General features: G+C 46.7%; 45 protein-coding genes, 1 pseudogene and 1 riboswitch (1 of these 47 only partly in view). Of the genes and pseudogenes, 31 read left to right on the forward strand and 15 right to left on the reverse strand.

The features are described 5' to 3' along the window. Positions 1-845, reverse strand: partial view of an ABC transporter substrate-binding protein gene (locus JOD82_RS11720; protein ID WP_069010757.1) — the 5' portion only. The gene continues 199 nt to the left of window position 1, outside the view; 845 of the gene's 1,044 nt are visible here — the first part of the coding sequence; its start codon is at positions 843-845; its stop codon lies off the left edge, out of view. A 194-nt stretch (positions 846-1,039) separates the two neighbouring features. After that, a riboswitch (TPP riboswitch) is annotated at positions 1,040-1,149 on the reverse strand. A gap of 269 nt (positions 1,150-1,418) precedes the next feature. Between JOD82_RS11720 and JOD82_RS11725 the strand changes: the two genes are divergently transcribed. The 6 genes from JOD82_RS11725 (at position 1,419) to JOD82_RS11750 (ending at position 9,004) form a co-directional block, all read left to right on the forward strand. Beyond that, positions 1,419-1,853: a pyridoxamine 5'-phosphate oxidase family protein gene (locus JOD82_RS11725; RefSeq protein ID WP_039270290.1), complete on the forward strand. Its 435-nt coding sequence runs from the start codon at positions 1,419-1,421 to the stop codon at positions 1,851-1,853. Positions 1,854-2,075: 222 nt separating this feature from the next. Beyond that, positions 2,076-4,178: a bifunctional 2',3'-cyclic-nucleotide 2'-phosphodiesterase/3'-nucleotidase gene (locus JOD82_RS11730; RefSeq protein ID WP_069010758.1), complete on the forward strand. Its 2,103-nt coding sequence runs from the start codon at positions 2,076-2,078 to the stop codon at positions 4,176-4,178. Positions 4,179-4,450: 272 nt separating this feature from the next. Next, positions 4,451-5,512 carry an EAL domain-containing protein gene (locus JOD82_RS11735; RefSeq protein ID WP_069010759.1) on the forward strand — a complete coding sequence of 354 codons (1,062 nt, stop codon included), beginning with the start codon at positions 4,451-4,453 and terminating at the stop codon, positions 5,510-5,512. Positions 5,513-5,872: 360 nt separating this feature from the next. After that, positions 5,873-6,886 (forward strand): zinc-dependent alcohol dehydrogenase family protein, encoded by a 1,014-nt coding sequence (locus JOD82_RS11740; RefSeq protein ID WP_069010760.1) that lies wholly within the window; start codon positions 5,873-5,875, stop codon positions 6,884-6,886. Between the two features lie 153 nt (positions 6,887-7,039). Then, the gene (locus JOD82_RS11745) at positions 7,040-8,197 is read left to right on the forward strand and encodes an SMP-30/gluconolactonase/LRE family protein (RefSeq protein ID WP_069010761.1); all 1,158 of its coding nucleotides are present in this window, start codon (positions 7,040-7,042) and stop codon (positions 8,195-8,197) included. Between the two features lie 18 nt (positions 8,198-8,215). Beyond that, the gene (locus JOD82_RS11750) at positions 8,216-9,004 is read left to right on the forward strand and encodes an SDR family oxidoreductase (RefSeq protein WP_069010762.1); all 789 of its coding nucleotides are present in this window, start codon (positions 8,216-8,218) and stop codon (positions 9,002-9,004) included. Positions 9,005-9,305: 301 nt separating this feature from the next. Here JOD82_RS11750 and JOD82_RS11755 read toward each other — a convergent pair whose 3' ends face one another. Further along, positions 9,306-10,397: a hypothetical protein gene (locus JOD82_RS11755; RefSeq protein ID WP_209949261.1), complete on the reverse strand. Its 1,092-nt coding sequence runs from the start codon at positions 10,395-10,397 to the stop codon at positions 9,306-9,308. 284 nt (positions 10,398-10,681) lie between these two features. On the opposite strand from JOD82_RS11755, the gene JOD82_RS11760 reads away from it, so the two are divergent. Beyond that, positions 10,682-12,370 (forward strand): glycoside hydrolase family 13 protein, encoded by a 1,689-nt coding sequence (locus tag JOD82_RS11760; RefSeq protein WP_209949443.1) that lies wholly within the window; start codon positions 10,682-10,684, stop codon positions 12,368-12,370. Positions 12,371-12,522: 152 nt separating this feature from the next. On the opposite strand, the gene pdaA is transcribed toward JOD82_RS11760, so the two are convergent. Further along, complete coding sequence (pdaA, locus tag JOD82_RS11765) at positions 12,523-13,320, reverse strand: delta-lactam-biosynthetic de-N-acetylase (RefSeq protein WP_209949263.1); 798 nt, start codon at positions 13,318-13,320, stop codon at positions 12,523-12,525. Positions 13,321-13,581: 261 nt separating this feature from the next. Here pdaA and JOD82_RS11770 point away from each other — a divergent pair, with 261 nt between their 5' ends. Continuing rightward, positions 13,582-14,604 carry a methionine ABC transporter ATP-binding protein gene (locus tag JOD82_RS11770; protein ID WP_025722905.1) on the forward strand — a complete coding sequence of 341 codons (1,023 nt, stop codon included), beginning with the start codon at positions 13,582-13,584 and terminating at the stop codon, positions 14,602-14,604. Next, positions 14,601-15,266, forward strand: coding sequence for a methionine ABC transporter permease (locus tag JOD82_RS11775; RefSeq protein WP_209949265.1), 666 nt, complete (start codon positions 14,601-14,603; stop codon positions 15,264-15,266). Before JOD82_RS11770 ends, JOD82_RS11775 begins: the two co-directional genes overlap by 4 nt. Here the strand turns inward: JOD82_RS11775 and JOD82_RS11780 are convergent. Next, positions 15,263-15,558 (reverse strand): annotated as a pseudogene (locus tag JOD82_RS11780) (MerR family transcriptional regulator). The gene JOD82_RS11775 and the pseudogene JOD82_RS11780 sit on opposite strands and share 4 nt — an antisense overlap. Positions 15,559-15,657: 99 nt before the next feature. Beyond that, positions 15,658-16,638, reverse strand: coding sequence for an aldo/keto reductase (locus tag JOD82_RS11785; protein WP_069010767.1), 981 nt, complete (start codon positions 16,636-16,638; stop codon positions 15,658-15,660). A 273-nt stretch (positions 16,639-16,911) separates the two neighbouring features. Between JOD82_RS11785 and JOD82_RS11790 the strand changes: the two genes are divergently transcribed. From JOD82_RS11790 to JOD82_RS11800, 3 genes are all read left to right on the forward strand, one after another. Then, a complete protein-coding gene (locus tag JOD82_RS11790) occupies positions 16,912-20,382 on the forward strand; it encodes an S-layer homology domain-containing protein (protein ID WP_208332431.1) in 3,471 nt (1,156 codons plus the stop codon). A 159-nt stretch (positions 20,383-20,541) separates the two neighbouring features. After that, positions 20,542-23,688 (forward strand): ATP-binding protein, encoded by a 3,147-nt coding sequence (locus JOD82_RS11795; protein ID WP_069010769.1) that lies wholly within the window; start codon positions 20,542-20,544, stop codon positions 23,686-23,688. 156 nt (positions 23,689-23,844) lie between these two features. Continuing rightward, entirely contained in the window at positions 23,845-24,996 is a 1,152-nt protein-coding gene (locus JOD82_RS11800; protein WP_069010770.1) for a response regulator, read from the forward strand. A gap of 141 nt (positions 24,997-25,137) precedes the next feature. Here the strand turns inward: JOD82_RS11800 and rpoN are convergent, their stop codons facing one another. Beyond that, entirely contained in the window at positions 25,138-26,457 is a 1,320-nt protein-coding gene (gene rpoN, locus JOD82_RS11805; protein ID WP_069010771.1) for an RNA polymerase factor sigma-54, read from the reverse strand. A 251-nt stretch (positions 26,458-26,708) separates the two neighbouring features. Between rpoN and JOD82_RS11810 the strand changes: the two genes are divergently transcribed. The 6 genes from JOD82_RS11810 to JOD82_RS11835 all read left to right on the forward strand — a co-directional run bounded on the left by JOD82_RS11810 (position 26,709) and on the right by JOD82_RS11835 (position 32,868). Beyond that, positions 26,709-29,501 carry a sigma-54-dependent transcriptional regulator gene (locus JOD82_RS11810; protein WP_209949267.1) on the forward strand — a complete coding sequence of 931 codons (2,793 nt, stop codon included), beginning with the start codon at positions 26,709-26,711 and terminating at the stop codon, positions 29,499-29,501. A 200-nt stretch (positions 29,502-29,701) separates the two neighbouring features. After that, on the forward strand, positions 29,702-30,121 hold the full coding sequence (locus tag JOD82_RS11815; protein ID WP_013369099.1) for a PTS sugar transporter subunit IIA: 420 nt from the start codon (positions 29,702-29,704) through the stop codon (positions 30,119-30,121). Between the two features lie 2 nt (positions 30,122-30,123). Beyond that, positions 30,124-30,612 (forward strand): mannose/fructose/sorbose PTS transporter subunit IIB, encoded by a 489-nt coding sequence (locus JOD82_RS11820; protein ID WP_013369100.1) that lies wholly within the window; start codon positions 30,124-30,126, stop codon positions 30,610-30,612. Positions 30,613-30,643: 31 nt separating this feature from the next. Continuing rightward, a complete protein-coding gene (locus JOD82_RS11825; protein ID WP_013369101.1) occupies positions 30,644-31,414 on the forward strand; it encodes a PTS mannose/fructose/sorbose transporter subunit IIC in 771 nt (256 codons plus the stop codon). An 11-nt stretch (positions 31,415-31,425) separates the two neighbouring features. Beyond that, positions 31,426-32,268, forward strand: a complete 843-nt coding sequence (gene manZ / locus JOD82_RS11830; protein WP_275041127.1) for a PTS mannose transporter subunit IID — start codon at positions 31,426-31,428, stop codon at positions 32,266-32,268. 447 nt (positions 32,269-32,715) lie between these two features. Further along, positions 32,716-32,868, forward strand: a complete 153-nt coding sequence (locus JOD82_RS11835; RefSeq protein WP_176715694.1) for a hypothetical protein — start codon at positions 32,716-32,718, stop codon at positions 32,866-32,868. 131 nt (positions 32,869-32,999) lie between these two features. On the opposite strand, the gene JOD82_RS11840 is transcribed toward JOD82_RS11835, so the two are convergent. Further along, positions 33,000-34,802 carry an alpha-glycosidase gene (locus JOD82_RS11840; protein ID WP_209949269.1) on the reverse strand — a complete coding sequence of 601 codons (1,803 nt, stop codon included), beginning with the start codon at positions 34,800-34,802 and terminating at the stop codon, positions 33,000-33,002. 151 nt (positions 34,803-34,953) lie between these two features. Between JOD82_RS11840 and JOD82_RS11845 the strand changes: the two genes are divergently transcribed. The 5 genes from JOD82_RS11845 to JOD82_RS11865 are packed head-to-tail and all read left to right on the forward strand — an operon-like array spanning position 34,954 to position 39,476. Further along, positions 34,954-35,628, forward strand: coding sequence for a response regulator transcription factor (locus tag JOD82_RS11845; RefSeq protein ID WP_029514713.1), 675 nt, complete (start codon positions 34,954-34,956; stop codon positions 35,626-35,628). Next, positions 35,628-37,058 carry a sensor histidine kinase gene (locus JOD82_RS11850; RefSeq protein WP_029514714.1) on the forward strand — a complete coding sequence of 477 codons (1,431 nt, stop codon included), beginning with the start codon at positions 35,628-35,630 and terminating at the stop codon, positions 37,056-37,058. Before JOD82_RS11845 ends, JOD82_RS11850 begins: the two co-directional genes overlap by 1 nt. 59 nt (positions 37,059-37,117) lie before the next feature. Then, on the forward strand, positions 37,118-38,035 hold the full coding sequence (locus JOD82_RS11855) for an ABC transporter ATP-binding protein (protein ID WP_069010774.1): 918 nt from the start codon (positions 37,118-37,120) through the stop codon (positions 38,033-38,035). After that, positions 38,032-38,748 carry an ABC transporter permease gene (locus JOD82_RS11860; protein WP_029514716.1) on the forward strand — a complete coding sequence of 239 codons (717 nt, stop codon included), beginning with the start codon at positions 38,032-38,034 and terminating at the stop codon, positions 38,746-38,748. The genes JOD82_RS11855 and JOD82_RS11860 overlap by 4 nt, the downstream gene beginning before the upstream one ends. Continuing rightward, the gene (locus JOD82_RS11865; protein WP_069010775.1) at positions 38,748-39,476 is read left to right on the forward strand and encodes an ABC transporter permease; all 729 of its coding nucleotides are present in this window, start codon (positions 38,748-38,750) and stop codon (positions 39,474-39,476) included. Before JOD82_RS11860 ends, JOD82_RS11865 begins: the two co-directional genes overlap by 1 nt. Positions 39,477-39,547: 71 nt before the next feature. On the opposite strand, the gene JOD82_RS11870 is transcribed toward JOD82_RS11865, so the two are convergent. Then, positions 39,548-40,504, reverse strand: coding sequence for an L-lactate dehydrogenase (locus JOD82_RS11870; protein WP_029514718.1), 957 nt, complete (start codon positions 40,502-40,504; stop codon positions 39,548-39,550). A 534-nt stretch (positions 40,505-41,038) separates the two neighbouring features. On the opposite strand from JOD82_RS11870, the gene JOD82_RS11875 reads away from it, so the two are divergent. The 3 genes from JOD82_RS11875 to JOD82_RS11885 all read left to right on the forward strand — a co-directional run bounded on the left by JOD82_RS11875 (position 41,039) and on the right by JOD82_RS11885 (position 42,832). Then, entirely contained in the window at positions 41,039-41,860 is an 822-nt protein-coding gene (locus tag JOD82_RS11875; protein ID WP_069010776.1) for a MerR family transcriptional regulator, read from the forward strand. Positions 41,861-41,999: 139 nt separating this feature from the next. Then, positions 42,000-42,566, forward strand: a complete 567-nt coding sequence (locus tag JOD82_RS11880) for an RNA 2'-phosphotransferase (protein ID WP_029514720.1) — start codon at positions 42,000-42,002, stop codon at positions 42,564-42,566. A gap of 146 nt (positions 42,567-42,712) precedes the next feature. Beyond that, positions 42,713-42,832, forward strand: coding sequence for a hypothetical protein (locus tag JOD82_RS11885; RefSeq protein WP_013369112.1), 120 nt, complete (start codon positions 42,713-42,715; stop codon positions 42,830-42,832). A 162-nt stretch (positions 42,833-42,994) separates the two neighbouring features. Here the strand turns inward: JOD82_RS11885 and gntK are convergent, their stop codons facing one another. The 3 genes from gntK to JOD82_RS11900 all read right to left on the reverse strand — a co-directional run bounded on the left by gntK (position 42,995) and on the right by JOD82_RS11900 (position 46,771). Beyond that, on the reverse strand, positions 42,995-44,542 hold the full coding sequence (gene gntK, locus JOD82_RS11890; RefSeq protein ID WP_209949271.1) for a gluconokinase: 1,548 nt from the start codon (positions 44,540-44,542) through the stop codon (positions 42,995-42,997). A 41-nt stretch (positions 44,543-44,583) separates the two neighbouring features. Then, positions 44,584-45,945 carry a GntP family permease gene (locus JOD82_RS11895; RefSeq protein ID WP_209949273.1) on the reverse strand — a complete coding sequence of 454 codons (1,362 nt, stop codon included), beginning with the start codon at positions 45,943-45,945 and terminating at the stop codon, positions 44,584-44,586. Between the two features lie 130 nt (positions 45,946-46,075). Further along, positions 46,076-46,771, reverse strand: a complete 696-nt coding sequence (locus JOD82_RS11900; RefSeq protein WP_209949276.1) for a GntR family transcriptional regulator — start codon at positions 46,769-46,771, stop codon at positions 46,076-46,078. Positions 46,772-46,964: 193 nt separating this feature from the next. On the opposite strand from JOD82_RS11900, the gene map reads away from it, so the two are divergent. Further along, positions 46,965-47,711: a type I methionyl aminopeptidase gene (map, locus tag JOD82_RS11905; RefSeq protein WP_023986734.1), complete on the forward strand. Its 747-nt coding sequence runs from the start codon at positions 46,965-46,967 to the stop codon at positions 47,709-47,711. A 322-nt stretch (positions 47,712-48,033) separates the two neighbouring features. Here the strand turns inward: map and JOD82_RS11910 are convergent, their stop codons facing one another. Together JOD82_RS11910 and JOD82_RS11915 are read right to left on the reverse strand one after the other, a co-directional pair. Beyond that, a complete protein-coding gene (locus JOD82_RS11910) occupies positions 48,034-48,531 on the reverse strand; it encodes a CcdC family protein (protein WP_103046767.1) in 498 nt (165 codons plus the stop codon). A gap of 165 nt (positions 48,532-48,696) precedes the next feature. Further along, a complete protein-coding gene (locus JOD82_RS11915) occupies positions 48,697-49,173 on the reverse strand; it encodes a disulfide oxidoreductase (RefSeq protein ID WP_209949278.1) in 477 nt (158 codons plus the stop codon). A 235-nt stretch (positions 49,174-49,408) separates the two neighbouring features. On the opposite strand from JOD82_RS11915, the gene JOD82_RS11920 reads away from it, so the two are divergent. Continuing rightward, the gene (locus JOD82_RS11920) at positions 49,409-50,035 is read left to right on the forward strand and encodes a nitroreductase family protein (RefSeq protein ID WP_069010781.1); all 627 of its coding nucleotides are present in this window, start codon (positions 49,409-49,411) and stop codon (positions 50,033-50,035) included. Positions 50,036-50,140: 105 nt separating this feature from the next. Here the strand turns inward: JOD82_RS11920 and mprF are convergent, their stop codons facing one another. Continuing rightward, a complete protein-coding gene (gene mprF, locus JOD82_RS11925; protein ID WP_209949280.1) occupies positions 50,141-52,783 on the reverse strand; it encodes a bifunctional lysylphosphatidylglycerol flippase/synthetase MprF in 2,643 nt (880 codons plus the stop codon). A 211-nt stretch (positions 52,784-52,994) separates the two neighbouring features. On the opposite strand from mprF, the gene JOD82_RS11930 reads away from it, so the two are divergent. The 3 genes from JOD82_RS11930 (at position 52,995) to JOD82_RS11940 (ending at position 56,479) form a co-directional block, all read left to right on the forward strand. Then, a complete protein-coding gene (locus tag JOD82_RS11930) occupies positions 52,995-53,756 on the forward strand; it encodes an AAA family ATPase (protein ID WP_209949282.1) in 762 nt (253 codons plus the stop codon). A 248-nt stretch (positions 53,757-54,004) separates the two neighbouring features. Beyond that, a complete protein-coding gene (locus tag JOD82_RS11935) occupies positions 54,005-55,207 on the forward strand; it encodes an MFS transporter (protein ID WP_209949284.1) in 1,203 nt (400 codons plus the stop codon). 219 nt (positions 55,208-55,426) lie between these two features. Further along, the gene (locus JOD82_RS11940; protein WP_209949286.1) at positions 55,427-56,479 is read left to right on the forward strand and encodes a lactonase family protein; all 1,053 of its coding nucleotides are present in this window, start codon (positions 55,427-55,429) and stop codon (positions 56,477-56,479) included. 118 nt (positions 56,480-56,597) lie between these two features. On the opposite strand, the gene JOD82_RS11945 is transcribed toward JOD82_RS11940, so the two are convergent. Then, entirely contained in the window at positions 56,598-57,554 is a 957-nt protein-coding gene (locus tag JOD82_RS11945; protein WP_039270301.1) for an ArsR/SmtB family transcription factor, read from the reverse strand. Positions 57,555-57,671 lie beyond the last annotated feature (117 nt).

Below are 57,671 nucleotides of genomic sequence, written 5' to 3' on the forward strand. Positions count from 1 at the left end.
ACAGCTTTGCTTAAGATGTCCGCGGCTTCTTCCGGATGGGCGATAGTGTATTCATAGCCTTGGGCGGTAGCGTCCATGAACGCTTTGACCAGCTCGGGATCATTTTTTATCGTCTGTTCGTTGCTCACAATTACAGGCGTATAGTAGTCGAGGCTTTTGGAATAATCTTTTACATACAGCATATCCAATGGCTCATCTCGAAGTTGGGCCTCGATTCCGGTCCATGCGTAGAAAATCCAGGCAAAGTCGATATCCCGCTTCACGGCTGTAAAATAGTCTGCATTGCCCATGTTGACGATCTTCACTTTGCTCACATCGCCTTTGTCTGAATCCATGATGGATTTCATGACCGCTTCTTCTACGGGAGAGCCCCAACCGCCGTATTTTTTACCTTCAAAATCTTTCGGGCTCTTAATTCCGCGATCTACCGGGGCTGCGAAGCCTGAGGTATTATGCTGAATCACCGCAGCGATGGATACAAGCGGCACACCTTGCGTGCGGGCCTGTGTGACGCCTTCTTGGTAGCTGATACCAAAAGGTGCAGCATTAGAAGCAACCATTTGATCGGCTCCGCCTGAACCAGGTTGAACAATTTGGACATTCAAACCTGCTTTTTCGTAAAATCCTTTGTCCTTGGCGACATAGAGTCCCGTATGATTCGTATTGGGTGTCCAGTCGAGCACGATTTTAACATCTTTGAGCCCCTTTGCCGGAGTAGACGTTTGAGTGTCGGTAGCGGAAGCCGCTTCTTGGGATGTAGGGGGACTTCCACCGCAAGCGGTCAGGGTCAGGGCCAAGAGCCACAGACTGATCAGTCCCAGGCTTAATATTTTCATGCGCTTCATCGTTAGTGTTCTCTCCTTTTGATTACCCGTTATCCATCCAATCAGACAGCTTAAGTTTCCCATTTTCATAAAAATAACATCTGCCGGACGCGATCTTTCCAACAACTTAATCCTCAACAAAAAAAGCGCCCCGAGTTTCCGGGACGCTTGCGCTTGTATATACCAAAGTAAGGGATGGTCCTATGTAAAAAAGGCACATCTTGCTTAAGCATTCCTACGCTGGCATTACCCAGATCAGGTTGTAAGGGTCAGTGTCTTGGGACACACTCTCAGCCGGCCGATTCCAGCACCCCTGGCATTGTATGGTTTAATGGGTTCATTTATTCGGGTTTACTACGACGATTATATGCTTTGAATGCAGGTCTGTCCAGCATGAAGGGAGAGATAACGGTTCATTTGCCGAACGACAGGGTACACTTTTACTGTGAGCTTTGATCTGAAAATGAGTATGAATCAATCCGATTCGATCCGGTCATGTTATTTTCAGAACAGCTGCGCAGGTAGGTTCAGATGGGCTGGTGCCCAATGGCATGGCGTAGAGAATTCTAATTCGTGAAAAGGAGTTGTTGTACTGTGGGTAAAACGGAAACATTGGATCGCAACCAACTGGAACAAGCCATTGTGAAGGCTTTGGATAACAACAAATTTTGTACGTTAGGTACGGTAGAGGGTGGCAAACCGAAAGTACGCTATATGGCCCTTTTTAACGATGGAATGAACATTCATCTGGCGACAGATCGCAAAACGCATAAAGTGGATGAGCTAAAGGACAATCCGAATGCTTATCTGCTGCTGGGTTATGAGGTTGGCGGTACGAAGGAAGTTGTTGAAGTGGAGGCTACCGTCCAAATTACAGCTGATGAGGGGCTACGCAAACAAGTGTGGAACGACTCCTTGAAGGAGTGGTTTTCCGGACCGGACGATCCCGATTATGTCATTCTGGACGTGAATCCGACTCGCATTGAGTATGTGGGTCAGCAAACGGAGCGCCAGGTGTGGAAGAAATAATACGAATATAAATGGATAAGCCAGTAAATCTCCAATTTTTTCAGGAGGTTTGCTGGTTTTTTTATGTTTGAGAAAATTAATTATTTTTTCATAAATAATTTTAAGTAAATGACTACTCTTTTGTCTGGCGTTGGATTAAAATAGAAATGGTGAGTTCAAGGCTTACATATATGTGCAAAAGTATGTATATGAGGCATACACCTTAATGAGGAGGGGTATATTTTGTTATTACGTAAAAATTGGTTTAAAGGGTTTACAGCAGCAGTTGTAGCTTGTAGCATGCTGGTGTTTTCAGCCGCTCCATCCTGGGCAGCTAGTGATTCTCGTGATAGCGCTACGGTGAATTTGCGGATCATGGAAACAACGGATATCCATGCGTCCCTGATGAACTACGATTACTATTCGGACAAAGAAACCAACGAGTATGGCTTGGTTAGTACAGCTAGCTTGATCCAGAAGGCACGTAGTGAAACAAGAAACAGTATGCTGTTCGATAATGGTGATTTGCTGCAGGGCAACCCATTAGGCGATTATATGGCCCGCAACAAAACCTTTGAGAAAGAAGGCGGTGTCCATCCGGTCTACAAGATGATGAACCTGATGGGCTATGATGCAGCTACAGTGGGCAACCATGAATTCAACTACGGTCTCGACTTTCTGGACAAATCGCTCAAGGGAGCTGATTTTCCTTATGTAAATGCGAACGTTTATGTTGATAAAGGGGGCCAAGCTACTAAGAATTATTTTACCCCTTATCAGATTCTTGATAAAACAGTAACGGACGAGAAGGGCGAAGAGCATACACTCAGAGTGGGTGTGATCGGTCTGGTCACACCTCAAATTATGCAGTGGGATGAAGCCAATTTGAAGGATAAAGTCGTTACGAAGGATATTGTGGAAACGGCGAAAAAGTTTATTCCTCAAATGAAGACGGAAGGTGCTGACATTATTGTCGTGCTTGCGCATACCGGTTATGAGGATGTGCCACAAACGCCACTGATGGAGAATGCCGTTAAGTATTTGAGCCAGGTGGACGGAATTAACGCTATTCTGTTTGGGCATGCTCATAAATCTTTCCCTGGCCCTGATTTTAAAGATATGAAGGGTGTAGATCTGGATAAGGGAACCATTAATGGGGTACCAGCCGTGGAAGCTTCCTCATGGGGCAAGGATCTGGGTATCATTGACCTGAGCCTAGAAAAGAAAAATCGCGAGTGGAACGTGACTAACTCTCAATCTCAAGTGCGTCCGGTTGTGAGCACCACTAATCAGACTGTGCAGTTTATCCCTGAATTTAAACTGATTGATGCGGTCAAAGAAGAGCATCAAGGAACGCTGGATTATATTCGCCAGCCTGTAGGAACAACGACGGCGCCAATTACCAGTTATTTTGCATTAGTGCAGGACGACCCTTCCATTCAAATTGTGACGAATGCACAGAAATGGTATGTTCAAAACCATCTCAAAGGAACTGAATACGAAAAACTTCCAGTATTGTCGGCAGGCGCTCCATTCAAGGCCGGCGGTCGAAACGGAGCCGAGTATTACACTGATATTCCTGAAGGTACGGTAGCGATTAAAAACGTGTCCGACCTGTATGTGTACCCGAACACGGTTCATGCTGTAGAAGTGACCGGTGCTGAAATTCAGGAATGGCTGGAGTGGTCTGCGGGTCAGTTCAACCGTATTGATCCGAAGCAAACTGAGGAGCAATCGCTGATCAACAAAGATTTCCCAACCTACAATTTCGATGTCATTGACGGTGTGAATTACCAGATTGATGTAACGCAGCCTGCACGATATGATGCCAAGGGAACTATTATTGATTCTTCAGCGCATCGTATCAAGGATCTGCAATACAATGGGAAGGCTATTGATCCTGCGCAGAAATTTATCGTAGCCACCAATAACTATCGTGCTTCCTCATCCAAACTGGCCAACCCAGATGGCAAACGAATTGTGATGGCAGCACCGGATGAAAGTCGTCAAGTCGTTGTTGACTATATCCGTACGAACGGAACGATTAATCCATCGGCGGATGGCAACTGGTCTATTGCTCCTTTTGGTCAGGCAAAGGTTACTTTCGAGTCCTCTCCTGATGCCAAAGACGTGCTGGCAGGCAATCAACAAATTTCATACTTGAGCAGCGCGGCAGACGGTTTTGCCAAATACAGCTTAAAAGCTGGCGCTAAGCCTAGTGCAGCAACGACTCCTGTAAAGGAAGCTGTGGCTCCCGCGGAAGCAACAGCAAAGCCAGCTGTTAAAACGACCAAACCGGCGGCTGTTAAACCAGCTAAAACAACAAAGCCAAAGGCGTCCAAATAACTTCGAATTTTAGTTTTCACTCAATATCAGAATGAAGCAGCAAGTCTCTTTAACCAAGAGATTTGCTGCTTTTTTTAATATCAAAAAAAACGGCCCCGAATTATTATGAGTGTAAAAAGGTTTTGTTTTTGTCGAATATGTACTTAAGTCCTAAGTTATCGTTAAGAATAAGCTGCTTTTTTGTAAAAAAACGTAATTATATAGTACTTTTGTTCTAGTTATTTGTGATATAATGGTGAAAAAACCGGAAAATTGTTCCGAGGAGGACCATTATGACATGCAGCAATTGCAGCATCATATTACCTATAAAGGATCAAGGATTGCTTAGAATTAGGTATTCCAGGGTGTCGCTTACTCCAGCATTAGATGGTTTGGGTATGCTATCGGAACAAATGAAGCAGCAACATGAGCGTGAGGGCGGCATAGAGTTTCGCTATGACAGCCGTTCAGAGTTGGAACAGCTGGTTAACGAACTGGCTCGTCTGCCGCAGGAATACTTGAACCATATACAAGTTGTGGTGACTGGCTTGCATCATGTCGAAGGATATGAGGACTGGCTTTTATTTAGTCAATTGCAAGCCAGACTGCAACATCCGGATATCGTGAGTATTATTAAGGATCAAAGTTTTTCCAGCCATATGCAGCCTATTGTTGACCACAAGCTGGATATTATCGGGTTTGAGTTTTTGCTGCGTCCGTCACATGCGGAGAGACCTTTTCAGCCTTTCCGACTGTTTGAAATCGCCCGTGAAGCTGGCTTGCATGCTCATCTGGATCGCTCGGCTCGTTTTTCCGCTATTGAAAAAAGTGCAACATGCCTTCCGGCGGGGATTAAACGTTTTATTAACTTTCTCCCTTCCACCATTTATAATCCGGCTTATTGCTTGAATCACACCTTTGAGACGATTAATCGGTTATCCATGAGTACGAAGGATTTTGTATTTGAGGTCGTAGAAACGGAAGAGATAGACGACCTTAATTTTTTGCATCATATCTTTGAGCAGTATCGTAATCGAGGAGTTTCAGTTGCCCTGGACGATGTGGGGGCAGGCTATTCTACGACAGAGCTTATGAATTGCCTTCAGCCGGATTATGTCAAAATTGACCGTAGCATAATTGACGGCTGTCATAGTAACAGTAATCAGAAGCGGCAAATCACAGGAATTGTAGAATCGGCTTTTCGTTTTGGAGGCCAAGTGTTGGCTGAAGGAGTAGAGCAGATAGAGGATTTTGAATTTTGTCGTGAAGCAGGTGTGTCACTGGCTCAGGGTTATTTGTTTGGCAAGCCGGAGCCCGGTCCGCCCTCCAATTTTATGCTTAGCAGCGTAATATAGTCAGGAACAAATTTAAGTAGATGTAGTTTATAAAAATTGGAGCTTAAATAAGGCTGTCGTATTAGCATTAATGTAAAAAACGCGAGTGCAGAGGTTATTTCACCCCTGCAACTCGCGTTTTTTGGTCATGCTTGCCCACCTGAACAAGCTCTGGCAAGCAAAGCCATCCAGTCTCCAATTTTACTTGGTAAGGGACGTTAAAAGCCCGGAAGCAGTTTACGACCGTTTTTTTTAAAAAGTAAAGATTGACGTTTTGAAGAGAATTGGATACAGTGTACTATATAAGAAACGGTGTTTCCTTGGTGATACACTGTATCTATATTAGGTAAAAGGTTTAACATTACAGGGAGGACAACCAAAATGAAAGCAGTGCAACTGAAAAACGGTTTTGGCTTTGAAGAGTTAACCTTGATGGAACTTGACACACCGGTGCCGGGACGGCTGGAAGTTCTGATCCGCATAAAGGCAGCGTCCCTCAATTACCGTGATTTGGTAGTTATCAACGGAGTCATGCCGATCGGCATTCAATTTCCCTTCATTCCGTTATCCGATGGAGCGGGTGAAATTGTAGCTGTGGGCGAAGGGGTGACAAAATTTCAGGTTGGACAAAGGGTAGCGGCAAATTTACAACAGAAATTCATTGGCGGGAGCACGAGAGCGGAGGTCTTAAAGGACAGTCTGGGAGGCCCGCTCAGTGGAGTGGCGGCTGAATATATCGTTCTGCATGAAGAGGGGGTCGTCGCCATTCCGGATCACCTTTCTTGGGAGGAGGCTTCCACCTTGCCGATTGCGGCATTAACCGCATGGAGCATGCTGATGGAATCCGGCGGGCTGCGAGCGGGGGATACGGTGCTCTTGCAAGGAACAGGCGGTGTTTCCATCTTTGGGCTTCAATTTTCTCTGATGGCGGGAGCAAGGGTAATTATCACATCGAGCAGCAATGACAAGCTGGAACGGGCAAAGGCTCTCGGCGCATGGCAGACAATCAACTATTCGGAGGTTCCAGAGTGGGATAAGGTAGCTCTGGAGCTGACAGGCGGCGGAGTCGACCATGTTCTGGATGTAGGGGGAGCGGCAACAATGGCGCAATCCATCAATGCACTTCGTACTGGAGGGACTGTGAGCATGGTCGGATTCTTATCGGGCTTGACCATTCCTGAGTTCGATGTCACCAGCATTTTGCAGAAGGCTGCGACGATTCGCGGCAGCCAGGTTGGTAACCGGGAACATTTCGAAAACATGAATCGTGCCATTTCCCGCCATCGTTTACATCCTGTCATCGACCGGGTATTCCCGCTCAGCCGAATCGGCGAAGCCTTCGCACTTTTGGCTGAAGGAAAACAGTATTTCGGTAAAATCGTCGTTCAAATATAAATGAGCATTTTGCATAAATCCCAAGAGCAATTTCAAATCAGCACTATATAGATCGAAACGGTTTAGTACGTCTATATAGTGTACTTTCGAGCGTTGGGAATTGAATTATGCAAAATGCTGAAATATTATTCACATTACATAGGAGGCACTCTAATGCCCAGTAAACCTGATTTATCTGTCAAAGATTCTCAAGGAAGAAAGAATAAGAAACCGCGTAAATGGGTACGCAGAACCGGATTATCGCTGCTGTCGGTAATCCTTCTGGGAGTGGTTATTTTTATGCTCATCCCTTCCCCTGTACAGCCTGCAAAATGGCTTGCACCTTCGGCCCCCTCTTTTGAACAAGCGGGTCCATGGCAACAAAACAACAAACTCAGCTCCGCCGAGCTTGTTACAGATGCCCCTAAGTTTCCGGAATTTATCACCTTTGACAAGGAAGGAAATTTATATACGGGAGACTCCGACGGGAAAATTTATAAGGTTGCCTTTGATACAAAGGGCAATCCGCAAAAGGCCCAGCTATATGCAGATACCAAAGGAACGCCCAATGGACTTATGTTTGATGCAAGTGGAAATCTGATCGTTACGGATGTTAAGAAGGGGCTACTGTCGGTAGATCCTTCCGGAAACGTGACGGTGTTGGCCAATCAAGTCGACGGCACACCGATCTATTTGGCCAACGAGCTGGATATTGCCAAAGATGGTACTATTTATTTTTCTGACACCTCCAATTATGGCAGTGTAGTCTTCAAAGAAATCGCCGAGAACAAGCCACATGGACGTTTGCTGAAATATGACCCGGCGACCAAGCAGACGACAGTTCTGTTGGAAGGCCTATATTTTGCGAACGGGGTTGCCTTGTCTGCGGACGAAGATTTTGTGCTTGTGGCAGAGTCGTATCACTACCAATTGACCCGATACTGGCTCAAAGGGCCGAAGAAGGGGACTTCGGATATTTTTGTGGATAATCTTGCCGGTTTTCCGGATAACATTACGCGTGATGATCAAGGCCATTTCTGGGTCGGTCTCTTCACGACACGTATTCCCTTTGTAGATCAAATGCATGGAAGCCCGTGGCTGGCTGGAATGATGGCCAAATTGCCTCAATCGCTGCTCAGCGGTGCAAGCGCACCTGTGAAGCATGGGCTTGCTGTGGAGCTTAATCCGCAGGGGAAACTCATCGGAAGCTGGCATGATCCTGAAGGCTCGCTTTATGGGGTAACCACGGCTGTAAACCATGATGGATATTTATATATAGGTACAGCTCCTGGAGGCAGCCAGGGTGTTCATCGCGTGCTTTTAACCAAATAAGCTTGGGGAGGGTTTAACATGATATTGGATGAGTTGAAATTATCCTGGACAGCGAAGGAAAGCCTGGCCGGGAAAGTAGCTTTGGTAACAGGCGCAAGCAGCGGCATTGGGGCATCGATTGCAAAAAAACTGGCAAAGCGTGGCGCGTATGTAGCTGTATTGGCGCGCCGTCAGGAGCGATTGGATGAATTGGTTCGCGACTTGCACCAAGAGGAATTGTATGAGGTCATGGCAATACCTGCCGATATCCAAAAGGCTGAAGACATACAGCAGGCGGTCCACGCCATTCTTGAACGCTGGGGGCGGCTTGACATTATCGTTGCCAATGCCGGCTTCGGGTATCGAAGTCCGCTGGCAGAGGTGGAACTGGAACGCTGGGAGGAGCTTTACAAGACGAATGTGCACGGTCTTGTCCTGACACTGAAGTACGGACTTCAGCCAATGAGGGAACAGGCCAAGGGGGATGTTGTCATTGTCTCCTCTATTGCAGCGAAGGAAGTGGTTGCCGGAGGAGGACTATACAGCGCTACCAAGTACGGCGTTAGCGCCATAGCCTCTGCATTGCGTTTGGAGACCAGTACGCAAGGAATTCGTGTAACTGCGATTCACCCCGGGGCGGTGGCGACGGAGTTTTCGCAGGTGGCCGGATATCCCGAGCAGGAAATTCGGGCGTTTGCTTCGAGCGTTTTGCCGCTGCATCCCGATGATGTTGCAGAAGCTGCCCTTTATGCACTAGAGCAGCCCGAGCATGTCAATATTCCAGAGTTGACCATTATGCCTTCGAGGCAGGTCCAGCGGTTCAAATAGAGCGATATTTATTCTGACACAAACCGGGTGACCGGGTATGGTCATCGCCGATGCCGGGTATGGCGGCGAGAGGGCTCGTGCCTTCGCTTGACCATAACCTGCTCAAATGGGTGAGCATGAACCAAAGCGCGAGCTACAGGGGGGAATAACCCTTGCACTCGCGCTTTTTTATACTAATGATGAAGCGTGACTGTCCAATAAAGTTTAAAACCACTTTGGGACAGCTCCATTTACTATAGAGGAGACCATATCCCGTAACATTTTGGCCCCACGTTCGCTCATCCAGTCATCGTGAGCACAGCTATAGTGTAATGACGTACAGACCTAGCGGCGTAGTTGCGCTACCTGCAACCATGAAGCTGAGAGAATAGCTGGATCTGCCGGGGGGAACGCTGATATCAGCCAATCGGCATACCTTGGTATTATCTCGTAGCAAAGGGATACCATATACACGATCATTCACGCGTACAGCCCCGGCGAACGCGCCCCCACGTGGATTCGCGTAGATTCTTACGATACGTACCTCGTCACTGTCGTTAACGATGGGAATGGTCGCGTTGTATATGGTTCCGAATTGTCCGCGATTATCTAGCGCAGGCCCCAGCTCGCTGCGTGCCCCGGTAAACAGCAGATCGGCAGGAGCCTCACCGTTTAGCTTTTTGGTGGCACACGCCCGATAGTTTGCGCTCTGTCCCACCACGTACTCTGGCATCCGCGCATTCGTTTCGGAAAAGGACCACACCCCTCGTGGATGCGCCTGTGGTGGAGGTACGGGAGGAAGCGCATCCATATGAATCTGGCGCAGATCGGTCTGCGTGTCCTTGCTGATCACGGTGCGAATCACATAATCCAGCGTACCGTGGCCTTCAGCAAATTCTACGGTAAGGTCATAGATGAATCCGGCCAGCGATCCCTCGGGCAGCTCAAATTCCTCCAGCAGAGCGGTGCCTTTGCCGAATTTATGACGGTCTGCTGGCCTCACACGTTCCATCGTACCCGCCAAACAGCTTTTGGCAATAGACTGCCCGACATCAATAATCCAGTTGCCGTCCTCAGGCACAATCTTAAGAGCGCGTTCAATATGGCGTACTTCCAGTTTAGCAGCGCTCCTGTTCTCTACAGTGATGCCCAGTTTAACAGGGCTGCCGATTTTGTTATAATGCCAGCCGAAAATGCGATGTTTGACTGTTCGGGTTGTCGAGCGAACCACGTCATGCCACAGGGTGGCTTGCTCGGTAGGTACCGTCACATGGGTAAGCGTCTCCGGGTTATCGCTAAGCATCAGGCGGCGTCTTCCACCCTCAGTGGCTGACTCCACATCCACATGGATGTTGGGCGGGATCACGGCAGTTTCCACAATCAGATCCTTTGGCTCCTTGGGTCGATGGTTCATGTAAATTCCTCCTTTTATTCAAAAGTGGCACCGCTTTGGGTACATGTATATGGGCAGTTCATAAATATAGGTAACGCCAGATCCATTTATACAACCTGTTTTACAAAATATTTTTTTAAAAATAAACCTCCGCAGGTTATAGCGGCTCTGCTAATGCGTCGAAGCAAGCTTACAAGACTCTTGTTCCCAATCACCAACGATTCGCAGCCAGGTATTGCGTGTATGTTAAGAGCATAAGCTATTGGATGTACAGAGAAGCTACAGGAGGGAAACATGCCTAAAAAATATGGTGGAAGGAAGCCGTTGTATATCAGATTTACCCGATCAGTTTTCAGGATTCTGACGGAGACGGTAAAGGGGACTTGCGAGGCATTTTGTCCAGGTTGGATTATTTGTGTGAACTGGGTATTGATGTTATCTGGATTTGTCCGGTATATAAATCGCCCAATCACGATAATGGATATGATATTAGCGATTATTATGCCATTATGGATGAGTTTGGAACAATGGAGGATTTTGATGAACTGCTTCACCAGGCGCATGAACGAGGTATCAAAATCATGATGGATTTGGTATTAAACCATACATCGGATGAGCATCCGTGGTTTACGGAGTCACGCTCGTCCAAGGATAATCCGAAGCGGGACTACTACATATGGCGAACAGGCAAAAATGGCGGATATCCGAACAACTGGGAATCGTATTTTTCTGGCTCAGTGTGGAAATATGACAAGCTTACAGACGAATATTACATGCATCTATATTCCGAGCATCAGCCGGATCTGAACTGGGAAAATGAAGAGATGGTGGGCGAGCTCTACCGCATGGTGGAATGGTGGCTGAAAAAGGGAGTCGATGGCTTCCGTTTTGACGCTATTGCCCATATTGTCAAAGCCGAAGGGCTGCCGGATGCCGATAATCCCGACAAACGAACCTTGGTACGGGCTTATCAGCTCTTTTCCAATCTGGAACAGGTACATGTGCTTCTACGGATGCTGAATGAAAAGGTGCTGGAATGTTATCCCTTAATGACAGTTGGCGAAACGTCTGGCTTAGGACCGGAACAGGCGCTTGATTATGTGGGAGACCAGCGGCATGAATTGAATATGGTCTTCCAGTTTGAACACATGTTTATTGATGCACAAGGGCTAGGGACGGAAAAATGGAAATCCAAGCCATGGACGCTGGTGGAGCTGAAAAAAATAATGAGCAGTTGGCAGACAGTGCTTCATCAGGAAGGATGGAATGCCAATTATCTCAACAATCATGATCAACCTCGGGCTCTCTCCAGATTTGCGAATGATGGACAATATCGTGTGGAATCCGCCAAAATGCTGGCAACCTTCACACATATGCTTGAGGGTACGCCTTATATTTATCAGGGTGAGGAAATTGGGATGACGAATATTGCATTCCCGTCGATTGATGATTATCGGGATGTGGAAACGTTAAACTATTATGAGCAGCAACGAAAGATTGGTGAGCCGGAGGAGCAGATTATGGCGGCAATCTGGCGAAAAAGCCGGGATAATGCACGCACTCCTATGCAGTGGGATGCTGGTCCTGCGGCCGGATTTACCGATGGAGAGCCGTGGATGAAGATTAACGATAACTACACACACATTAATGCAGAGGCTGAAAGAAATAATCCAGGCTCGATTTTCCACTATTATCGTAAGTTGATTGCTCTGCGCAAACAACATGAGGTCATAGTCTATGGCGAATACAAGCTTCTGTTGCCACTGGATACAGAGCTGTATGTATTCACTCGTATGTTGGGAAAAGAGCGTTTGCTGGTCATTTTGAATTTCTTTGACCGTGATCCGGTGTTCCACTGGCCCGAAGGTGAGGAGCTTCCTGCCGCCAAGGCGGAACTACTTCTCTCCAACTACGAACCGGTACAAGGGGAACAACTGCATGCCTTGAAGCTGCGGCCTTATGAAGCCAGAGTGTATAAGCTAACCATGCATTAGGCTTTGCTATCTTTAGAATGGTAAAAGGAAGGGAAGGCCCATAGAGCCTTCCCTTCCTTGGAGTAAACTAAAAAGCCCAATCCACACTGGCTACCATGGGCAGGTGTGGATCGGGCTCATTATGATATGGTCTCATTAAATGTAGTTACTTTTTAGTGATAATGTTTCACCTTAAGGTCGTCTAGACTTTTAAACTCATACCCTTGCTTGCGAGCCTCGTCGATGATAGAAGCAAGCGCCTCGGCATTATCCTTGGATACGGAATGGAGCAAAATGACCGCTCCAGGGTGGAGCTGCTGTATGACTTGACGATAGGCATAGTCCGTTCCTTGCTGAATTTTTGTGTCCCAGTCCTTGTAAGCCACAGACCAGAATACGCTCGTATATCCGGCTTCTCGACAGGAAGCCAATGCTTTTTCACTAAAAATGCCGCGAGGTGGCCGGACATATTTCATTTCTTTTTGCCCGGTTAGCTCTGCCGATGCATTTCGTACCCGATCCAGCTCAGACCGGATCTCTGCCGAAGAAATGGTGCTCATATCAGGATGGCTCCATGAATGGTTGCCGATAATATGGCCCTCACTCGCCATGCGTCGCATCAAAGCTGGCTGGTCTTTTACAAAATGCCCCGTCACAAAGAAGGCGGCCGGAACCTTTTTGGCCTTCAATACATCCAGCACTTTCGGAGTATACCCATTCTCATAGCCGTTGTCGAAAGTGAGAAATAATTCTTTTTTAGTCGTATCCCCCAGAAAGATGCCATCTTGTCTTTCGATCAGGTGCATAAAGCCTTCTTGTGCGATGGAAGGCAGCTCCCCTCCTTTACTTTTTTTAAACCCAAAATGATAAGGCTGTCCGTCAACAGTCTGAGTAGCCCATGCGGGTTCCGCCGTAACTGCCAACATACCCGTTACTGCAATGCATAGCCACAAGGTAAATATTCGCTTCATCTATTTTCCTCCGCTTTCGTCCCGTTCGGGTAAGGTGTGTATGCTTCGACATATTTCATACCATCTGCAATATCGTACTGATTTATGCAAGGACATGCTTTGACCGAATGTAAAACTCATATTGACATGAATATTAAATCGAAGTAGTATACTTTATAAAACTCACTAGAATACTCGGATTTAATTCGATCGTTTATGCCGAAGAAAAGCATCAGCTCAGAATATCTTACATACTTGTAAGAACGGAAGGAGTTAGGACTCATGATTGAACTTAGGAATGTATCTAAAACCTACGTGAGAAAAGGTCTAAGTATTGAAGCGTTAAAAAATATAAATATCAAAGTGGATAAAGGGGACATCTTCGGATTTATCGGATTCAGTGGCGCAGGGAAAAGTACGCTAATCCGTCTGGTCAATCGTCTTGAGAAAGTAACCAGCGGAGAGGTTCTTGTTGAAGGGGAGCAGTTAAATACCTATTCGACCTCTGGACTGCGGAAGGTAAGGAAAAAGATTGGAATGATTTTTCAGCATTTTAATCTGCTGGAATCAAAAACGGTGTTCGACAACATTGCAATTCCGTTGGTGCTGCTTAAGCGCAACAAACGCGAAATAGAGGGGCGTGTGAAAGAGCTTTTGGCGTTCATAGGATTGTCGGACAAGGCGAACAGCTATCCCAACGAGCTTTCCGGCGGACAAAAGCAACGTGTCGGGATTGCACGGGCGCTTGCGAGCAACCCGTCCATTTTGCTCTGTGATGAGGCGACCTCGGCACTTGATCCGCAGACCACGCAGTCTATTCTCGACTTGCTTCGCAAAATCAACAAGGAATACAAGATCACCATATTGATCATTACCCATGAGATGTCGGTGATTCAGCGAATTTGCAACAAGGTTGCCGTAATGGAAAAAGGGGAAATCATCGAGCAGGGCAATGTCCTGGAGGTATTCGGACAGCCGCAGCACCCGACGACGCAGAGCTTTGTACGCACGGTCATTCACGATGCAGTACCGGAGAGTGTGCTACAAACGTTCGAACAGCAAGAATCACAGCGGATTTACAAGCTGGAATTTATAGGACAGGTTGCTTCTGATCCGGTGGTTCATGAATTAATTCGGCAGCATGATATCCATGTGAACATTTTGTTTGCCAACATGACGGAGATTCAAGAAACGACGATTGGCTATATGACGATCCAACTGCGAGGTGGGCAGCATTCCATTCAGCAGGCTGTTGATTTTATCAAGAGCAAAGGAGTCCATATTCAGGAGGTAGAGAGTCTATGATGATTACAGGAACCACGATAACCTGGGATCAACTGTGGGAAGCTTTGTATGAATCCGTGCTCATGGTCAGCATATCCTTATTCATTGGCGCCCTGATCGGTATCCCTATCGGCATTTTACTGGTTGTCACCCGTTCGGGCGGAATTCTGGAGAACAAATGGCTGCACAATATTTTGAATCCGATCATTAACATTGTTCGTTCCTTACCGTTTATTATCTTGCTGATTGCGATCATTCCGTTAACCCGTCTGATTGTGCATACATCCATTGGGACCAGCGCGGCAATTGTCCCCTTGATTATATATATTGCGCCATATATCGGAAGGCTGGTCGAAAACTCGCTGTTGGAGGTGAATCCGGGGATATTGGAGGCAGCAGATGCGATGGGGGCGACCCCGTTCCAGGTCATTCGATACTTTTTGCTTCCTGAGGCATTCAGTTCTCTGATTTTGTCGTTAACGACAGCAGCCATTGGTCTGATTGGTGCTACTGCTATGGCTGGTGCGGTCGGCGGAGGCGGAATTGGCGATCTGGCGATCGCATATGGCTATCAACGTTTTGATACGCTGGTTATGCTGATTACCGTCATCATTCTAGTCTTGTTTGTACAAGGTGTTCAGTCCTTGGGGAACCTATTGTCCCGTAAAGCACGCAGGGGTTAAATTAGATGTTTTTTTTCACCTATTGTCTGTTCATAGCTTGTAATTTTATAATCCATGCGTTCCAATACGTTGTTCATATCTTTCATTTTTGCAATGAGCTGCTTGCGCTGCTCTATTAGGAGTTCTTTTCTCGCATACATTTAATATATTCAACCCATCTGCAATCTTCTTCCGTGTAATCTCTGATGCCACTTTTATTACGGTTCACACGCGGAATAAGTCCGATGCGTTCATAATAGCGGAGTGTATCCTGAGATAGTTCGAATTTTTTGCTTACTTCTGCGATCAACATGCAGACTTCACCTCCTGATTTCTGATCAAGAAACGCCCTATGTAAATGGATAGGGCGTTCTTGTCGTTTCTTATTTCGAAACTGTCATTTCATCCATATTTACTGGGCGCCAACTACCGGATGAGGAACATAAGGCTCTTCCAGCAATGCGATTTCTTCAGGTGTTAACGTAATCGAAAGAGCAGCTACTGCATCTTCAAGATGAGACGTTTTCGTAGCACCGATAATCGGAGCTGTTACCGGTTCTTTCTGTAGCAACCAGGCAAGTGCGATTTGAACGCGGGGAACTCCGCGTTTTTCTGCGATGGCCGCAACCTGCTCCACGATCAATCGATCGGTATCTGCAGTCGCATCGTATTTAGATTTTGCCACTTGATCGGTTTCGGAACGATGTGTTGTTTCCTGCGCATCACGCGTCAATCTTCCACCTGCAAGTGGGCTGTATGGAATCACACCGATTTTTTCTTCCTTACAAAGCGGCAGCATCTCTCTCTCCTCTTCACGATATAAGAGGTTTAAATGATTTTGCATCGATACAAACCGGGTCCATCCATTCTTCTCAGCTATATGCAAAGCCTTTAGAAACTGCCATGCGTACATGGCAGAAGCTCCGATATATCTTGCCTTCCCAGCCTTCACCACATCATGTAATGCTTCCATCGCCTCTTCAATAGGGGTAGTGTAATCCCAGCGATGAATTTGGTACAGATCCACATAATCTGTCCCCAGTCGCTTAAGGCTCTTATCGATTTCACTCATAATAGCCTTTCGAGAAAGTCCCGCACCATTGGGGCCTTGATGCATACGGAAATGAACCTTCGTTGCAAGGACAATTTCATCTCGATTCGCAAAATCTTTTAAAGCCCGTCCGACGATTTCTTCGCTAGTTCCGTCTGAATATACATTCGCGGTATCAAAAAAATTGATGCCTAGCTCCAGGGCCTTTTTTATAATGGGACGACTGCGCTCTTCATCTAATATCCATGGATGAATCCATCGTTCTGCAACCCCAAAGCCCATACACCCAAGACAAAGCCGGGATACATCCAAGCCGGTATTTCCAAGTTTCATATAGTCCATTTGATTATACATCTCTTTCCTAGATATTGTTTTCTTCAAATGTTCTACTCCAGCTACTTACACCGGATATTATTACATTTGGAGTTCACTCCAAGTCAAGCGATTTTGTTGCGTGATGCCTTCATATAGGACTAATTGTTCAGAATCGGTTCAGTGGGGTTTCGTATAATTCTCTTAGCATAGTTCCTTGGTTGCATAATCCGTAGAACTAAACATGACTAAAGACTTTGATAAAACAGGATATATGCCAATAAATAGCGTCTAGGAGTGGAAATGTTGAAACTTATAAATCGAAATAAATGGATTGCATCTGCGATGGTATTGGGGATTGCTTCAGGCTCCATCGTATCTTTGCCTTGGCTGGGGGGCGCTCAGACTGCTTATGCAGCGACAGCAGATACACAAAGTGAAACTGGATTTGTAGCACAAGCTCGTACTTTGGGTTTGATGACAGGTGGGAATCAGGGCGATTTTATGGCACAAAAGAATTTGACCCGCGCTGAAGCGGCCAAAATTTTGTGCGGTCTGTTCCAGTTGGAAGTTAACAATCAGCCGCAGACTTCTTTTATGGATGTATCGTCCGATGCATGGGGCGCTCCCTATATTGAGGCCGTACGTGCAGCCGGGTATATGACAGGTAACGGAGAACTCTTCCGTCCGGGGGATGCCATTACCAAGGAAGAACTGATTGTTTCGCTCGTACGTGCAATGCACTTGCAGGATACAAGTACTGCGGATGCACAGCAAAATGCAGTTCAGGTTGCCCGCTCTTACGGTCTGTTAACAGAGGATGCTTCTGCAACGGATTTGAAAAATCCATTGAACCGGGAGAGTGGTGCAGAAGTATTCGTCAGCCTGCTGGATCATCCGGTAGGAGAAGTGAAATCAGAGGGCAATACCGTTCGAATCGGAAATATCCCGTACCAGTTGGAAGGATCTTTGCAAGGCTTGTTTGGTGAAAATAACAAAGCTGTATTAAAAGGGGCAAAAATCGATCTTAACCGTAATTTGCGTACACTCACAGGTGTAAATAAGCTGGAAATTAACGCAGACGGTGGTGTATTTGACGGTAAGGGTGTGTCTTTTGATGGACGCCTGATCGTCAATGGTTCGGTAACCTTGAAAAACATGTCCTCCACAGGCGTATTAGAAATCAAAGGCTCAGGGACCCAGCCTGTATCGGCCATTTTGGAAAATACGACATGGTCCGGTGTAGAACTGGGCTCCAAGGATGCCAAACTGACTGCAACCGGGACGACAAAGATTGACAACCTTACGCTGAAAAATGATGCATCGATCGGGACCGAGGGGGATGCCGCGATTAGTCGTGTTTCATTGCAACAGGGACTAGGCAAGCTGTTGGTGAGCGGAAGTATTGGTTTGCTGGATGCATCACAATATGTGGGTGTTCCTTTTATCACACTGGCCAAGGGGGCTGCAATCAACCAGCTCAATCTGCCGGAACAAAAACAGCCGCAGGATGTTATTGTTAACTATAATGCGATGAAGGAAGCTGTTAGTCTCGTAAATGGTACGAAGAACTCATCCTCTGTTGGATCGGTTGTCACGGACACAGATAGCAAAGATAAGAAAAAACGTGACAGTGATATCGTCAGTATAGACCGCAGTCAGTTGGAGACGGAAGTCCATGCAGCCAAAGAACTGTTGGAGCGTGCAGGTGAGGGTGGACTGGATCAGGCGCTTTACACGGTCGCAGCGAAGGAAAACCTGTCCATAGCAATCAATCAGGCTATGCTGGTACTGAACAATACGGCAGCTACACAGGCAGAAGTAGATCAAGCGCTCAGCACATTGAAACAGGATGTTTCTGTGTACACAACCTCAGCCACAGAGCCGGTGATTGGAACACAGGAATTAACCAGACTGGTTCAGTTAGCTTCGACTACCCTTGAACAAAACCGAATGGTTGGTGATGAATTTCCACCTCTTTGGGACGACTCACTAAGTCAAGCGATTCAATTTGGCAACAATGTGTTGGAAGGAAATGCGCCTCAAAATATTGTGGATCGGGAAGCAGAAAGCTTGCGTCGAGTAATAAAGGTATACAAAGCATCAGTAAAACTCAGAGATGCCTATCTGCATTTTGTCGATGTAACGGATCGTGTGGATAATTTGAAAACAGATAAAGCGCGTTACAAGTCCTTAGTAAGAGAAGGATCAAATGTATATGTGAATCCATTGGCTACAACTGAGCAGTTGGAAGAATGGACACAAAAAATAGATCTTGCTACAGAATCATTCTTGGCACTGCAAGCAGCGGACTTCTCGGTGCTTAAGAATACTTTACAAGAAGCGCAGGTTATCTACGATCAGAATGGTTCTCAAAATGCTGAACTAGATAACTTGATTCAGGAATATACAGAGAAGATGCACACTGCTATGACCCAGCAGGACGTATTGAACTTGAACATGGAGCTGAGTCAAAGGCTTACGGAGTTCACTGTGCCATTGCCTGCTACAACTCGGGAAAAACTGCAGCAGCTGGTTCAAGATATTCAACTAAAACTGCTGTCTAACCCTGTGGCTCGTAATTACTTGAATACGGAAATGCTGTCTTTAGAGCAACAAACAGGACAAGCCAACTTTGCACTCATTATGCCATTTACTCCTGAGGAGCAATTGGTCATCTCTTATAATCAATTAAGTCAGGCTAAAGGGACCTATCTTGAAAAATATAACGAGAAAAGACTACAATTGAGAGACAAAGTCATTGAAATGCAGACTTCGATCAATGTAATTTTGCTGCAAAATTCAGGCGCATTAAGCGCTGAGGCTCAGCAAGCCTTGTCTTCTGCTTCAGAGCATGCCTCTACTTTCTTAGGCTTGTCCAGCTTTGAATTACAAGACGTTGTTCCTGTATATGAGGAGCTGCAACAAGTACAGAGCCAGTATGCTGCACCTATAACGGTGGATACTACGTTGTTGAATCACAATATCAATTTGGCCAATAATGAAATTTTGACGTTCGGCCGTCATTATACGGAACAAGATAACGAAGAACTTCAAGGGCAGATTAATCTGGCAAACCTTGTGCTTAATAATCCGGATAGCACACAGGTACAGGTAGACCAAGCTAATACGGATCTGATTACAGCGTTTGCGAACTACCAATTCAAATGGATCGTAACTGATCTTGATATCAATGAGCTTAAGAACATTGCGAACAATCTGCTTACAGTAAATGGTACAGATCCTACGACGGTCTACTTTCACAGAGTAGTGGATGCATTCAATCGTTTGGACCAGTATTTGCCTATGCCAGAACTTAAGAAAAATTACATGGATCTGGAAGATGCGATTCAGGAGTATAAAGATTTTGTAGCCAGCCAGCAACAAAACAGCGGAACAGGAAGCAGTGACAGTAACGGTCGACCAACGCCGCCGAGCGATAGCGACGGAACAGGAAGCAGCGACAGCAGCAGTGGAGCAACACCGCCGAGCGATAGCAACGGAACAGGAAGCGGCGACAGTAGCAGCGGAGCAACACCGCCGAGCGATAGCAACGGTACAGGAAGCGGCGACAGTAGCAGCGGAGCAACACCGCCGAGCGATAGCAACGGGACAGGAAGCGGCGACAGCAGCAGTGGAGCAACACCGCCGAGCGATAGCAACGGAACAGGAAGCGGTGACAGCAACGGTGGAGCAACACCGCCGAGCGATAACAGTGGAGACGATTCAAGCTCGATTCCTGGCGGTAGTATTGATGGCGTTATGATTCCTTAATAGGAGAGGCTAGAAACTACAAGTACGTATTGAAGGGGACGATTCCGCACAGATTTTATCTGCGGCGGGCGTCCTTTTTTGTATGGACAACGCTTCTAATGTAGCTGAATAGAATAACCGATACAAAAGATAGACGTTATTGAAAAGAGCGGAGGATTTATGAAAAAACAGGGTGTTTTATTTTTTATTATACTTCTGCTTGCGGTTGCGTTACCAGTGTATCCGTTAGTGTCGGGTGTTTTATCCGGAAACAGTCATTGGAAAGCTCATAACGGTATTATTGATTTGCGTAATTGGGACCCTCATAAGGAAGGCCCTGTACAGCTGGGAGGGGAGTGGGAATTTTACCCTAATCAGCTTGTGCAACCTTTATCCTTTCATGAAATGCAACAAGATAAGGATTGGGAAAGTCATCAGAGTTCTTCAGAGTTGGGGATGGAAACGAGATCTTCTGCCAAGATTGTGGATGTGCCAGGTAGATGGAATCAGTGGATGCCTAAGGGACAGGCGACCGGATATGGAACCTATCATATCCGTGTGCTGTTGCCTGAAAAAGCGGAAAATCTGTACGGCATCTATATGCAAAACATTCGCAGTGCCAGCCAAGTATGGATTGACGGAGAAAACGTCGGAGCGAGTGGTATTCCCTCTGTTTCTGCCGACAAGGGTAAGCAGGGCAATGTTCCCTATGTTGGGTTTGCATCGGTAGATGGACATTCGGCTGATATTACCGTGCATGTGGCTAATTATAGCTATTCTTCTGGTGGGATTATTTATCCACTGTTATTTGGGGATTACGAGAGTATTACGCATAGCCGGGAAGTTGCAATGGCAGAGGACACCGTACTGATCGCAGGATTTTTTATTCCTACCGTATTTTTTATCATGCTATACCTTTTGCGTAAAAAGGAGAAGGCATTACTTTACTTAGGATGCTTCTGCATCGCGGCTTTATTTTATATTCTGACACATGGAGAAAAGCTGCTGGTTTGGGGAATACCGGATTTACCTTATGAATGGGTACTGAAAATACAGTCGTTCTCGTCAACGCTGTTCTACTATTTTCTGATCCGCTATGTTCATCTTTCGACGCAGATTGTTATGAATCGGATCGTGCTGCGCTTCTATCATATTACAACCGCACTGATGCTGGGTATGGGGCTATTTTTGCCTACATTGGTACTCTCATCCTTTGAATTGTTTATTCTTCTTTTTGGTGTAGTCAGTGTGGGATACGTGTTACTAATCTTGATTCGTGGGCTTCTTCAACAGACGGATGACGCTGCACTGCTAGTCATTAGTATTATGAGCATTCTTATGATTGTAGTGACTAGTTTTGTGTATATTCTGGGCTGGGGAGATGTACGTGGGGTGACAGCCTATGAAATGCTCATATTCGTATTGGCTCAAACGCTGCTGCTGGCCAAACGTTTTGTACATTCGTTTATGGAGGTTGAGAACCTGTCACGACGATTGCTCACACTGGATGGGTTGAAAAACGAATTTCTGGCGAACACGTCACATGAACTGCGCACTCCTCTGCATGGAATTATTAATATCGCTCAATCCATGCTAGACCGCTACGGGACACAATTCAATGAGCCGCAAAAGCACAATTTGGCCTTGATTGCGAATGTAGGACGCAGACTTTCTTATTTAATTAACGATATTCTGGATTTTTCTAATTTGAAAAATGGCAGATTAGCCTTAAATCGTCGGCCTGTCAATGTACAGGCAGCTGTGAATTCCGTGCTGGAGGTATTGGGGCATACGGTGGGTAAGAAAAAGCTTCAATTCGTCAAAGAATGGCCCAGTTCGTTGCCCAAAGTAGATGCGGATGAGGATCGGCTGATTCAGATTTTATACAATTTGTTGGGTAATGCGGTGAAATTTACGGAGGAAGGCAAAATCGTAATCTCTGCCAAAGCGGGGACCCGTGAAATGGAAATCAGTATAAAGGATACCGGCTCCGGTATTGCCCAGGAGCATCTTTCGCATATATTTGAACCTTTTAACCGAGGGGCGAATGCTGAGGATGAAGGATACAGTGGGACAGGGCTTGGATTAGGCATAGTCCGTCGTCTGGTGGAACTGCATGGGGGTCATATCCGGGTAGAATCTAGATTAGGTAAGGGTTCGACCTTTTATTTTACACTGCCCTTGGCGCAGACCGGAACGTTGGGACATGAAGCTCAAAAAGATGTTTCGCCTGCGGTTATATTGCAGCCTGGCGTGACGTCGGGTCAGAATGTGATTCCGCATGAAGAGGATGCACTGGAGCGAGTCCAGACTGTCCCTTACAAAGTGCTGGCTGTAGATGACGACGAGGTTAACCTTCGGGTGCTGGAGGAACTATTATATGCCACAGGTTGTAGCGTGGTGGCTGTGGATCATGCCGAGGAGGCACTTCACATGCTGAATGGCCGTACCCGATTTGACCTGGTCATTACGGACTGGATGATGCCGGAAATGTCCGGTATTGAGCTGTGCCGACGGATAAGGGAACGGTATTCCCTGTCCGAGCTACCGGTGTTGCTCCTGACGGCACGCGATCTGCCCGGCGATATCCGCGCAGGTTTTATGGCCGGAGCGAATGATTTTCTACGTAAGCCTGTTGATGCTGAGGAATTAAAGGCACGTGTGCGCACGCTGCTGAACATGCGCCATTCAGCGGAGGAAGCGGTGCGTTCTGAAATGGCCTTTTTACAGGCACAAATCAAGCCGCATTTTCTGTACAATGCCTTGAATGTCATTGTTTCGACCGTAGCCGTAGACCCGGACAAAGCAGCGGAGCTGCTCATGGAGCTAAGCCAGTATTTGCGGGGGAGCTTTGATTTTCAGAACAGGGAGAATACGGTACCGTTATCCAAGGAGCTGGAATTGGTAGAATCGTATGTGGCACTGGAAAAAGCACGATTTGAAGAACGTTTGCAGGTAACCGTAGAGGTAGGGAGGAACATCCGGTCGCTCATCCCGCCGTTAAGTATTCAACCCATCGTGGAAAATGCGATACGGCATGGTGTGATGCAACGGGCAACAGGTGGAACCGTGCGAGTGGTTGTGCAGGAGGATGGAACCGATTTTGTGGTCAGCGTGACCGATGACGGCGTAGGGATTCCACCGGAGCGACTGGAACAACTGCTGTCGGATGATCATATATCTTCCAGCGTGGGACTGCGTAATATCCATCGCCGTCTTATCCATATGTATGGAGAAGGACTGCGGATTGAAAGTAATCCTATGCAAGGGACGACGGTAAGCTTCCGTGTGCCGGAAACGATTTCGCCCCGGAATACCGATGAATAAAAAAAGTACAGTACATTCGTCGGAAAAGCTAATGTCACGCCCGCGACGATACGATATATAAAATATAAGAAATTAAAATTCGTAAGGATAAAGCAGATAGCATGTAGATAGAGCATCATGATGGATGGTTGCAGCAGGAAGGGAGCACGGACACAAATGAAGGCGATTTTGATTGATGATGAGAGGTCGGCATTAACCTACTTGGAACGGTTGCTGGAGGCGGACGGACGGTTAACGGTAATGGGGAAATATACGTCTGCACAAGCGGGGCTGGATCATCTGGCGTCAGAACGTGCGGATATTGTTTTTATAGATATCGGAATGCCAGAGATGAACGGTCTGGAGGCCGCCGAGTGGATTCAACAGCTGGATTCCCATATTCATATCGTCTTTGTGACCGCGTACTCGGAATATGCTATTGAAGCGTTCGAGCTGCAAGCACTGGATTACTTGTTAAAGCCCGTTCATGCCCGGCGGCTATCCAAAACGATAGATCGGATTGCAGCCACGCTGGCTGATTCCCGTTCCTCCAGCTTGGGAGTTGCAGCAGAGCAATCCCCCAAGGTACGTTGTTTTCAAAAGCTTGAAATTTTGGAGGTTGGACAGGAAGCCGTAGGAGCGAAACCACTCAAATGGCGCACGTTAAAGTCACAGGAGCTATTTTCCTTTTTACTACACCATGAAGGGGAATGGGTGAGCAAAGAACAATTGCTGGATGCGCTGTGGCCTGAATATCATTTGGACAAGGCTGTTGTTCACCTGCACACGTCCATTTACCAAATTCGCAAGGCGTTGAAAGAACGGATGCAAGATACAAAACTAGAATACAATCTGGATCGCTACCGCTTGAACCGCAATGGCTGGATTACAGATGTAGAGCTATTCGAGCGGGGAATATCCGAATGGGCTGCATCCGGTAGCGGCGGTACGCCGCGTATTGATAGCCTGTTGGCTCTATACCGTGGCAACTACCTGGAGGAGCACGATTACCCGTGGGCGTATGCAAAAAGGGAGAAGCTGCGCAGTATGTATCTGGCATGTGCTTCTGAGCTGGCGAGAGAAGAGCTTCGCTCAGGTCGTACCCGGCAGTCTGTTCAGCGCTTGCTCAGCCTACAGCAGCGGGAGCCGTACTCAGACGATATCTGCAGTCTGCTGCTGACCGCCTATGCCCAACTGGGCGATTATACCGCTGCGCAAAAGCATTATGAAAGCTTCGTCAGAATATTGGAAGATGAGTTGGGTATTGAACCGCAGCAGGTGACGCACCAGTTGTACGTGCAATTGAAAACACAGACGCTACCTGCGTAAACGGCTGTACTGGCTCAGGTCGTATGAATAGGCCAACCAGAGATTACTGGTTGGCCTATTCTATTGGAGATTCTACGAGGGAGGCAGCCGGGAGAATGTGATAGCGCTGCTTTTTAGTTTTCACAACCGCTTGCTGAAGCTTTAATACACTTTTCTCCTGGTGGAGGATAAATACCCCAATTCTTCACGGTATTTGGCTACCGTTCTGCGTGACAGCTCTAGTCCTTCCTTTGCCATCAGCTCTGTGATTGCCTGATCTGAAAATGGTTTTTGCTTCTCTTCACTGTCGATGATCTGCTTTATCCGCATTTTTGCGCTCTCTGATGAAGTAGCATCTCCGTCTTTCGATCCTAGGGCGGAGGTGAAGAAATATTTGAGTTCAAACAATCCACGGGGCGTCTGCATGTATTTATTACTGACCGCCCGGCTGATCGTGGATTCATGCAGGCCGGTTATTCCAGCAATCTCCTTTTGGGTCATCGATTTCAGATGATAAACGCCATGCTCAAAAAATTCCCGTTGCCTATCAACAATAGCCTGGGCCACACGCATCAGGGTCAGGCGGCGCTGCTCAAGGCTATGAATAAGCCATAATGCTGTATTCATCTTCTCACGAAGAAATCGTTTCTCTTCCTCCATTGCCGGCTTTCGAAGCATACTTTGGTAAAAAGGATTAATCCCGACGCGTGGGACTGTGATATCATTAACTGTCACAACGTAGTCGTTTTTGGATTTCTCCACTGAGATATCTGCTATATGATACTGGCGTTCATATGGAGCAAATGCCGCTCCCGGACAAGGATTCAGCTTGCGTATCTGATCGGTCATTTGTTGTACCATGTGAATGTCGATCCCTAGAGCATCCGCGATTTTTTGTATGCGGTTACATGAAAGATTGACCATGTGATGTCGCACGATTTCTTCCAGGTAAACATCATCATTCCCGGCATATCGCAGCTGCAAAAGAAGACATTCCTCCAGACTGCGGGCAGCGATTCCTGCCGGTTCAAAGCCTTGGATCAGGGCAAGTATATTTTCAACCTCATCGGTGGGGACGTCAAGTATTCCGGCAGCTGTATTTACATCCAGCTCAAGGTAGCCTTTTTCATTTAAATTCCCAATTAGAAACATGCCAATCATCTGTTGTAGTTTGGATAGCCCGCGGACCATCCCAAGCTGCGCTTTGAGATGTCTATATAAATTATCTGCGGGATTAGAGACAAAGTCCAGAAGGTCTACCGGATTATCATTTTTTCGTAGCGAATATTCTTCTTCTGTGTTGATTCTTTCGATGGACATATCGATCTCTGCCAAGTCAATGATCGGATTTTCATTTGCTTGCTCATGAAGATATGACATTAGATCGACCGAAGAATATTGAAGAATCGTGATGGCTTGTCGTAATTCTGGAGTTATAGCCAGCCTGAATGTTTGCTCTTGCTGTAATCCGTAGCGTATCATTTTATCTCAGCTCCTTACTGGGAAACAAAAATAACTTTTTATGCAGCTTATTCGTGAAGCTTATGCAATTATACTGCCAACCTTTGATCTTGGAAAAGAAGTGAATGGAATGGGCTGAATTTGAGTTTTGGATAGATTCAATAAAAAGGGTATCAGATTAATGATTAACTTGTCAGTTTATTTTCTTGTAGAGGATTATTTCTTTTTTTATATACTAATTAAATAAGAACTAGTCAGCATGGGGGAATACCGTGAAACGAATTGATGAGATCTTAGAGTATATTGCCAATGGGACAAAGAAACTGTCAGTAGAGGCCTTGCAGGACGGCGGTGGAATTACGGCTGCGGAAATAGCCGATCAACAGAATATGTTAAGAAATAATGTAAGCAAGGAGCTTAATAGCCTACTTCGCGCCGACTTGATTATTAAAATCAAGGGGAGACCCGTCAAGTTTTTGCACAAGCAGGTGATCGAGGAGACCTTTCGGGTTCAGCTTAAAGAGAAACAAATCCAAGTCAACAGTATTCATGAAATATTGCTGCCTGGAGAGCAAGTGGATCCGTTTCACGCCTTAATTGGTTTCATGGGGAGTATGAGGAACCAGGTTGAGCAGGGAAAAGCGGCAATATTATACCCGCCGAAGGGCCTACATACGCTGATTGTGGGACAGACTGGCGTTGGGAAAACAATGTTCGCTAGGTTGATGTATAATTATGGGAAATATATGAAGCGCTTTTCAGAGCAAGCACCGTTTATCGTATTTAACTGCGCTGATTATTACAATAACCCTCAGCTGCTACTTTCCCACATTTTTGGTCATGTAAAAGGAGCATTTACCGGGGCTGATCGGGAGAAAGAGGGACTGGTCGAGAAAGCGGATGGGGGCATTCTGTTTTTGGATGAGATTCATCGGCTGCCCCCAGAAGGCCAAGAAATGATATTTTATTTCATGGACACGAACAGTTACAACAAATTGGGCGAGTCGGAGCGCAAGCGGGAAGCGAATGTGCTGCTCATCGGCGCTACGACCGAAGATCCCGGTTCTTCCATGCTGAAAACCTTTATCAGACGGATACCGATTACGATCAACATTCCTTCCTTGCAAGAGCGAACTGTTGAAGAGAGGTTTTTGATCCTGAAGCATCTCTTTGCAAACGAAGCCCATCGTGTGAACAAGCCTATTAGGGTTGAATTGGAAACTGTAAAAGCACTGATTGGCAGCGTAACCTATGGAAATATCGGTCAGTTGAAATCGAACATTCAGCTTGTGTGTGCCAAAGGATTTTTGAACAGCATACATGAAAATAAGGAAGAGATTGAACTTGATTTTAAAATTTTGCCCGGAAATATCAAGGAAGGTCTATTTAATATGGGGAAGAACCGCAAGGAGATTGCCGAAATGGAGATGGTCAACTCCTCGCTGTATATTACTCCTGAAGGCAGCAAAGGAATGGATGAAGTAGACGCTTTTGAACTGCCGTTCAACTTGTACAAATTGATTGAAGACAAGATAGGGATGCTCAAAGAAGAAGGACTCGACGACAGTTTTATCAATAAGTTTATTACTACAGATGTCAATATTCACATCAAAAGCTTCTATAACCGATTTTATAACATCAAAGGGGGAAGGGAACGGATCCTTAAGATCGTAGGCAGAAATATCCTAGAGTTCGCTGAACAGGTGCAAGAGATGGCTCAAAAAGAATTGAACAGAAATTACAGCGACAGGTTTGTTTATGCCTTCAGTCTCCATTTAAGTGCTTTTTTAAAGCGAATCCGGGAGAAAAAATATGTCAGTAAACAAATCTATGAACCGATGAATGATCAGGATGAAGAATACAGACTGGCACTCATTATCAAGGATTTGATCGAGTCCAAGTTTGAAGTCAGCGTACCCGATGCCGAGACCACCTATGTGGCGATTCTTCTGAAATCGGTAGAAGAGGAGCACCAGGGAAATGTGGGAATCATCGTAGCTGCACATGGCAACAGTACGGCAAGCAGTGTCGTTAGCGTTGTCGACAGCCTGCTGGGGAGCTCAAATATTTGCGCAGTAGACATGCCTTTGGATGTTAGCCCCAGAGAAATCCTGGAAGTTATTGTGGAAAAAGTGAAGGACATTGACAATGGCAGAGGCGTAATGCTGCTGGTTGATATGGGCTCCTTGCTCAATCTTGAAGCAACCATTATGGAACGTGTCGGGATTAAGGTGAAGACTATCGATATGGTTTCAACCCCGCTTGTGTTGGAGGCTGTGCGAAAGGCCAGTATTTTTGATATGAATATAGAGGAAATTTATCAATCTTTGAAGGATTTTCGTGGATATAACACTGGAAATGCTGGAGTGAAAGCGGAAAAGACCAGTAATAAGGTAATCGTGACGGTCTGTTCCTCCGGCAAAGGTGCCGCCGCCAAGCTAAAGGAGTTTGTAGAGAAGGTTGTTTATGACTTAACCGAAGAGAAAATAGTTGTTGTACCGGCAAAGGTCAGGGAATTGGATAAAGTGGTGAAGGATTTACGGGCCAAGCATACGCTTCTTGCGGTGATTGGGGTTAAGCGGCCAAGCGAGCTCAATGTACCGTTTATCCCTTTGGAAAAACTGATCGAGGCAAGCGGTGAACAGGCATTAAGAGAATTGTTGCTCAACAATCAGTTGCCTGTTATGCATGAACACGGAAGCGTGATCGTAAGAGATCTATGTGAGGATACGCTAAAGGAGTTTATGACTTATTTGAATCCTCACAAAATTTTGGGGATTTTGATGAAATTTATCGAGCAGCTGGAACAGGAACTGGAGGCTGATTTCCATTATGCAAAGAAGGTTCAGCTTGCTGTTCATACGGCTCATGCGCTGGAACGAATGGTCATTGGAGAAGGGCTAGTGTATCAGGAGGATGTATCCTTGCTTGACCAACGATTAATCGATGTGGTGAACCGTTCCTGCAATATATTTGCCTCCAGTATTAACATTAAGCTGACTAATGATGAAAAATATTATATTTGCGAAATCCTAAGCGAAGTATATAACTGTATCCCCAAGTAGTGGCGCAAGTGTATAAAACGATGCTGGATGTGTATTAATCATGCGGATAAGGATAATAAGTAGTTGGTGAGAAAAGGCCAAATTCCCGGAGCAGCCGAGGGTTTGGTCTTTTTTTTTGATAGTTAATCGCATCATACAGAATCTTGGCATGAGACTTGCATATAAGTATAGGCGAAGGATGCAAGGAGGGGGTGAAACAAATGATAGGTGTTATTGTTGGCACTCATGGAAAATTTTCTGAAGAGATCCTAAGATCCACGGAAATGATTTTTGGCCATCTGGAAAATGTGGTGGGTGTAACGTTTGAACCAGGTGAAAGTGTTAACGGACTTGTTGAGAAGTACAAAGCGGCCTTGGAAACAATTGATTGGACGGACGGATTGATTTTTCTCGTCGATTTGTTTGGTGGCAGTCCCTATAATGCGGCCAGTAGGATTGTGGCCAGGTATGAAAAAATGGACATTGTAACAGGGGTAAACCTGCCAATGATCGTAGACCTGCTGACTAATAGAGGGCTGGAGAACGTGGAGAATCTAAGTGATCTGGCCATCCGTGCGGGTCAGGATTCAATGAAGTCTTTTCGTGTCATCCGGGACATACAAACAGAGGAGGAATTATAGGTATGGAAATATCATTTGTTCGTATTGATGACCGTCTAATTCATGGTCAGGTGGCTACTGTGTGGGTGAAGGAAACGAAGTGTAACAAAATTATCGCCGTCAGCAATGAGGTCGCTGCGGATACGCTGCGCAAAACCTTATTGTTACAAGTGGCGCCGCCGGGGATTAAAGCTTATGTTGTCACGATTGCGAAAGCGATTGAAGCTTATAACAATCCTAAATATAACGATTTCAAGACCTTGTTCCTGTTTACCAATCCCACGGATGTACTGCGGGTTGTAGAAGGTGGGGTACCGTTTACATCGGTAAATGTAGGTGGAATGTGCTTCAAAGAAGGCAAAACACAAATTACCGGAGCAGTGTCCGTAGACAAGCAGGATGTAGAGGCATTTTATAAATTGCACGAAAAGGGGATAGAACTGGAGATTAGAAAAGTGGCCAGTGATCCTAAAATTAATTTGATTAACAAGCTCCAAAATGTCCAGTTTTAACAACACGTACGCATAAGAGAGGGGGTCAAACATGAGTGTTTTTGAAATCGTAATGGTCACGCTGGTTGCAGCCATTTGCGGAATGGGCAGTGTTTTGGATGAAGGACAGACTCATCGTCCTATAGTTGCGTGTACACTGATCGGTCTGGTCCTGGGAGATCTCAAAACCGGTATTATTCTAGGCGGTACGCTGGAATTGTTGGCTTTGGGCTGGATGAATGTCGGAGCGTCCATGGCTCCGGATGCGGCTTTGGCCAGTGTAGTCTCAACCATATTGGTTATTGTCGGGCACCAATCGATCGGTGCGGGAATTGCCGTTGCGATTCCGATTGCGGCTGGCGGACAAGTGTTAACTATCTTTGTTAGAACGATTACCGTGTTCTTTCAGCATCTGGCAGATAAATATGCCGAATCTTCAAATTTCAAAGGAATTGAATTATGTCACTTCATAGCCCTCCTTCTTCAGGGATTACGCGTCGCTTTGCCTGCCGTATTGGTGGCTATTGCAGCAGAAACCGGTCTGGTTACGACTTTGCTGGACGCGATCCCGGAGGTCATTACAAAAGGGCTGCAAATTGCTGGGGGATTCATCGTCGTTGTAGGGTATGCCATGGTTATTAACATGATGGCAGCCAAATATCTGATGCCTTTCTTTTTCTTGGGCTTTGTCATCGCGGCATTTACAAGCATCAATCTGGTTGGCTTTGGAATCATGGGGGCGGTTCTGGCTCTGCTGTATATCCAGCTCAATCCTAAATATAGCCAGCGCAAAGATCAAGTGGGTGAAATTGAAGAGCTCTAAAGAAATTCTTAATGAAAGAGTGGGGTACTATGGAAGAAAAAAAGTTGACCAAAAGCGATTTAAACAAAATGTTTTTCCGTTCATGGTTCCTGCTGGGCTCGTTTAACTTTGAGCGTATGCAGTCGATTGGTTTTTGTGTCACCTTGATTCCGGCAATCAAGCGGTTATACAGCAAGAAGGAAGACCAAAAAGAAGCACTAAAGCGGCATTTGGAGTTTTTTAATACTCAACCGTTTATCTCTGCACCGATTATGGGGGTAACGGCCGCTATGGAGGAGCAGAAAGCCAATGGCCAGCCGATTGATAATGCTACCATAAGTGGTGTGAAAGTTGGCTTAATGGGACCTTTGGCTGGAGTAGGAGACCCTATTTTCTGGGGAACATTACGCCCCGTTCTGGCTGCATTAGGAGCTTCCATTGCGTTGTCCGGAAGCGTTATCGGGCCTGTCCTATTTTTCTTGCTTTTTAATGTTATTCGCCTGGCCACTAAGTGGTACGGACTGAAATACGGCTACAAAAAAGGGACGGAGATTGTGTCCGACATGTCCGGAAACCGACTGCAAAAGCTTACGGAATCGGCCTCCATCCTGGGACTATTTGTTATGGGCGCCCTGGTATCCAAATGGACTACTCTGAATATACCACTCGAAGTATCCCGATATACCCGTTCGGATGGAGTAGAGGTTGTTACGACGATACAGATGATTCTGGATCAATTGATACCTGGTCTGTTACCTCTCTTGCTGACTTTTTTATGCATGAGACTGCTCAAAAAGAAAGTAAATGCTATAGCTCTGATTTTTGCTTTATTCGCAATAGGAATTATTGGATACGCTCTTGGTGTATTGGCTTAAGCCAATTTGTAAAGTGATCCGGTCAAGCAGCCGTCTCTGACCGGCAACCTGCCGCTTAACTTGTAAACGCTTTAAATTTTACGGATTAAAATATTCAATCATCTACAAGCGAATCTGCTAGCGTTCAACGATAGTCATGAAAGGCTGCTGGCTTGTTGATAGCTGATATAAGCAATGATTCTATATCATTAATCACTACAGGCTCAATGATGGTTTTAAAGCCACATTGAGCCTGTAAAAGCAGGTTCCGCTCTTTTGCTGTTAGTATGTTCGTTGCAATTTCTTGGAGGAGCTTGCCAGCTCGGGTACTAATAGCCTCTTTTCTCTATGATCTGATATTTGCCGAGACCTGTTTTCTTCAGCGGCATATGCATATAGCATATCTCTCCACAGTTAGGTCATATTGAGAGGTTTATGAAGCCATGAAGACTTAAGGAGGCCACTGCATTGGGAAAAAGGAGACGAACTGGCTTTAAGGGCAAAAGAATTAGGGTGGACGTTAGACAATCTTCTTCAGCTCAAACAGGGCAAGGCGGCAATCCCATTTCTATCAATGCTTCAGACGTTGGGGTAGTAAGAACAGATGTTAAAAACAAATAATCGACTTGGATAGAAGCTCATATTTAACGTAAAAAGACCACCAGGAACAAGTTAACTATCTTGTTACTGGTGGTTTTGCTTTTTTTTTCGTATTCGGCAGGTACTTTCATCAGCATCCGCGTCTACATAGCCTATGCCTTGCTTTGCGTCTTGTTGTCGACTTCTTTTGCAGAGTTGATTGATCGCACAGGCGTTGCCTTCAGCACAGCATATCCGTAAGGAGGAAGCTCGGCATGCAGTCCCTTCGGTCCTACGGACCACTGGCTTTCGCCAGAGGCTAATTGCCATTCCTGCTCAGGAATGTCCAATTCAAAAACGTGATCCTCATCGGAACGATTGAGCAGTACGAGCAGCACTTCTTCCCCGCTGCGGCGCTCGTAGGCAAGTGAGGCACCCTCCGGCTGTGCCTCCAGGAAAGTGATGCTTCCTTGGTCACGGAGGACCGGGTGCCCCTTACGAAGCGCAATCAGCTCGCGGTAAAAGTCGAACAGCTCGTGGTCCTGCTTATCGGCATCCCACTCCATGCACTGGCGGCAGCCTGGATCGGCATCTCCATCCAGGCCGATCTCATCGCCGTAAAAAATGCAGGGTGCGCCCATATACGTGAACTGGAACAAAGCAGCCAGCCGCATCAGTCGCTTGTCGCCCCCGCACAGCGTCAGTAGGCGCGGTGTATCATGGCTATCCAGCAGATTGAAAGCAACCTCGGATGCTTGCTGTGGATAGCGGGCCAGCTGTCGTCCGATGGCGTAGGCAAAGCTTTGGGCATCGGTCACTTTTTTGACGAAAAAATCATTCACCGCGTAGGTGAACGGATAATTCATCGTTGCATCGAATTGGTCCCCCTGAAGCCATTCAGACGATTCATTCCACATTTCACCCAAAATGTACGCATCCGGATTGGCCTGCTTGACCGTAGTGCGGAATTCCCGCCAAAAGGCGTGGTCCACCTCGTCTGCCACATCCAACCGCCAACCATCGATGCCGATTTCTTCGATCCAGTGCTTTGCCACATCCAGCAGGTACTTTTTTACCTCAGGATGTTCGGTGTTCAGCTTGGGCATCATCGGTTCCAGCCCGAATGTATCGTACGTCGGTATGCCATCCACCACTTTCAGGGGAAAGCTATGTACATGGAACCAGTCCTTGTAAGGCGAGGCATCGCCTTTTTCCTGGACGTCGACGAACGGTTTAAAAGTACGCCCTGAATGGTTGAACACCGCATCAAGCAGCACCCGAATTCCTCGATCGTGGCAGGCATCGACCAGTTTTTTCAATGTCTTTTTGTCCCCGAAATGTGGGTCCACCTCCATATAATCCTCTGTATCATATTTATGATTGGTCGTCGCCTTGAAGACAGGAGTCATATATATGGCGTTAATTCCCAGCTCGTTCAGGTGGTCCAGGTGATCCAGAATCCCCTGTAGATCGCCACCGAAAAAATTGTCTCTTTGTGGGGTTCCACCCCATGTCTCTGCACCTTCTGGGCTGATGGAGGGGTCACCGTTCGCAAAGCGTTCCGGGAAAATCTGATAAAATACCGCATCCTTCACCCATGCGGGTGGCTTCAGAATATCAATCGGGTTCAAAAACGGATATTGGAACAGTTTATCTGCATTTTCGGGTTCTTGGGTAGTAAAGTCGTCCTCGTTCATCCAAATACGTTCCTCACCGTCTTCTAGCAAAAATCCATATTTCAGCCGACGGTGAGTAGGTTTTATACTGCACTCATAGTAATCAAACCTGCCATCAGTAGCGAATTTGGACATCGGGACAAGCTGTCGGGTGCGGTCCCAATCGTATTTATCTCCGGTGAGAGCATGAACGGTGTTCAGGTCATTTTTCTTCGCACGTAGCCGTAGAAATATCGTTTCATCATTATAACCAAAAGCCCAATTGCGTTTCGGGTGATGGTATATAGCTTCCAGCAGCATCGGGTAGGCCTCCTTTTTTCATAAGCATTCAAATTTGAAAATGTGAAGCGTATGTCGTATAAGATAGTTATTAACCTTTTTAAGTGGGTTATGTACCATAAATGCTATAATGCCCATTACATAAAAGAAAAACGATAAGTAGGTGCTCATGATGAAAACAAATGTGTTATACATCGAAGATGACCAGGATATCGGTGCTTGGACGCATCAGTATTTGGAAGAGCGGAATTACGCTGTAGTATGGCTTCGCAGCGGGGATGGGGCTGTGGAGGCAGCCCGTACGTGCCAACTCGTGATTTTGGATGTGATGTTACCTGGTCTGGATGGATTCACCATAGGGAAACGGCTCAAGAAAGAGTACCCGGAGCTTCCCATTCTCATGTTGTCTGCTCGTACCTCCATAGACGATAAACTGCAAGGACTGGATTTCGCCGACGATTATGTAACCAAGCCCTTTCACCCGGACGAGCTCATAGCACGTATGGAGATTTTGCTGCGCCGATCAGGAACCGTGCCTGAAGAATCCTTACAACTGGGGCATCTCTCTGTGTTCTCTCCTGATAACCGTATTGTGAACCGTGATACCGGGGAGGAAATTACACTGACAGGCAAGCAATATCACATTTTTGCTTATTTACTGCGGCATTTGGGCCAGATTATGACGAAAGAGCAAATGTATGAAGCGGTATGGGGAGATCCATATATCGACGGAGACAAAACTTTAATGGTTCACATCCGACACCTGCGCGAAAAGCTGGAGATTGATCCTGCGACACCTCGCATCATTGAGACGATCCGTGGTGTAGGATATCGGGTGAAAGCATAATGAACAGGACGCGCAAGGGTTGGAGGAGGTTGCATCCCAGCTCTAAGCCGGATCAGGGAGGTCGGTTTCGCAGTTCACTGTTGTTCCGTTATCTGGTCATCATTGTGGTTGCTATGATGCTGTTGCCCATTGTGTTGCCTGCTACAGCCTTGATATATAGCGTGTTATTCAATTGGGGGGCGGGGTCCAAGCCTAAAAACGCTTACTATCCCTCTGCTACCCATACCGAAAATAGCTGGCATCGCGAAGCTGTAGCCTTGAAGGGAGCCACACCAGAGCAAATCTCAGTCCATCTGCGCAAAATACAACAAGATATGTTCCCTAAATCCCAAATATTTTGGGTGGATACCGCAGGGTTAACTAGGTTGGAGTTACCGACCCAACCTAACCTGCCAAAACAATGGAACGCTGCGCAGGCTATAGCTTTTATGAAGCAAGCAAGCTATGAGGGGCCGTTTACGGTAGTAGCCTTTATTGGCGGGGGCAAGAATGATGTAAATCAGGGCTATATGGTATTAAAAGTGCCTCGTTCGTTCTTTGAACAGCCACCTACTGATAGTAGTATGTTGATGTACTATTTCTTTTTTATTGTATTGATTTTGGGCGCTTTTATATCCGTATCTCTTCTGTTTTTTGGAGACATTCGGCGTAGACTGTTGCAGCTTCAGGCCGCCATGTCGCAGCGAGGAGAGGACGGCTTGCCTATTCTTGTTGCCACTGGACGCCCGGATGAAATCGGCAAGCTGGAAGAAGCATTTAATCAGATGGTCGAGCAGTTGGCAGAGAGTCGGGGACGTGAGCGTCAGGAGGAAGAGCTACGGAAGAGACTGGTCGCGGATCTGTCACACGATATTCGGACGCCGCTTACGGTCGTGCGTAGCCATCTGTATACACTAGATGGTGAAAATCTCAGCAGCAGAGGGAAACAGTCGATTACACTAATGGAAAACAAGCTAAAGGACCTTGGGAGTCTGATCGACAACTTGCTGACCTATAATCTCCTATCCAGTGGCAAATACACCATGAATAACACACCGCGTGATATCCTGCGGCTAGTGCGGGAGTGTGTAGCCAGCTGGTATCCGGTGTGGGAGAAGGAGGGCTTTGAAGTGGATATCGACCTGCCTGAGCATAGTATGGTGTGGAATGTCGATGAGCAAGGCTTCCGTCGTCTGCTGGACAATCTCTTTCAAAATGTAGTTCGCCATGCTGCCTCAGGCCGATATATTGGTGTTCAAGTCCAGAAGGATAATGGGACAGAGGCATTGGTTATCACAGATAAAGGGCCTGGTATGGAGCAACAGTCCAGTGAAAAAGGAGCCGGGATTGGGTTGGCGATTACAGAACTGCTGGCTCGCGAAATGAATTTGGAGAGGGAGATTTTCAGTTCATCAGCCGGGACCCGAATCCGTTTTTTAAACAAAACTTAAACTCAGAGTTCCCTTGGCTTTAAACTTGGCACGTTACGATAGGTGTCGAGGTGAGGAACTTGAACGAATACATTATTGAAACGAACAGTCTCAGCAAAATATACAAAGGCCGCGCGGCGGTTAATCAGCTGGACCTGAAAATAGCTCGGGGAGATATTTACGGATTTCTGGGTCCAAATGGAGCAGGGAAAACGACAACGATCCGCATGCTGCTTGGACTTATTCGCCCAACTCGAGGAACGATCCGTATATTCGGCAAAGATATTCGCAGACATAAGCTTGATATTTTGCGTAAAGTCGGCTCGTTGGTGGAGTATCCTTCGTATTATGGTCATTTGAACGCCATTGAAAATCTGGAGGCCATTCGCCGTATTTTGAATGTACCCAAGCAAAACATTGCGGAAGTGTTAGAGGTCGTCCGACTGACCAAGCATGCCAAACGTCCAGTCAAAGGCTACTCGCTGGGCATGAAGCAGAGACTTGGTATTGCAGCAGCCCTGCTTGGGAATCCAGAAGTGCTCATTTTGGATGAGCCTACGAATGGTTTGGACCCGGAGGGTATTCAGGAAATGCGCACATTGATTCAGGCGATGCCCAAGCAACGGGGGATCACCGTACTGGTATCCAGCCATCTGTTGAGCGAGGTAGAGCATATGGCGAATACCGTAGGTATTATTCGTGAAGGAGAGCTGGTCTTTCAAAACACGATTCATAATCTCCGTCAGGAATCCGCGGGCGGAATTCGGATCGTCGTGTCGGAACCGGAAGCAGCCCAATTGATTGCGCGTGAGCAGGGCTACCATTCGGTGAAGGACGGATCGGCGCTGGAGTTCGAGAACATGAATGATGCGGCTGTTGCGCTGCTGGTCAGAAGATTGGTCGAAAATACGCATGCCGTATACCGTGTGGAGGAACGCCGCAAATCGCTGGAGGATATGTTCATGCAGGTGGTGGGCAAAGGAGGGGCTTCCTTATGATGCTGCGAGCACTCACGGCGGATCTGCTCAAAGCACGCAGAAAGGGAATCTGGTTCTTGGTGTTCCTCGGTCCCCTTGGGCTGGTGGCCATGCAGGCGCTCAACTTTGGACTTCGATATGACTATCTGATTCCGCGTAACAAGGGTCATCTGTGGGAAGTTTTGATGGATAACATCGCTCTTTTTGTACCCCTTGCGCTGGTGCTAGGAGCTACTATGGTGGCTTCCATGTTGGCGAATGTGGAGCATACATCTAACTCATGGAAGCAGTTGCTGGCCTTGCCGATTTCCAAATTCAGCGTCTATATGGCCAAGCTGACGTTGGCGATTGGGATGCTGTGTGTGTCCTGTCTACTCCTGACGGTAGGGACTTGGGTGTTGGGAATGATCCTTGGCTTCGGGGGAGAACCTGCACCCGTAGGAGAACTGCTACGACTCGGATTTTGGCCCTTAGGCGGCACGTTGCCTATGCTCGTATTATTGTTGTGGTTAACAGTCACATTCCATAATCAAGCGCTACCTGTAACACTGGGCATTACGTTAGGCATCGGCAGCTTGTTTGCTTCACAGCTGTCCGAATGGTTTCCATTGGCCTGGCCTCAATTCGCCTGGGTTGCACCTCAAGCGTGGATGTTTGCGTCCGTCGGGTGCGGAACGGGTATGCTTCTCAGCCTGCTGACAGCGGCCCATTTTAGCCGAAAGGATGTGGCGTAATGTTCGGAGGATATGCACGGTTACTTTCTGTTGAACGGTTGAAAATGGCGAAATCGCCCGTCTGGCTGCTCGCGCTCGTCAGCCCGGCGATTGCCGTCCTGATTGGTTTGCTGGCGAATCCGGGAGGGAACTGGCTGTTGCTGTTGTCAGCCATGCTTACAGTTCATGCGCTGCTGTTCCTGCCGATGCTGACGGCCGTGTTTGGGTCTCTGGTCTGCCGTTTCGAGCATGGGGGCGGCGGCTGGAAGCAGCTGATGTCATTGCCATTGTCCCGCACCAGTCTGTACGCAGCTAAGCTGACTATCATTATGGCCTTGGTCGGATTGACCCAGCTACTGTTCGGGGGAGCGTTGCTGAGTGTTGGAGCTGTGCAGGGGATGAACGGACCGATTCCTTGGGCTGTGATCGCTCAAAGTCTGCTCGCAGGCTGGGTAGCCTGCCTGCCGCTGGCTGCGTTGCAGTTGATGGTATCCTTCTTGTGGTCCAGCTTTGCCGCACCGCTTGCGTTGAATTTTGTGTTCACCGTGCCGAATATTCTGGTCGCCAATTCTCAAACCTACGGTCCGTACTATCCATGGACACAGCCTTTATTGGCGATGATGCCGAGTGGAAGAGACAACTTCGGGGCGTTCATGGTGCCAACTGATACACTATTGACGGTTATAATGGGCAGCTTTGTCGTATTTACGTTGGCGGGACTGACGGTATTTCGTTATAAAGAGATATAGGGCGAAATACGGGGATTGCAAAAACTCCTTATCCTCAATGAGGGTAAGGAGTTTTTTTCTGTGCTATTGGTTTACACTAAGTCTGAAATGGCACGGATATTATTGCTGATAAAGTGGCAAGAGGCGTCGAACTTCGCTTGTTCCTCTGGACTTAGTTCCAACTCGATGACCTCTTGAATTCCTCCGCTGCCGATAATCGCTGGAACGCCCGTGCAGACATCGGTGTGCCCGTACTCGCCGTCCAATACAGCAGAGACCGCTATAATTTTACCATCATCATTTAAAATGGAACGGGTAATGTATGCCAGAGCATTGGCAATACCAAAATAAGTGGCGCCTTTGCGGGTGAAGATTTCCCAGCCTGCATCCCTGGTTTTACGGGCAATGTCGTCCAGATCGACGTGGCTGAATCGTTCCTTATGCTGCCGTAAAATGTGTAAAAGCGGCTTACCGCCAATCGTTACGTGTGACCAGGCAACGAATTGGGATTCGCCATGCTCGCCAAGAGCATATCCTTGTACGCTGCGTGGATCTATGGAAAACACCTCAGAAAGCAACGTCTTGAGCCGGGACGAGTCGATAGAGGTGCCCGTGCCGATCACCTTGTTGCGCGGCAGACCGGATATACTTTGTACCATATACGTTACAATGTCGACAGGATTAGCGGCAATGACGAATATACCGTCGAAGCCACCCTCCATAATCGCTGTTACAATCTCTCTGGTGATAAGCACTGCGTCGTCCAGTACAGACAGGCGGTCTTGACCTGGTCTAGGGTTGGCTCCAGCCGTTATAATCACCACGTCCATATCCGTGCAGTCTGCATACGTGCCTGCACGTACCTTAGTGCGTGTGGACGTAAACTCCATACAATGGGACAGATCCAGTGCATGGGCCAAAGCCCGATCATACGTGCGGTCAATCATCATGATTTCATCACAAATGGACTGATTAACCATTGAGTAGGCACAGCTCGAACCGACCATTCCCGCGCCGACAATAGCTACTTTCCTTGCCTTCCCCTTCATCTATGTTGCCTCCTCGTTCCAGCGAACGTTAATATGCTACAAATTATGCCTGAAATCCATTTTACGTTACATAACATAACATATTGCTGATCTTTTGAAAATATCCATTTTTTTGTCTCCATTCCGGAAAATTAAAAATGAACTGTGAAAGAGGTGTCTTTCTGCGATTAATTGTAGAATGAACGTAAATTATCAATACTTTTACTGGAAGGTAGGAGAGTGCATTTCAATTTATATTTAAGGTGACCGCTGTATAAATTATAACATGAACTATGTTGATGGAAGGAATAGTGCCATAGGAATTATAAAAGTATGACATTTATGTGATGCTCTTTAAAGAGTCTTTAGTGTACATAGAACGAAGTATTCTCTGCAATGTCGTTTCTTGTATTTCTACAAAGATTCCGTTATGACAAAGGTTCTTAGCAGTCTGCAATATTAGAACATTTTTGCCAAAGGGTTTCCAATGGATTTCGCGAATTCTACATATACAAGCTTATTTCTTTCCATACCATCCGGGGAGGTAATGATTAAATGGAAGAAATCAAATCGACGACGGAAGCAGCAAAACAGTTGGGAATCGGGGCGAGTACCCTTCGTAAATATGCAGCGGCGCTGGAGGAGCAGGGGTATGTGTTTCAACGTTCCGCGAATCAATCAAGAATGTTTAGTGCTGAGGATGTTGAGTGCTTGAAGGTGATGAGGAAGGCGTTGCGTGAGCAGCATATGACGATGGAGCAGGCGGTTCAGGTGGTGCTTGAGAGAGTGACCGCTCCCTTTCCAATGGAGGATGAAGAATTCCGCTTGCCACCCATCTCGGATGCTGAGTCACTGACCGCAACCTGGGAAGAAATAATGGCGGCGGCTGAAGGCAGGGAAGAGACGGTCATGCAGGCTCAAGTCGCTGCTACGGTTGAACTGACAGAGTTACAGGATGAAATGAATGCTCAGACACTGTCAGAAGAACCCATGCAGCTACAGTTGCAGGAAGAGTTCCAGACTTTGGCATCAACTATTGAGTATAGATTGAAGCAAGCGCCTGTATCTGTACAAACACAGGATTCCCTAGAGCCACAAGAACTGGCGCAGATGCAGGACATGGTGCAAAACGCTTTGTTGGAAATGCGGAGCCGTTTGGAGGAGCTGGAAGCAGAGCACAGCCGTTTGGTGGAAAAGAATATCAACTTGTCTAACCAACTGGAGGATCAAAAACGCTGGATAAAAGAAAAGATCGACGAGGAACGGGATCGGCAGTTAATTACGAATTTGCGTACCTACCAGGGCAGACAACGAAAATCGCGCAGTTCGTTGTTGTCCTGGCTTGGTCTGACACCACGCAGACGCAGAGAGGCATAACTAGCATCTTTTCTGATAAAGACCATCAGACCTTCCCGGTTCTGATGGTCTTTTAGCGTATAAAGAAGAAATAAGAGGAATCCTTAATTTTATGTAGAAATATCTTTTGATCTACTATATTAAAGGAAGGAGAAATTCAATGAAGAAACAAAAGGAAGATATGAAGCTAAGTAAAATAATGAGCAAAATGCTGCGACACAAACCCGAGGAATCCGGGCTAAAGTTAGACATTACAGACGGCTCTTGTACTGTGGAACACTTACTTCAAATCATTCAAAGCTTGCCAGGCTGGTCAGGTGTAAAGCAGACTGATATTGAGCGGATCGTGCGCAATTCAGATAAGCAGCGTTTTGAAATCCATAACGGTAGAATCAGAGCTAGATATGGACATAGCTATCAAAAGATAGAGTATACTCCCGGGAATCCACCAGATGTACTATACCATGGTACGAATAAGCAAGCATTGCCATTTATTATGGCGGATGGTTTAGATCCTGTTGGCAGAAAGTATGTACATTTATCTGAAAGCACTAACTTTGCAGCATTAGCAGGGAGCCGAAGAGGTGAATTGGTCATGCTCAAGGTAAACACGATTAAAGCAAGAGAAGAGGGAATCGCATTTTATTATGCAGGGCATGAGGTGTGGCTTGCTGAGTGGATTCCTTGGGACTTGTGCAGTATTGATGATGAAGAGAGCAACACTTGAGGGGTTCTATAATTTTGAGGTTAATACATAATGCTAGTCTCCAAAATAAACAGGCATTCGCCGCAAAAATGGGGGAATGCCCCCCTTACGCATTTGACCAGGTCTACATACAATGATCCTGTAAATGAGCGAAGGGAGTGTTGTAAATGAGTCATATGTGCGGAGTAGGCGGTATGGGTTGCGGCGTAGGCGCATGGACCTCTGTAGGAGCGATTCTGGTTCTGTTTATTTTGTTGGTGATCATCTCTAAAACCCTGTTTCTGTAATTTCGGTCTTGGCCGATTTCCTGTAAAATGCACAAATGCTGCTCTACGTGACGAAGGGCGCACAACAATAAAGCGAAGACCCTTGATGAGAAGGGTCTTCGCTTTACAAGTTTAAGGGCCTATGGCTTCGCTGCTGTAACTCCATTTGGTTTACCTTGTAACTCAAGACTGTAGGGACTTGACCTGAAATTCCGCAATATCCTTGAATTCTTCTTCGAATTTACGTGAAATGCGAATATAAATCGGCAGTAAATCGCGATAAATATCCACGTGTTCTGCTACCGGTTTGTGCTGGTGAGTGGTACCAATCATACCGGACACAGCATCCAGCGAATCAATCCGTCCCAGTGCGTACAAGCCTAGAATAGCTGCACCCAGACATGAGCTTTCCAGACTTTCGGGAATAATGACTTCCTGATCAAATATATCTGCCATGAGCTGTCTCCATAGCTCCGAGCGTGCAAATCCACCCGTGGCGTGAATGACTGACGGTCTGTCGATGACTTCTTCCATGGCAAGCATGACGGTATACAAATTGAATAGCACACCCTCCAGAGCGGCGCGAATCATATGCTCTTTTTTGTGACGCAGGGACAGACCGAAGAAGGAGCCGCGAGCATTCGGGTCCCATAGGGGCGCACGTTCACCGGATAAGTACGGAAGAAAGAGCAGACCGTCGGAGCCAGGACGTACCTGTTCCGCAATTTGGGTCAGCACATGATATGGATCAAGTCCCAGTCGTTTGGCCGTTTCCACTTCGGAGGCTGCAAATTCATCCCGGATCCAGCGGAAGACTATACCTCCATTGTTCACCGGGCCGCCGATGACCCACAGCTTTTCGGTCAAGGCATAACAAAAAAAGCGCCCTTTGGCATCCGTGAGCGGCTTATCAACTACGGTGCGGATGGCTCCGCTGGTGCCGATGGTAACAGCGACAACTCCAGGCTTGATCGCATTCACACCGAGGTTGGACAAGACACCGTCGCTGGCCCCGATCACAAAAGGAGTCGTCTTCAGTAGGCCCATGTCATGTGCATAGGTCTCATCCAGCCCTTTGAGCACATGAGTTGTCGGCACCAGCTCGGATAGCTGCTCCTTCGTCACACCTGCAATATGCAGCGCTTCCTCGTCCCAGTCCAACTGCTGCAAATTCATGAGTCCGGTTGCAGAGGCAATCGAGTGGTCCACGACATATTGGTGGAATAACCGGGCAAAAATGTACTCCTTAATGGAAATGAATTTGTACGTCTGGGTCGCAACATCTGGTAAATCCCGTGTAATCCACATTAGTTTTGTGAGCGGTGACATAGGATGAATAGGCGTTCCGGTACGTAAGTAAATATCGTGTCCGTTGTATTCATGTTTGAGCGCTTCGGCCCATTTGGCGCTACGGTTATCTGCCCAAGTGATAGAGGCGGTCAGCGGTTTGCCATTCTTATCCACTGCCAGTACGCTATGCATGGCCGAACTGAAGGAGACGAACAGTACATGCTCAGCTGACACTCCGCTTTGTTTCATGACCTCTTGCACCGTCGTCACAACAGCTTTGAAAATATCTTCCGGATCTTGTTCTGCCGCATCCGGCTCAGGTGTATGGAGCGGATAGCCCACATGGTGCTGGGCGGCAATATTGCCGTTTTCTTCGAAAAGAACTGCTTTGGTACTGGTCGTACCGATATCGACGCCGATCATATATCGGGTGTCTGTCATATTCAATCTCCCCTTCACTTACCGTTATTAGCTCATTATCGTTAAGTTAACACACTCAGCAGCATAATCAAACTGAAAGCAACCAGGGAGAGGATGGTTTCCATAACGGTCCATGATTTTAGAGTCTGCGGAACCGTCATATTGAAAAATTCTTTAATCATCCAAAATCCGGCGTCATTCACATGAGACAAGATCAGCGACCCTGCTCCTGTAGCAAGGACGACCAGTTCGACATTCGCGCCGGGTGTGAGTGCCAGCACAGGTGCGACAATACCGGAGCCTGTCGTCATCGCGACTGTCGCTGATCCAGTGGCTACACGAATGAGCGCAGCGACCAGAAAAGCAAATACAATCACATTCATATGGGCTCCTGTAGCGACCGCTGCAATGGCCTGACCTACACCGCTGTCGATCAATACCGTTTTAAATGCACCACCGCTCCCGATAATTAAGATAATAGAGGCTGTTGGTGCCAGACATTCACTGGTAAAACGGGACAAGTCCTCTTTCTTTAGACCACGTGCATAGCCTAGCGAGAAAAAAGAAAACACGGCCGCAATCAGTAATGCCATAACCTCATCACCAATGAATTTGAAAAATACAGTGAGCGGATGTGTATTGGCCGGGTCTACAATTTCAGCGACTGATCCGCTAAGCATTAGAATAACAGGTAACAAAATGGTGAACAAAGTAATCCAAAAGGGAGGCAACGACCGCCCCGTCGTATTTCTGAACTGCTCGTCCAGCCTCTCGGAAGGTCTGACCATGATTCTTTTGCCAATCCAAGCGCCGAAGACCGGGCCTGCAATAATGGTGGATGGGATGCCCACGATGAGTGCATATCCTATCGTGCGTCCAATATTGGCGTTAAAGGCTTCAATCGCGATCATCGGAGCCGGGTGGGGTGGTAAAAGGCCGTGTACCGTCGATAGTCCTGCCAGCATTGGAATACCGATTTTCAGCAGAGACATATTCATTTTACGGGCAACCGTGAACAGGATGGGAATTAATAAAATAATACCAACCTCAAAAAACACCGGAATTCCCACGATAAAGCCTACGATCATCATCGCCCAATGAACGCGTTTTTCACCAAAACGATCCATCAGTGTAGTCGCGATGCGTTCGGCGCCGCCGGATTCTGCCATCATTTTACCGAGCATTGTGCCTAAACCGATCACGATGGCGATGGAGCCGAGCGTACTGCCGAGCCCCTTGGTGATGGAGGCAGTAACTTCATGTCCCGGCATCCCGTTAACCAGTCCGAGAAATACCGACGAAAGCAGCAGTGAAACGAAGGGATTCCATTTGAATTTGGCAATCAGCAAAATCAAAAGAATGACGGTAACTAGCGCCCATATGAGCAGGGACGCGTTATGACTCAAGCCGAGTAATGTGTTCATGAAGTAATGCCTCCTTATTCATATAATGTAGCTAAATGTATACTTGTCGACAACTTCAATTAAAAAAGAGCCGCGCCAGCAAGAAACGCATAAAGCGCGGTACATTGGCTTTTTGTCACGCATGTTATGGCTAGGGCGATGTCTTTATGTAGGGAGACAGGACGCTGTCGTTAACCGCGTTGCGGGTATCTCGGTAATGATCCTCAATAAATCCCGATAACTCCTGAGCATTCCCTTGACTTAAAGCGTTTGCAAAGGCTCGATGTTTGTGAATCGTGACTTGTGATTCTTCGATGTTAGACGCAAATCGTTGTTCTGTCGCAGCTAACATGACCGTCAGGATTAGCTGTCTCATACCGTTCCAGGTATGAAGAATACGGGTATGGCCTGCTTCCAGAACCAGAGCCTCATGAAAATTAAAATCCTGAAGAGAAAATTCAACGACATCCCTGTACTTGAGAGCGACTTCCATTTTGTCAATCATCTGATTCAAAACAGTCACCAATGTGGCATTATCACTATGTACATACCTTTGTACAACAAAATGCTCAATCAGCATTCGCACATCGAATAGCTCCTCCATATCACTGGGTGTCATGCCAACGACAACCGCACCCATGCGCTCCAAACGGATCAGTCCTTCGCTCGAGAGTGCCTTCAAGGCTTCACGCACCGGAGAACGACTGGTACCAAAATCGGCAGCAATCTGATTCTCAGATAGAACCGAGCCTGGCGTCTGAATACCCCGTATAATCTGAAGCCGAAGTTCACAAGCAATCCTTTCCCCAAGCGATGCGCCCTGTAACCAGGTTGTTGGATATTTCATAGGATACTCCTAACTTGGAAATAATTTTGCATACTGGTATACAAGTTATGGAATATTATATACCCCGTTTAAGATCCTTGTAAACGGTGTCAGTTGACATCGGTTCCATTTCGCTGCTTTTAGCGTTACAATAGAAGCAGAAAAAAGAAGCAGTGAAAAGTGGAACGAACACGGAAAAGAAGGAGACCGTTTAATGATTATCATTAAAACCAAAGAACAAATTGAAAATATGAAAAAAGCTGGAGACATTTTGGCTGCTTGCCACCGGGAAATTGCCAAAATGATCAAGCCAGGCATTACGACACTGGAAATTGACGCCTTTGCGGAATCCTTTATGAAGAAGCATGGCGCAACACCGGAGCAAAAAGGCTATAACGGCTATCAGTTTGCAACTTGTGGCTCACCTAACGATGTGATTTGCCACGGCTTTCCGAATAAGACACCGTTGAAGGACGGGGACATCGTGACGATCGACATGGTTGTGAACCTGAATGGCTGGCTGGCAGATTCCGCTTGGTCGTATGCGGTGGGTAATGTGTCTGAGCAGGCGCAAAAGCTGCTGGATGTTACCAAGGAATCGCTGTATAAAGGGATTGAGCAAGCCGTTATCGGTAACCGGATCGGAGATATTTCCCATGCGATACAAACCTACGCGGAAGCGGAAGGCTTCTCGGTCGTACGCGAATTCATTGGGCATGGCATCGGGGAAGAAATGCATGAGCAACCGCAAGTTCCTCATTATGGACCTCCGCATCGTGGACCACGCTTAAAAGAGGGTATGGTCATTACAATTGAGCCAATGCTCAACACAGGCACATACCGCAGTAAAATTGATGCGGATGGTTGGACCGCACGCACGTTGGACGGCGGCTTGTCTGCTCAATACGAGCATACGCTGGCCATTACAGCAGATGGTCCGATCATTTTGACCCAGCAATAAAAGCAGGCACCCATCGGGAGCATACAGACTAACGGGTTGAATGAGCTAGACATGTTACAGAAAAAGGGGCTGTCCAGAGGACGGTCTCTTTTGCTATAAGCATCCGCTGCATGTCCGTTCCAGTCCCAGGCATGTTCAGGCAGATCGAATGCTGTACACTGCGAAGACAGAGGGACGCAATCGAATAGCTCCTTTTTCTGGAATGCATAATGTAGACCTGATAGACCTAAAAGACCAAAAAGACACGGCTCCTGTTGGGAGAACGTGTCTTTTTGGTCTATACAGCAACAACATGCGAGCATGCATGTTAAAAACCCGTTTGTCAGATGCGAACTTCCGTCTCGTTCGGAACGAACTGACGATATTGGAAATACATACGAAGCCGCCAGTGTAACAAGGTCCCGAAGGCTAGAATGAAAAATAGCCCTGCTGTCTGCGGAATGGTAATGTAATGCTGAATAAATTCATGCAGCAGCAATCGGACGATCAGCAGGCTGATCAGGATAAAAAAGAAGGTACGTGAGCGTTGCACGAAAACCAGCCCTTCTTGCAATTCAAATTTGGTGCTGCGGATCAACGGGTAAGAAAAAATAAACCAGCCGACCAGAAAAGCGCCCAGTGCCCAAAGCCAGGGAACCCGTACTTCTGGCACTACAAACATCATAAAACCGGTGCTCATGCCGAGCGGAGGAATGATGATTTTTTTGGCATTAATCGGGCGATGACCTGTCTTCATACGGATGAAAATAGCCGAAATAGCGATTACGATCATACCGAAGGTTGCGCCATATTGTAGCAATGGGGTGCTAATATGAAACATGGACTGGCCCCCTCTATAAGGAATATAAGCGTTATTGGACAGACTGCAAACCTTTTACATTATACCACATATGCAATGGATATATTTAGTTACAGTCTTTCCTCTGGCAAGCGGATTATACGCCTCTTGGTAGTAACGGGTCCTATAATTAGGTCTCTTTCATACTTATGCGAGTTCCTTTGCTTGTACCTCTCCTTGAGCTGATTTTTTCTCCTGACGCATGATATAACCCATGGCTGCAATAATAAGGGTAAAGGCAATCAGTGCGAGAAAAGGAATGGTAATAAAATCGAACCAGTTCAGGTAATCCTGTTCACAGGATACTCTGCCGCAGGAAGTTGAAGTTTGCGCAGCTGCTTTGGCGGCTGCATGGATGCGCTGAATGATAAAATGATAGGCTGAAATCGCGCCTCCAATGATAGCCAACGGCATGACATAACGGCGTATCCCCGAATCCCCTCGAAAATAGGCGATCCCGAGCAGAAGGGTCAGGGGATACATCAGAATGCGCTGAAACCAGCACAGCTTACAAGGCTCATACCCCAAAATCTCGCTGAGATACAGACTGCCCAAAGTTGCCACACAAGCTACAACCCAGGCGGCAAACAAAGCAATATCCGTTTTTTTAAAAGATCCAATCATAGTAACGCTCCTTTTTTAATTCAAATGAGAACAAAATGAACTCACCCGTGTCTTGTCCCATCGGCAGGCATCTGCCGATATGTATGTCTTAATCCGTATTGTACTGTATTTTGAGTGTAGGGTCATACTTAAACATATTGACATCATTCACTATCATTTTTATAATTGCAGTAGTTTGGGAAGTTAATGAGGATTCAAGTTAGATATATATTAAGAAATTAGGAGTGTGCCTAGAATGTCGAGCAGTCCAAAAAATGAAACTCTATCTACTATTAGTGAAAGACACGCGGTAAAGAGCTATGTTAAGGATTTTAAATTGCCAGAGGAAGATTTGGAGGCTATTTTGACTGCAGCGATAGAAGCTCCTTCCGCTTGGAACCTTCAACACTGGAAATTCCTTGTCATCGAAAGCGAAGCGGACAAACAAAAATTGCTACCTATCGCCTACAATCAGGGTCAAGTAGCGGAAAGTTCCGTTACGATTGCCGTATTGGGTGATTTGGAAGCGAACCGCAACACCGTCATTTATGATCAAGCGGTAGAAGCAGGTGCACTGCCAGCGGAAATCCGTGACGCATTGGTAGGTCAAATCAACGGCGCATACCAAAACCCGCAAGTAGCTCGCGATGCAGCCATCCTGAACTCTGCTCTTGCAGCACAAAATATTATGCTGGCTGCTAAATCTTTGGGCTACGACACTTGCGCAATGGGCGGTTTCATTCCAGCACAATTGATCGAACAATTCAATATTCCAGCACGTTACCTGCCAACCCTGCTTATTAGCGTAGGTAAGGCACAAGTGCCAGCGCGTCCATCAGGACGTTTTCCATTGTCTGAAGTTGTTGTAAAAGGCAGCTTCTAAGAAGATTTGTGAATATAAAAGGGTGTTCCTGCAACCGTTCGTGGTTGGGAACACCCTTTTTTACGTTGTGTTAGGCTATTAAAGTTCCTGTTGTCAGCCCTTTGTTTAGTCCGATCGTTTGGACACGAGATAAACCAGCTCCAGCGTCAGGATCGGTAGAAAGACAGAAGCTGGATAGGCCAGATAGCGCGGCTCCCATTGGGGCTTGAACTTATCCTTAAAGCGCCGAAGCCCCTGAAAACCGTAAAAATGTCCCCCATATTGGAAAACAAGTCGAGCCAGCTTTTCCTCGCGTAATGCCTTTTCGCTTTGTCCTACCTGGGACAGCGGTGCCATTCCCAGATTAAATGTCGTATATCCACTCTCCTTGGCCCACTCAATGACCCGTGTGAATAAATAATCCATCGTGCCATTTGGCGTGTCAGGCAAGTGGCGCATCAGGTCAATGGAGACCGTCTGTCCATGATCATAGGCAGGGGCCATCGTAGCGAAAGCGATGACCTTCCCTTCAGAGTCCTTTAGCAACGCAATCGGAGCCAACTGAAGATAAGATTCTTTGAACCAGCCGAGTGAATATCCCTTCTCCTTGCGCCCGTCTAGCCAAATATTCGAAACATGCCGCATCTCTTCAATCAGTGACGCCTCGAGAGGCGGTTGGATGATTTCGAACGAGTAGCCCTCGCGGTCAAAGCGGTTTTTGGCGCTGCGTAGCGCCTGATTGCTTTTGCCCGTCAGTGTGAAGGACTCCAGCGGCACCAGTGCTTCCTCGCCCAGTTTGAAAAAGCGATAGCCGTTCTCGTGATAGATGGACAAATACTCCGGCGAGGCCTGATAAAATACTGCCGTTAACGCATACCGATCTGCGAACCGTTGAAATTCCTGAATGGCTTCACTCACACGTTCTTTTGGACCGAGTGGGTCACCTAATACAATCAGTTTGTCCCGACTGCGAGCATAGGGAATGACGACCTGTTCATTTTTGGTCCAATACAGGTATTTATCACCCAAAAAAAGCATATGAGATACGAGATTACCACCCTGCCGTTCCAAAAATTCTTTTAGCTTATCCAGCTCTTGCTCGTCGGGTAGATTGGCGATGCTACGCTGAGGTCGAAGAAAGAAATATACCGTTAGGAATACCCATGCCAAAATCAGACTAAACACGGCGGTAACTCCGTAATCGCTGCGGTTCATAAAAAAGTCCAGATGGACCTTGGCATGCAAATGGCGCATAAAAGGAGTGTTGGAGCCAGCCCCAATGATAAAGTAAGCCCCGGTTACGAGTAGAGATAATCCACCCCATATTAAAATGTTGTGCCGATTCAGTGGTGCACTGACCCGATAAAACCGCGAACGCGAGATCCATAGCATTAACGCCACAAACAGCAGGAATAAGGCTTCTTCAAAATCTAGACCTTTAGTGAAGGTGAAAATAGCTCCTGTCAGCAGCAGTACTAATGTCAGCCGCAATGCTCTGCGAATACGCAGAGAGATTCCGTGGGACAGGACGACAAGCATAATCCCGATGATGACCGAGATTTCATGCGACAAGCGCATGACGGGCAGGCTGAGCAAATGCTCAGCAAAACGAAGTCGATATAACAGACCGGGCGTAGCTGCCGACAAAAGAAGCACCACGCCGGAGATGAGTACCAGCTTACCGAGCGCCCATACCCCTAGATCGGCCAAAAACCGGAATTGACCAGGCCAGCCCCATACCTTCTGCCAGGCATTAAGGGAGTAATCCCAACCCGTCTCAGCTAGCTGATTCAGGCGCTCGTTACGCGGAATCATTTCCAGCGCGGCTAATACCAAGCCGATGAGCCACGGGATGATGTAATAAAAGACGCGAAAGACCAGCAGCACAGCCAGTGCCCGATCTGAGTCGGCTCCCGCCATTTGCAGCCCGAGCAGAGCAATGATGTCGAATGCCCCGACCCCTCCGGGTGCAAGACTGATCAACCCGGCAATCGCGGCTATCACATAAATGCCGAACACAGCATGGATCGGAAGTTCATGGAGCAAGTGCGAGCCGATCCATGCAAAGGTAAGGCCAGCCAGCAGCCATTCCAGCAGAGAAGCACTAATGGAAGCGGAGATAGTGGACCAGGAAAGCTGTCCTTCTCCCTTGTTGAACCATGTGGAGTACCGTTTGGAGCGCTGCATGATCAGAAATAGCGGCAGGTACAATGCCATTCCCCACAGCGCCCAATGAAGCCAAGGATGAGCATCCAGCACAGGCTGTACCGGATACAGATGGACAATGGCCCCCCAAGCCAGCAAAGATAGTCCGGTAATGACGACCGGCGAAAGAAACACGACGGCAGAGGTGATGACACCTAACGGCACACCGCTTTTTTTATACAGTACGGTGCGAAGTCCCGCTCCTGTAAAGCCTGCAAAACCAAAGACATTATTGAAGGTATTGGAGATCCAGGCGTAGCGAAATGTCGTCCCAGGCTTGACCTGAAGCTTGAAATGATGCCTGATTACGTAATCGTAGGCGCTCATAGCCGCCACGGCAGCCAGTGAGAACAAGCCAATTTCGATGAGAAACGTGGCATCCATTCGCCGCAGCTCATGAAACATACGCGCCAGATTAAAGTCATTTAGTTCTCGTCCGGCCTCCCATATAATAAAAGCCAGTACAGCCAACGGTAGCAGAATACGTGTCAATCGCTGCCTGTAGATGGTCATCAAGAACTGTACGATTTTAAAGGATTGGGTCGGTTTGTGATTTGACTTCATAGATTCACCTGCTTGAAAAGAATGAGATATACACGAAATAAAGTAATTAGAAATCATGCCCAATGAACATTACTATACATTATACCTACAATAATCGTTTGAATAACAACAGAAGGGTTACGAAATGGGATTTCCGATTGATTGCTGTAAATAATTCCAATATAATGATGGAAAACCTAGTGAATTGCTTGGCAATGGAGCTGAACTGGACATGAGTATATGGGACCGAAATCTTTTCATACGTCGCCTGGAGTTGATATGGCCTCCAGATGCTGACGAGAGCCAATATCCGTTTAACTTAAAAGCCCTGCACCAGTGGAACGAACTGAAATTCCATCCTTCCGTCACCTATATTATTGGAGAAAATGGCGTAGGTAAATCGACGCTTATGGAGGCAATCGCGGTCGCGTGGGGATTTAATCCAGAGGGCGGTACTAAAAATTTTAATTTTTCTACACAAGCCACGCATTCCTCACTGTATGAGCATATCCGGCTGGTGAGAGGGATAGAAAAGCCGAGAGATGGCTTCTTTTTCCGAGCGGAGAGCTACTATAATGTGGCGACGCATATCGACGAGCTGGATCGCGAAGGAGGAGGGCGACCGATTCGAGATTCCTATGGGGGTAAATCGCTGCATGAGCAGTCACATGGTGAGTCCTTTTTTGCTGCCTTTGTGCATCGGTTTGGAGGACAAGGGTTGTATATTTTGGATGAACCGGAGGCAGCGTTATCACCTTTGCGCCAGATGGCCATGCTTGCACGGATTCACGAGCTGGTGCAGCAGGGCTCGCAGTTTATCATTTCTACTCATTCCCCTATTTTGATGGCTTATCCAGATTCCATCTTGTATCATCTGACACATGAAGGGATCGACACCCCGACGCTGGAGGAAACCGACCATTTTATCATTACGAAACAATTTCTGAATAACAAGGAAAAGATGATACAGGAGCTATTCGAAGATCCACAATAAAGTTCGTAGGGACCGCCAGACCGTTCCAGAAATTCATCCTGGTCGTTCGTTATGAGAGGGACAACACTGTCTATTCAGGTTGTTCCTTTTTGCTGTTCTGCCAAAGGAAAGATTCAGGGTTATCGGAAGTATTTTATGATTGTTATTTGTCTCACACTCTATTAATATAATGGAGAGTTTTGCTGGAATGGTTGCAAAATAAGATTTTCGTATACGAAATAAAGAACCTGAGGAGGACAAAACGCTACATGTCAGATTCACAACAGTTGAAAATGGGGCCGCTGGTCATTTTGATGATTAATATGTTTATTGCCATGCTGGGGATTGGCCTCATTATTCCGATCCTTCCCAAGTTTATGAGCTCCTTGGGAGGTAGTGGTGAAACGGGTGGTTATTTGGTTGCCGTGTTTGGCTTAACCCAATTCCTGTTTTCGCCGCTAGCGGGAGAATGGTCCGATAAATACGGACGTAAAAAAATGATTATTATCGGTTTGGTAATCATGACGGCGTCTTCTGTATTGTTTGCGATGGGGGAATCGTTGACCATGCTGTATATCTCCCGTTTGTTGGGAGGTGCAGGGGCAGCTTTTATGATTCCTCCGATGATGGCCTATATTGCTGACATTACAACGGTCCACAATCGCGGTAGAGGAATGGGGTTGTTGGGTGCCGCCATGTCTCTTGGCTTTGTGATCGGTCCTGGTGTGGGCGGCTTGCTGGCAGATATCTCGATTCGTACGCCCTTATATGTTTCGGCGGCTGTATCGGGCGTAGCTGCACTGATTTCCTTGATTATGCTGCCCGAAACCTTGTCGCTGGAGAAACAGTTGAAGTTTCGGAATGTCAAGGTCAAACGGGACAATGTGATTAAACAGTTTGCCCTTTCTTTTCGCAAGCCTTACTTTATGCTGCTGATTATGATATTCACGTTAACCTTTGGACTGACGCATTTTGAAACGATGTTTCCTTTCTTCGTGACGGGCAAGTTTCATTACAATGAGCGTGATATTGCTATCATTATTACGGTAGGAGCACTGGTCGGAACCGTGATTCAAGCTGTGGTCATTAGCCCGATGTTGAATCGTTTTGGCGAAAAAGGTGTCATTATCGGTTCCTTTCTGTTTTCAGCGATTTCCCTTGTGCTTATGCTGCTCTCCGGCAACTTTTATTATGTACTCGGGGTATCGCTCATCTTCTTTACCGCTACGTCGTTGCTACGGCCAGCCATTAATACTGCTTTATCCAAAATGGCGGGGGATGAGCAGGGAGTTGCAGCCGGCATGAACAATGCTTATATGAGTATTGGTAATATTCTAGGACCTGCGCTTGCGGGTACATTGTTTGAGGTGCATATCAATTTGCCATACATTTTTGGGGCAGCCATTCTCATTCTTAGTTTGGGTCTGGCTGTAAAATGGAAAAGCAGAGATACGCAAACCACAGCGGTTTAATATTGTATTTTTCGTAAACTTAGTCTCTTTTGGAGTGAACTGTGACGTTCTTGTGAACCACAGATTGCGCCGAAGGAGGCTTTTTTTTGCATACATTGCGAAATGTTAATGAAACAACAGAATCTTGGGTAATAATGCATGATGAGTTTACAACAAGACCAATAGTAGAGCTAAAAGCCAGATCATATGTGAAAAACAGCTAGAAGGAGATGAGAGCCGATGGAAGAGCGGAATGAGCAGTTATTTTATACAGGAACTTATGCGTCTCGTCAGGAAAGAGGAATATATGTATGTGCTTTGCATGTGAACAATGGTGATCTGCGCATGGTTGGAGGTGTGGAAGGAATTGAGAGGCCTTCTTTTCTCGCGCTACACCCGGATGGGACGAAGCTGTATGTTGCCAGTGAAACAGAAGGAGGCGAGCTGTATGCGTATCAGGTGAATGCCCAGACGGGGGGATTACATCCTTTGGATCGAAAAGGGACGGAGGGAGCGCATACTTGTTATGTTTCCGTAACAACCGATGGACGATATGTGCTGGCTTCCAACTATTCAGGCGGCAATGCCGTTGTGTTCCCTGCGAAGGAAGCTGGAGGATTAGGAGACATGTCGGGGCAAGTTCAGCATACCGGCTCAGGTATTCGCCAGGACCGCCAGGATGCGGCACATCCGCATTCGATTATTCCAGATCCTTCAGGACAGTATGCCCTGATATGTGATCTGGGACTGGATCAGATTGTGGTATACCGTTTGACAGAGGATGGAAAACTGGTGACCCATCGTGAGACAGATTTGCCACCTGGTTCTGGACCGCGTCATCTGGTTTTTCATCCTTCGCGTCCATATGCTTTTGTCGCCAATGAGTTGAACAATACAGTTGCTGTGTTTAGTTATAACGAACGTAATGGTGAGCTTACATTGATGCAAAGCCTGTCCACACTGCCAGAAGGCATTATAGATGTAGAAAATACAGCAGCCGATATTCGGATTACGCCCTGTGGACGCTTTTTGTATGTGTCAAACCGCGGCCATGACAGCATCGTGCTATACCATGTCGACCTGGACAGCGGCAAGCTGAAGACGGTGGAATGGGTGGAAACCTTCGGCAGCACACCTCGTAACTTCAACATCTTGTCCGGTTATCTGGTAGTGGCAAATCAGGATGGAAACAACATCGTATCCTTTGCCATCCATAGTGAGGATGGACGGCTGTCCCGAACGGGATATGTGCTCGAGGTTCCTTCACCTGTGTGTATTGAACCTGTACACTAATCGGATAGCACGTGGCAAAAGAGTACGATATAAGTGGATGAAAAAATAAAACACGGCGCTTTTTTTCCCATGAAAGGCATGGGCAAAACGCCGTGTTCAGGTTTTGAAGGACTAAAAGCTATTTGCTGCTATCCCCAGCTTCTACCGTTACTGTTTTGGTATGATTTTCTGCATGTTTGTAGTACAAACGGAACAGGATGTCCTGATTGTAGTTACCAAATCCGGTACCGAACAGAGTAACTCCTCCAACATGCTGGGCATCATCCAATATGGCAATGCGGAATTTCCATTGCTTCTGATCAATCAGCACTTGGCTTAAAGTCACGTCGGATATCTGCTTACCATCCATAAAGGTACCCTCGGAGGTAACGCGAAGTCTTTTAAGGAGACCATATTGATTGATAAAATCAGGCCACCATGCAGGTGTGTATTTACCACGGTTATCCCCGAAATCCCCTGGGCTGGTCCATGTACCCAAATTCACATCATTTAGGAAAAAAGTGATATCTGAAGGCCAATTATCATTGGTAAAAGGGGCCTCGGATGATAGTTCCATCGAAATTTCCAGTTCCTCAGCTTTTTGGCTGGACAGTAGGAAATTCGGCACCTTATAATCCATATATCCTTGGCTAAACCACAGAATTTTGGAATTGAAGCGCTCAGGGTCCAAGAACGAACGAGGTTCATCGAATTCACCAATGATCTTTTCGACGGTAGCCAGTCCGCAGGTCGCCTGTATTTCAAAATCTGTAAAGTGTCCGACAGAAATCTCCGTCTGATGGAATTGTCGTACATCCTGCTGGTAGCGTGGCATGGCGATTTCAATTTTGTCTGTAGCCAGTGAGCACACTTTCTGTACCCCGCCTCGTCCAGGCAGCATTTTGGTCGAAATAATGGACGCTCTCTCCAGTTTCTTGACATGCATCGTCATAATCGCACTGCTGAGCCCCAACGCTTCTGCCAGCTCACGTATATTCATAGGCTTCTCCGCAAGCAGAACAATCATGTTTAGCCGAACCTCACTGGCCAGCGCTTCATAAACGGGAAGTGATTTTTCAGAAATGTCCAGTTGCATAGTTCCTCCAATTCTAACGTACATCATAAATTGATGGTAGTTTAACATATATGGATTTTTTTCAATATTCATACATAAAAAACGATATGATTTACATTTATATAAACAATATACCCT

This window comes from Paenibacillus sp. 1182 (genome assembly GCF_017833915.1).
GTDB classification, from domain to species: Bacteria; Bacillota; Bacilli; order Paenibacillales; family Paenibacillaceae; genus Paenibacillus; species Paenibacillus polymyxa_D.

What these genes read in the sequence shown, in the direction of transcription:
- JOD82_RS11735 (WP_069010759.1), top strand. Translation starts at nt 4,451, where the DNA reads ATGACATGCAGCAATTGCAGCATCATATTACCTATAAAGGATCAAGGA.
- JOD82_RS11740 (WP_069010760.1), top strand. Translation starts at nt 5,873, where the DNA reads ATGAAAGCAGTGCAACTGAAAAACGGTTTTGGCTTTGAAGAGTTAACC.
- JOD82_RS11745 (WP_069010761.1), top strand. Translation starts at nt 7,040, where the DNA reads ATGCCCAGTAAACCTGATTTATCTGTCAAAGATTCTCAAGGAAGAAAG.
- JOD82_RS11750 (WP_069010762.1), top strand. Translation starts at nt 8,216, where the DNA reads ATGATATTGGATGAGTTGAAATTATCCTGGACAGCGAAGGAAAGCCTG.
- JOD82_RS11755 (WP_209949261.1), bottom strand. Translation starts at nt 10,397, where the DNA reads ATGAACCATCGACCCAAGGAGCCAAAGGATCTGATTGTGGAAACTGCC.
- pdaA (WP_209949263.1), bottom strand. Translation starts at nt 13,320, where the DNA reads ATGAAGCGAATATTTACCTTGTGGCTATGCATTGCAGTAACGGGTATG.
- JOD82_RS11770 (WP_025722905.1), top strand. Translation starts at nt 13,582, where the DNA reads ATGATTGAACTTAGGAATGTATCTAAAACCTACGTGAGAAAAGGTCTA.
- JOD82_RS11775 (WP_209949265.1), top strand. Translation starts at nt 14,601, where the DNA reads ATGATGATTACAGGAACCACGATAACCTGGGATCAACTGTGGGAAGCT.
- JOD82_RS11785 (WP_069010767.1), bottom strand. Translation starts at nt 16,638, where the DNA reads ATGGACTATATGAAACTTGGAAATACCGGCTTGGATGTATCCCGGCTT.
- JOD82_RS11790 (WP_208332431.1), top strand. Translation starts at nt 16,912, where the DNA reads ATGTTGAAACTTATAAATCGAAATAAATGGATTGCATCTGCGATGGTA.
- JOD82_RS11795 (WP_069010769.1), top strand. Translation starts at nt 20,542, where the DNA reads ATGAAAAAACAGGGTGTTTTATTTTTTATTATACTTCTGCTTGCGGTT.
- JOD82_RS11800 (WP_069010770.1), top strand. Translation starts at nt 23,845, where the DNA reads ATGAAGGCGATTTTGATTGATGATGAGAGGTCGGCATTAACCTACTTG.
- rpoN (WP_069010771.1), bottom strand. Translation starts at nt 26,457, where the DNA reads ATGATACGCTACGGATTACAGCAAGAGCAAACATTCAGGCTGGCTATA.
- JOD82_RS11815 (WP_013369099.1), top strand. Translation starts at nt 29,702, where the DNA reads ATGATAGGTGTTATTGTTGGCACTCATGGAAAATTTTCTGAAGAGATC.
- JOD82_RS11820 (WP_013369100.1), top strand. Translation starts at nt 30,124, where the DNA reads ATGGAAATATCATTTGTTCGTATTGATGACCGTCTAATTCATGGTCAG.
- JOD82_RS11825 (WP_013369101.1), top strand. Translation starts at nt 30,644, where the DNA reads ATGAGTGTTTTTGAAATCGTAATGGTCACGCTGGTTGCAGCCATTTGC.
- manZ (WP_275041127.1), top strand. Translation starts at nt 31,426, where the DNA reads ATGAAAGAGTGGGGTACTATGGAAGAAAAAAAGTTGACCAAAAGCGAT.
- JOD82_RS11840 (WP_209949269.1), bottom strand. Translation starts at nt 34,802, where the DNA reads ATGCTGCTGGAAGCTATATACCATCACCCGAAACGCAATTGGGCTTTT.
- JOD82_RS11845 (WP_029514713.1), top strand. Translation starts at nt 34,954, where the DNA reads ATGAAAACAAATGTGTTATACATCGAAGATGACCAGGATATCGGTGCT.
- JOD82_RS11850 (WP_029514714.1), top strand. Translation starts at nt 35,628, where the DNA reads ATGAACAGGACGCGCAAGGGTTGGAGGAGGTTGCATCCCAGCTCTAAG.
- JOD82_RS11860 (WP_029514716.1), top strand. Translation starts at nt 38,032, where the DNA reads ATGATGCTGCGAGCACTCACGGCGGATCTGCTCAAAGCACGCAGAAAG.
- JOD82_RS11865 (WP_069010775.1), top strand. Translation starts at nt 38,748, where the DNA reads ATGTTCGGAGGATATGCACGGTTACTTTCTGTTGAACGGTTGAAAATG.
- JOD82_RS11870 (WP_029514718.1), bottom strand. Translation starts at nt 40,504, where the DNA reads ATGAAGGGGAAGGCAAGGAAAGTAGCTATTGTCGGCGCGGGAATGGTC.
- JOD82_RS11875 (WP_069010776.1), top strand. Translation starts at nt 41,039, where the DNA reads ATGGAAGAAATCAAATCGACGACGGAAGCAGCAAAACAGTTGGGAATC.
- JOD82_RS11880 (WP_029514720.1), top strand. Translation starts at nt 42,000, where the DNA reads ATGAAGAAACAAAAGGAAGATATGAAGCTAAGTAAAATAATGAGCAAA.
- JOD82_RS11885 (WP_013369112.1), top strand. Translation starts at nt 42,713, where the DNA reads ATGAGTCATATGTGCGGAGTAGGCGGTATGGGTTGCGGCGTAGGCGCA.
- gntK (WP_209949271.1), bottom strand. Translation starts at nt 44,542, where the DNA reads ATGACAGACACCCGATATATGATCGGCGTCGATATCGGTACGACCAGT.
- JOD82_RS11895 (WP_209949273.1), bottom strand. Translation starts at nt 45,945, where the DNA reads ATGAACACATTACTCGGCTTGAGTCATAACGCGTCCCTGCTCATATGG.
- JOD82_RS11900 (WP_209949276.1), bottom strand. Translation starts at nt 46,771, where the DNA reads ATGAAATATCCAACAACCTGGTTACAGGGCGCATCGCTTGGGGAAAGG.
- map (WP_023986734.1), top strand. Translation starts at nt 46,965, where the DNA reads ATGATTATCATTAAAACCAAAGAACAAATTGAAAATATGAAAAAAGCT.
- JOD82_RS11910 (WP_103046767.1), bottom strand. Translation starts at nt 48,531, where the DNA reads ATGTTTCATATTAGCACCCCATTGCTACAATATGGCGCAACCTTCGGT.
- JOD82_RS11915 (WP_209949278.1), bottom strand. Translation starts at nt 49,173, where the DNA reads ATGATTGGATCTTTTAAAAAAACGGATATTGCTTTGTTTGCCGCCTGG.
- JOD82_RS11920 (WP_069010781.1), top strand. Translation starts at nt 49,409, where the DNA reads ATGTCGAGCAGTCCAAAAAATGAAACTCTATCTACTATTAGTGAAAGA.
- mprF (WP_209949280.1), bottom strand. Translation starts at nt 52,783, where the DNA reads ATGAAGTCAAATCACAAACCGACCCAATCCTTTAAAATCGTACAGTTC.
- JOD82_RS11930 (WP_209949282.1), top strand. Translation starts at nt 52,995, where the DNA reads ATGAGTATATGGGACCGAAATCTTTTCATACGTCGCCTGGAGTTGATA.
- JOD82_RS11935 (WP_209949284.1), top strand. Translation starts at nt 54,005, where the DNA reads ATGTCAGATTCACAACAGTTGAAAATGGGGCCGCTGGTCATTTTGATG.
- JOD82_RS11940 (WP_209949286.1), top strand. Translation starts at nt 55,427, where the DNA reads ATGGAAGAGCGGAATGAGCAGTTATTTTATACAGGAACTTATGCGTCT.
- JOD82_RS11945 (WP_039270301.1), bottom strand. Translation starts at nt 57,554, where the DNA reads ATGCAACTGGACATTTCTGAAAAATCACTTCCCGTTTATGAAGCGCTG.